Here is a 56,793-nt window from a genome sequence, read left to right as displayed (position 1 = left end):
ATTGGCCGCCAGATGTGTTAATTTATTGGTAATGATGCAAAATCGCCGCGCAGATGCCGGCTTTATGCCGTGAATATCAGCCCGAAAGATACAAGCATCAGCAAGACAAGCAGACCCGCCGACCACTTCATCATGCGACTGATAAGGGCGATGCGGGAGGAATTGTTCTTGACGGAGCGACGTGCTGCGAGGGACTTGGCAGTTTGGTAGAGGGCCAGATAAACAACCATCGAGACCAGTCCGATTGTCCATCCCGTCTGCACAAGCTGGCTCGGATGCCCCGGCACGCCCAGAATCCACGGCAGGATCAGCAGCCCGCTGAGCAGGGCTACGAGATCGGGAAAGCGGTCTGCCACAATGCGCCTTAATTGACCGGACATGTCTGGAAAATCACATCAGTTTCGTTCGGATGCGCTGAGGCGCAAAGGCCCGGTCGGTGCCGGGCCTTGGCTTCATTGAATCAACGCACCAGCACGTTGCGGAACTGCCATGGGTCCTTGGTGTCGAGGTCTTCCTCGAACAGATGCCCGCGACCTTCCAGTGGCGTCCAGTCGGTATAATAGCCTTTCACGGGGCCAAGATACTGCATCTGGACTTCGAGGCAGCGGCGATAGTCGATTTCGTCAGTTTCAACGATACCGCTTGTCGGGTTTTCCAGCGCCCAGACCATTCCAGCCAGCACGGCGGACGAAACCTGCAGGCCCGTCGCATTTTGATAGGGCGCAAGCTTCCGTGCTTCCTCGACAGTTAGTTGCGAGCCATACCAGTAGGCGTTCCTGTCATGACCATAAAGCAGGACCCCCAGTTCGTCCGAACCGTCGAGAATTTCTGCCTCTTCCAGCACATGCTGGACGGGCTGGGCCTTGCCGCCCGCGCCGAACATTTCGTCGAGCGAGAGAATGGCGTCATTGCTCGGATGATAGGCATAATGACAGGTCGGACGGTAATCGAGTTTGCCCTTCTTATCCCGCACGGTGAAGTAATCGGAGATGGAGATCGCCTCGTTGTGGGTGACCAGCAGGCCGAATTGCGCGCCGAGGGTCGGGCACCAGGTGCGAATGCGCGTATTGCCGCCGGGCTGTTCAAGGAAAATTGCCGCCTTCGTGCCCTTCTTCTGCTTGCGTGCATTTTTCGGCTTCCACTTTTCGTGGCTGCCCCAGCCGAGTTCGGCAGGCTGTAAGCCTTCGGAAATGAAGCCTTCGACGGACCACGTATTCCAGAACGTGTTGAACGGTTTCGGTTCCTTTGCGCGCTGCGTGTCGCGTTCCGCGATGTGAACGCCCTTCACGCCAGCCTTTTTCATCAGCTTGGCCCAGCCATTGCGGTCATCGGCCGCCGGTTCGGTGAAGTCGAGCTTGAGTTCCGTCGCCAGATCGACCAGCGCCTTCTTGACGAACCACGACACCATGCCCGGATTGGCACCGCAGCACGACACGGCGGTCGGGCCGCCGGGGTTCTTGCGCTTTTCTGCCAGGAGGGTTTCGCGCAGCGCATAATTGGTGCGCGCGGCATTGTCCATCTTGTCATCGAAATAGAAGCCGAGCCAAGGCTCGACCACGGTGTCGATATAAAGCGCGCCGTTCTTGCGGCTATAGTGCATCAGATCGACCGATCCGGTATCGACCGACAGATTGACGACGAAAGCCTGTCCTTCCGCACCTTTCAGGAACGGGTCCAGCACTTCTGCGTAATTATCCTTGGTGATCGCCTGTTTGACGAAACGAATGCCCTTGTCGTCAAGGATCTTGCGGTTTTTCTCGCTCGGGTCGATCACGACCATCCGCGATTTGTCGAATTTGAAATGGCGTTCTATCAGCGGCAGGGTACCGCGCCCGATCGACCCAAAGCCGATCATGATTACGGGGCCGGTGATCTCGCTATAGACTTGCCATTTCGCTTTCGCCATTTTCTTCCTCTGTGTGAGCCGCAGAAATTGCGGCGTTTTGCTCTGTAACCGTTCGACGGCAGGATTGAAACCGGAACGATAGCACAACTTCATACAAAGAAAGAAACGTCACACCCCTATGACATGCAGACGTGTTTAACGCTTTTTAGGATTTTAGCCTTCAATCAGCTTGGCGCGGATCATGCCGCGCAGTGAATTGCCGACGAGAATATTACGCGCGTTTTTGAGATCGTCTACGGAAACTATCCCCTCAGAGACCACGCTGTTGTTCAAAAGCTCGCGGCGCAGAACGCCATCCAGCAGCCCGCAGGATAGAGCAGGCGTCACACAGGTCGTACCGCCAATATCGAGGAAAATCGACGTGATGGTGCCTTCGCAGACCTCATCGCGGTCATTCAGCAGGATGACCTCGTCCACTTCTGCGGAAGAATATTCCTCACGCGCGGCGATATAGGCCTGACGGCACGTGGTCTTGTACCGAAGCAGCGGGTCGTCATGTTTGAGGCGGGTGCGTGCAATCGCTATGCGCCATGTCGTCTGCTGCGGCAGCGACTCATAATTAAAGGCAGCAACATTGGCGACGCCATCCGGGGCCAGCGTGAGGCGCAGTTTCAGGGCGTGGTCACCGGAGCCTGCATTTTCAATCTGCTGGCGGATGGCGTCCATATTGCAGGAGAAACCAAGTTCGCGCGCGGACTGTTCCAGTCGCGCCAGATGCAATTGCAGCCGCAGAACCCCGGACAGAGGCTCCCATCGCATGGTTTCAATCAGCTGATATTCTGGTTCCGCACTGACGGTTTTTGCCCCGTCGCGAACCGTGCTTTCAGAAGGCATTCCTCATACTCCGCTTGCGCCGTGGAATCGAAAACCACGCCGCCCCCGACATTGAAGATTGCACGATTTTCGTCGAGAAGCGAGATCGTGCGGATGGCGACATTGAAACGCATGCGTCCGCTTGGCTCAATCCAGCCGAGCGAACCGCAATAAATGTCACGTGGGTTGGGTTCCAGCTTGCGCAGGATTTCCATGGCGCTGATTTTCGGCGCGCCGGTAATCGAACCGCAGGGGAAAAGGGCTGCAAATAGCGACCGCAGGGAAATATCGCTTTTCAGCCTTGCTCGTACCCGACTGATCATTTGGTAAACCGTAGGGTAAGTTTCAACCCGGAAAAGTTCTGGCACCTCCAGCGTGCCGACTTCGCTGATGAGCGATATGTCGTTGCGCAGCAGATCAACGATCATGCGATTTTCCGCCTGGTTTTTTGGATCGTTCATCAGAAAGGTGCGATTAGCCTCGTCTTCCTCAGGCGTCGCTCCGCGCGGCATGGTGCCTTTCATGGGATGGGTTTCGATCCACCCATCGGCATCCACCTCGAAGAAAAGCTCTGGCGAACGCGACAAGACTGTCGGACCGCCGAGATCGCAATAGGTCGCGTAGCGAACCGGCTGACGTGCGGCGAGCGCGTTGAACAGCACCAGCGGATCACCGCCCCATTCCGCATGAACCGGAAAGGTCAGGTTGCCCTGATAGCAGTCACCTTCGTGCAAGTGTCGGTGCAGGCGGTCGAACCGCGTTTTATATTCTGCTGGCGTCCATTCGGCGACAGGATCGCGCAGATAGGTCGCATTATCATTGCCACGATGATGCAAAACTTCGTCAGATGGCCCGTCGAAGACGCCGAAGCACAGCATAGGGGCCTTGCGCCCGGTCGGCAGGAGGGGCTTCAGCTTCGGTTCAAGAAGATAGCCGGCCTCATAGGAAAGATAGCCCGCAAGCCATTTCCCATCCGCATGGGCGTGTTGCATGGCATCCCATGCGGCATCGAATTCATCCGGCTCGTCGGCGCGGATGATGGTCGATGGGGCCGCGAAAAGCACGTCGCGGCCCGCCTTATCGTCCCGAAACAGGATCAGCGGTTTGTTACCCGTTCGGGTCACTGTCGCCTCAGTCTTCCATGGCTTCGAGTTCGTCGATGATGCCTTCGATCACCGACAAGCCCTTGCTCCAGAAGTTCGGGTCGGTGGCATCGAGACCAAACGGAGCCAGAAGTTCCGTGTGATGCTTGGTGCCGCCCGCTTTCAGCATGTCGAAATATTTCTGCTGAAAGCCCTTTTCGGAATTCTGGTAGACGGCATAGAGCGAGTTCACCAGACAATCGCCGAAAGCATAGGCATAGACATAGAATGGCGAGTGGATGAAATGCGGGATATAGGACCAGAACGTCTCGTAGCCCGGATTGAGCCGCACCGCTTCGCCGAGGCTTTCGCGCTGCACATCCATCCAGATTTCACCGATGCGCTCCGACGTCAATTCGCCTTCGCGGCGCTCGGTGTGGATGCGGCGCTCGAACTGGTAGAAGGCGATCTGGCGCACGACCGTATTGATCATGTCTTCGGCCTTCTGGGCCAGCATGGCCTTGCGTTCGCGCTTGTCCTTCGTCCGCTCCAGCAGTGAACGGAAGGTCAGCATTTCGCCGAAGACCGAAGCGGTTTCGGCCAGTGTCAGCGGGGTGGAGGCCATCAGCGCGCCCTGGCCACCAGCCAAAACCTGATGCACGCCATGGCCCAGTTCATGGGCAAGCGTCATCACATCGCGCGGCTTGCCCATATAGTTGAGCAGAACATAAGGATGCGCAGATGGCACGGTCGGATGGGCGAAAGCGCCCGGAGCCTTGCCGGGACGCACTGGCGCGTCGATCCAGTTCTTGTCGAAGAAATCCTTGGCAATCGCGGCCATTTCCGGCGCAAAATTGCCATAGGCCGAAAGCACGGTATCGCGCGCTTCATCCCACGAAATCAGGGCCTGCGGGGTTTCCGGCAGTGGTGCGTTGCGGTCCCAGTTTTCCAGCTTGTCTAGGCCGAGCCACTTGGCCTTCAGCGCATAATAGCGGTGCGAAAGGCGTGGATAGGCGTCTTCGACTGCCTTGGCGAGCGCATCCACAACCTCGCGTTCCACGCGGTTTGCAAGGTGGCGACTGTCGGCAATGTCCTGAAAACCGCGCCAGCGGTCGGAAATTTCCTTGTCCTTGGCCAGCGTGTTGGTGATCAGCGTGAAGGTGCGCAGATTGGCGCCGAATGTCTTGGCGAGCGCTTCGGACGCCTTTTTGCGCACCGCGCCATCAGCGTCCTGCAACATGTTCAGCGTCGGTTCGATGGCGAGTTCCTGGCTGTCGATCTCGAAGCGCAGGCCCGACATGGTTTCATCAAACAGGCGGTTCCATGCGCCGAAACCGGTGATCGACTTTTCGTGGAAAAGCTGTTCCAGCTTGTCGTCGAGCTGATAGGGCTTGTCCTTACGCAGATCGGTCAGCCACGGGCGATAATGGCCGATTGCCGCATTGGCATCCATGGCCTTGTCGAGAATTGCATCATCGATGCGGTTCAGTTCGAGACTGAAGAAAATGAGATGCGTGCTGGCGTCGGTCAGCTTCTGCTGCACATCGCCAAAAAGCTTCATGCGCTTCCGATCGGTCGTGTCGCCGTAATAATAGAGCCCGGCATAGGAGGCGATGCGCCCCATCAGTTCGTCCAGCGCTTCGAATTCCTTGATCGCATCGGCAAAATTGCCGCCATCGGCCTTGGCTGCTTCAGCACCCAGCTTGCCCTTCCAGCGTTCTTCGAAGGAGGCTGAATCCTTCATCGCTTTCTCGATGTCGGCCTTCAGCTGCGGGCTGTCGGCTGCGGGATAAAGATCGGCAAGGTTCCATTCCGGCAGTGTGCCGAGATCGGCCTTTGCGGTAGCGGCGCTATCGCCGGATGGGGCCAGAACCGGTACGGGAAGAAGTGCGTTGAACGAAGCAGAGTCTGAAAAACGGGTCATAAGCATTCTCCTATTGGCCTTCTTCTCGCATGTCTTGCCGGGATCGCCAAGAGGGGCAACACAGCGGTACAACCGGTGTTATGTAAGCAGCCAATAAATTGTCAGTAACTTCCGCGATTACTTTTTGGGCGCTTCAAGCATTGAGTGTTTTTTAGACGAAAATTTTGTGAAACTAGCGTCAGATACTGTTTTAAGGTCTTGCAATTGTTGGCGGTTTGGCTCCAAATAGCGCGCCTGGAGCAGTAAACTTTTGTTGATTTTTTAACAGTTTAATGTGTCCGGGCGCGGGAACTCCACAGGTTGATTAAAGCTTTAATGGGCACGCGCATTCTCATAGCGGATGATGATCCGATTCACCGACGCAATATTGAAGCGATGGTCCAGCGCATGGGGTATCGCACGATCCTGGCTGACGGGGGCAATGGCGCGCTTGGTTTCGCGACGCAGCGCAAGGATATTGCGCTGATCCTGCTCGACATGGCCATGCCGGACATGGATGGTCTCAGCGTTCTCGCCAAAATGCGCGATGTGGGCGTGACCATACCGGTGATCGTGCTGGTTCAGGGCGAAGACCTGAATAGGGCCTTGCAGGCGGTGAAGCTTGGTGCAGTGGATTTCGTGACCACGCCGGTGGTTCCTGAGCGCGTCCAGCTTTCGATTTCAAATGCGCTGAAACTTGATGCGCTCGCCCACGAGGTGCGGCGCAACCGTTCGCTCAGAACACATTTTCCGCTTTCCGACATCATTGCCAGAAGCCCCGATATGGAGCGGGCGATGGTCGCCGCACGACGCGCTGCCGCATTGGATGCGCCGCTTCTTCTCGATGGGGAACCAGGCAGCGGCAAGGAAACGCTGGCCCGCGCCATTTGCAGCGCTGGCGCGAGATGGCGCGAAACTTTCATCACCGTCGATTGCCGCACACTGACAACGGACAATGTGGACCAGATCCTGTTCGGCGCGCCGGAAAAGCCACGCATGGGCGGTTCCGCGATCACGGGGCCGGAGGGGGTTTTCGGCAAGCTGGCGAGTGCCGATGGCGGCACGCTCTATCTGGATGAAGTCGGGTTCCTACCGCGTCATGCCCAGATGCGGCTCTATTCGGCCATGCAAACGGGGCAGTTCGAGGCGGCGGGCGTTCAATACCCGTTCAATGCGCGCGTTATGGCTTCCACGACGCAGCCGTTGAGCGATCTGGTGCATACGGGGCGGTTCCATCCGGGCCTTGGCCAGTTGCTGGGGTCTTTCATGTTGCCGGTTCCCGCCTTGCGCAACCGTTCGGAAGATATTCCGGTCCTGCTGCACCATTTCACGATGCGTTTTGCCAGCGAGGAGCGGCGCGGCCATATCACCGGCATTGCGCCGCATGTGCTGGAACGGTTGCGGGTCTATGATTGGCCGGGCAATGTGCGCGAGTTGAAGAATGCGGTTTTCCGCGCCGTTTTGCTGTGCGAGACCTCCGAGCTGACCATGGCGGATTTTGCCGAACTGATGAGCAATGTTGACGGCTGGACGGGTGCGCCCCAGACAGGCGCGAGGGTGGCGACGCATGCCAGTATCGCATCCGGCAGGGTCGCGCCCGGTGTCATCAGCGGCACCAATGCCGATGGCGAAGTGCGGACCCTTGCCGCCGCCGAAGAAGAAATGATCCGCTTCGCGCTGGCACATTACGACGGGCAAATCAGTGAAGTCGCGCGTCGTTTGGGCATCGGAAGGACCACGCTTTACCGGAAGCTCAAGGAATATGGCATTGATGTGACCTCCATATCCGGCAGGGGATTCGATGACGGTCAGGAGGGTGACAGCACCACTTTCCGGCGCTCCGCAGGATAATGAAATCAGTCTAAATATTTGAATTTCAATAGCTTCTAATCTTCGCCTTGGGGCGGAAAGAGTGCCTGTTGCCAATTAAAGACTGTTAATAATTTTTTTACCATAGCGAAAATAGATGCGCTCCTGTGTCTTTTTTGCCATGGTGTTTCCGCATTTGTTGTTCACTAAGCGTCCATTAACCATTAAATCCGACAATTGGATCTATGGCGGAACGAAGCGGATTTCGTGCGGCGCTCAGAAAAGGTCACTTGGAAAGAGAGCTGCGGGCGAGACCAATTGCAACTGTCGTGACTGACAGTTGCCGCGAGTTTCAGACTTGTAGCCTCTGGGGGCGGACAAAACGGTAAGGCGATACGATTCGATGAACAGCATATCGACCATGAAAGCGCGTTTCGCGAATGTCTGGAATAAAACCCGGATCGGTGCGACGACGCGTCTGTCTCTCTCGTTTTCCCTTGTTGCGGCGGCAATCGCCTTTGTGGCTTCTCCCACGCAGGCTTCGGCTGAAACCCGCGCCCTCAAACTTTATTACGTCCATACCGGCGAGAAGGCGGAAATCGTCTTCAAGAAGAATGGCCGCTATGTGCCCGAAGGGCTGAAGCGCCTCAACGTTTTCCTGCGCGACTGGCGCCGCAATGAGCCGACCAAGATGGACCCGCGCCTGTTCGATCTGGTCTGGCAGGTCTATCAGTCCACCGGCTCGCGCGAATATATCAATGTGGTGTCGGCCTATCGCTCGCCTGCGACCAACGCGATGCTGCGTTCCAGCACGCGCGGCGTCGCCAAGAAGAGCCAGCATATGCTGGGTCGCGCGATGGATTATTACATTCCGGGCGTCAATCTGGCCAAGTTGCGCGGCATCGGCATGCGCTACCAGATCGGCGGCGTCGGTTATTATCCGCGCTCGGGCTCGCCTTTCGTGCACATGGATGTCGGCAATGTCCGCTCCTGGCCGCGCATGAGCCGTCGCGAGCTTCTGGCACTGTTCCCGGATGGCAAGACGGCCCACCTTCCGGCTGATGGCAAGCCATTGCCGGGCTATGAGCAGGCGCTGGCCATGATCGAGAAGCGCAAGGCCGGTGGCGGCGGCGAGGTCATGGTGGCCAGCAATTCGTCATCCACGCGCAAGAGCAAGACGCTGTTTGGCGCGCTCTTCGGCGGTGGTGCGGATGAAGAAGAAGATAATGGCGATGTCGCGGCGCCAGCGACTGCGCGTCCGGCGCGCGCCACGGCTCCGGCCAAGCAGGCTCCAGCCGCAGCGCCGGTGGAAGAAGCTCCGGCTCAGCCGCGCGAAACGATGATTGCCGCATTGCCAGCGCGTGAAGCGCCGGTTCCGATGCAGGCTCCGCGTCCTGAGACTGGTTTGAACGCTCAAACACTCGAATCGCAGGCGCAGACCGGCACTGTTGCCGAGCAAGGTGCCGCTGTCGTCGCCATGAATGTGCCGATCCCGGCGCGCAAGCCTGAAATGGCGCCGCAGGATGCCGTGGCGCTTGCCGCCGCCGATCCTGATGCGGCGGCCCAGGTGGCGGATGCTTCGCCGCTCATGACCGGCTTCGTGCCGATCCCGTCGGCCCGTCCGCAGCTTGAAGGCGACGATGCGCAGGCGCAGCTTATTGCAGCGGTTGTCCCGTCGCAGCGTCCGGAACGTCCGGGTGAGCACCCTGTCGCCACCGGTCAGGATGCAATTGCAGCGCTGGTCAATAATCACGACAATGATGCCGTGGCTGTGGCCGGTGCGGGTTCTTCGCCAACGAATCCGGGTGAAGCGGGTGCTTTGCCCCTGCCGCAGCAGGCACCGCGCGCCGAGCCCAACACCCAGCTCGCAATGCTGTCCAAAAAGGACGAAATCGGTGAGCTGATCGCCCCGCCGAGCGACGATTACGACTCCGAACCGGTTGCCAAAGTGGAGATGAAACCAGCTCCGGTTCAGACGGCTTCTCTGGCGCCTGTCGCGGCACCGGTTCAACCGGCAGCCCGCGCCAAGCAGCCTGCCTCAGTTGGCAAGGCGGTTGATACGGGTGTTCGCACCACCGCCAAGGGCGCTCGTCGTGTTGCCAAAGCGTCTTCGGCAAAGCCGCGGGCCGTGGTTCAGCCGGCAGCCGTGCATAATGCAGAAATGGCAATGTCGTCGGAATCCATGGCGCAGAAGGCTCCGGTCACCAATCCGGTTCTGCGTAACGATGCGCTGCGCAGTGCCCCAGCAATGGTCTATACGGCTGGCTTCCAGCAGGGTGATCTGCCCAGCGAACGCGCAAACAAGTTCAGCGGCAATGCTGTGACCTTCCTGACGGTCGCAAAATTCACCGCAACGAACTGATTGCCGCAAAGGCATCAAAGAAAAAGGGGCCACGGAGGCCCCTTTTTTATGGTCGGTTTTAGAGCGGTTTCGGTTAAAACGGAATCGTGGAACCGCTCTATCTATTTGTTTTGACGCATTATCCGACGCATCGAAGCAGGATCAGAAATCAGTCCAGTGGAGTGATTTCCCTGCGTAGGCGCTACGCACTTTTGCTGGAAATGCTCTAGGAACCTCAGCCTTTCAGGCTGGCTGCATCACGTGCAAGCGTGGTGATGGCGTCCCAATCGCCCGCTTCCACGAGTTCCTTCGGGGCAACCCACGATCCGCCGACGCAAATGACGTTTGGCAGCGAGAGATAGGTTTTTGCATTGGCGAGGCTGATGCCGCCGGTTGGGCAGAAGAAGGTTCCGGCCAGAGGAGACGAAAGCGCCTTCAGGAAAGATGCGCCACCGGCCTGTTCCGCCGGGAAGAATTTCAGATGCGTGTAGCCTTCTTCGCGCAGCGTCAGCATTTCGCTGGGCGTGATGGCGGCAGGCAGCAGCGGCACGTCGCTGTCATTGGCCGCGTCGACAATCTGTCTCGTCGCGCCGGGGCTGACGATGAAGCGCGAACCGGCCTTTGCCGCCTGTTCATATTGCTTTGCGTTGAGGATCGTACCGGCGCCGACGATGGCTTCAGGCACTTCATCAGCCACAGTGCGAATGGCTTCCAGCGCCGCTGCCGTGCGCAAGGTGATCTCGATGGCAGGAAGCCCGCCTTTGGCCAGTGCGCGCGCCAGCGGCACGGCGTGTTCTACCTTGTCGATCAGCAGCACCGGAATAACCGGCTGGCCTTTCATGACGGGGACGAGAAGATCGGTTTTCTGGGGCATCGGCTCGCTCGGCTGTTGGAGTATTTCGGCATATTCTGCGGAACGTGCAACGATTCCGCAAAAATGGACATGCACGCAATGTGATAAATCGATTTAAATATAAGAGGCCCACTTGTCCACAGCCGGGACAAGGTTGTTTTCAGGCCGCAGTCTTCAAAGTATCAAGCTGTTTCTGCCAGCGCTGATAGGCGGCGGCCATGCGCGTGTCGTAATTGTTGCGGGCGAAAGCGGGGCCATTATAGCGTCTGGCGAAGTTGCGCCAGTCGCAGGCGCGCATGACTTCCACCAGCCCCGCCTTTTCGATGAAGCGCAGCATCAGCCGCACCTGACCGGCGACCGACCCGCGCGCTTCCGCCACCAGCGCATCGACCGAAGCAAAATCGAGCCATTCCCAATGCGCGCCCATGACCTGACCCAAACCCCAGGAGGTGGATTCCAACGCGGCTTTCTTGTCGAGACCCATGGCTCGTTCCAGCAAAAGCCAACGGCCGCCTTGCGATTTCGGATTGGCGATCTTGCCAGCTTCCGGCGCGGACAGGCCGTTCTTGCGGGCATAGTCGCGGATACGCCCGGAAAGCCTGCGGTCGAAATAATGCCCTTCGAAACGGATTGCCGGTTCCTTTTGTCCATCCACATCGTAAAGCGCGCGACCGCCGCTTTCCACTTCCGCAACCGCCAGCAAGGCCGCCGGATTGATCTCGGCCTGTTTTGCCATGACGGTCATCGCATCGATGGTCTGTTTGTCGAACATGCATTTCTCCTCTTGGACGGTGGTGTTCGTGGCAATTTTCGCCGCATCCGGGGCCGTGAGGATAAAGTTGTCTTGAATTATCGGTGTCCGGGGATTAGTTGCGGGGTAGATTTTCAAAGAAGACACAAACGATGAGCAATTTGCCTTTCACCGTCGCCGCCCTTTATTGCTTTGCGCCGCTGCCGCAATATGAAAGCCTGCGCGAGCCGCTGGCGCAGCTTTGCTGTGGAAACGGCATCAAGGGAACGCTGCTTCTGGCTGCCGAAGGGATCAACGGAACTGTGGCTGGCACAGCCGAGGCGATTGAAAAGCTTGTCCAGCACATCACCGCCATTCCGGGACTCAGCCAGCCGGAACTGAAATATTCCCATGCAAGCGAAATGCCGTTCAATCGCATGAAGGTGCGGCTGAAGCGGGAAATCGTCACGATGGGCGTCGATGGTATCGATCCGCTGAAAAGCGTCGGCACCTATATTGCCCCGCAAGACTGGAACGCCCTGATTGCCGACGAAAATACGGTCGTTGTCGATACGCGCAACGATTATGAATATGCGATCGGTACGTTCGAGGGCGCTCTCGATCCGCAGACCAAGACTTTTCGTGAATTTCCGAGCTGGGTAGAACAGAACCGCGACAAGCTGGAAGGCAAGAAGATTGCCATGTTCTGCACCGGCGGTATTCGCTGCGAAAAGGCGACGGCCTTTGTGAAAGGCCTCGGCTTTGACGATGTCTTCCATCTGAAGGGCGGCATTCTCAAATATCTGGAAGAAGTCCCGCAGGAAGAGAGCATGTGGAACGGCGAGTGCTTCGTGTTCGACGAGCGCGTAGCCGTTGGCCATGGCCTGACCGAAAGCGACGTGGAGCTTTGCCGCGCCTGCCGTCGTCCGATCACGCCAGAGGACAAGCTGTCGAAGTTCTTCGAGGAAGGTATTTCCTGCGCCGGTTGCTATGATGAGCGCACGCCGGAAGATCGCGCCCGTTATGCCGAGCGTCAAAAGCAGATCGGTCTCGCCAAAGCGCGTGGACAACACAAGCATATCGGCAGTTGAGCCTTCTTTAGCCACTAGCCAAACAAGTTGCACCGCATTATGGTGACGCCGATTTCGGAACGAACTGAATTCGTTACGGAATTTTGGGCGGCTTTTGCATGGACGCCCGTGCATCAAGGGTCTGACGGCATCCGGGTCGCGTTTGCCTCCATCACACCCATCATCGCAAAAAAGCGCGCCGGTTCATTCCGGCGGATGATGGTGTTTGTCCGTTCAAACGGGCAATATGGAGGGTAGTCATGAAAAAACTTATCGCCGCATTTCTTATCACAATTGCCGCTGGCACCGCTTCGGTCGCGCATGCCGCCGAAAAGGTAACGGTCTTTGCCGCCGCGAGCATGAAGGATGTGATCGAAGAAGCCGCCAAGCAGATCAAGGCCAAGGACGGCACGGAAGTGGTCGCTTCCTTCGCGTCTTCGTCGGTCCTGGCCAAGCAGATCGAGCAGGGCGCACCGGCGCAGATTTTCATTTCCGCCGATCTCGACTGGATGGACTATGTCGAGAAGGCCAATGCCATCGACACGGCGTCGCGCAAGGTGATCGCAGGCAATGCGCTGGTTATCGCCACACAGAAGGATACGGCGAAGGCCGATGTCAAGGAACTGTTGAGCGCTGGCCGTTTCTCCATGGGCGATCCGTCCAACGTGCCTGCCGGTAAATACGGCAAGGCCGCGCTGGAAAAGCTCGATATCTGGAAAGATGTCGAGAAGAATGGCGTCTTCGCGGAGAATGTGCGCGTGGCACTGCAGTATGTCAGCCGTGGCGAAGTTAAGGCGGCCATTGTCTATGCTTCCGACCGTGCTGCCGCGCCCGATCTGGTGGAAGCCTACCGGTTCCCGGTAACCAGTCACGCGCCGATCCTCTATCCGGCGGCTCTCATTGAAAAGAATGAAAACGATGCCGCCAAGGCCTTCCTTGCTTTCCTTGAAAGCGATGCCGGTCAGGCGATCATCAAGGACAAGGGCTTTGTCGGCGCTGCGGAGGCGGGCAAGTGATGATGGAAGTGGGCGTCTGGCCGATTGTGCTGCTGTCACTCCGGGTTGCCGGAATTGCCATCCTTGTCGCTTTGCCAGTCGCGTTCCTTGTCGCGTGGATTCTTGCCCGGTTCGATTTTCCGGGCAAGTCTCTGGCGCAGGCGCTTGTGACCATGCCGCTGGTTCTGCCGCCGGTGGTCACAGGCTATCTGCTGTTGATCCTGTTCGGTGCAAGAGGGGCGTTCGGCGCACCCATGCAGGAATGGTTCGGCCTGTCCTTTTCCTTTCGGTGGACCGGTGCTGCTCTTGCCGCCGGTGTCATGGCGTTTCCGCTGCTCGTCCGTCCGATCCGCCTGTCGATTGAAGGGCTGGATCGCGGGCTTGAAGAAGCGGCGCGGACATTGGGTGCCAGCAGGCTTGTGGCCTTTTTCACCGTGATCCTGCCGCCGCTTTTGCCGGGCGTTCTGGCAGGTGCCGTGCTTGGTTTTGCCAAGGCGCTGGGTGAATTCGGCGCGACCATCACCTTTGTTTCCAATATTCCCGGCGAGACGCGAACCCTCTCGCTTGCGATTTATGCTTTGATGCAAACGCCATCGGGCGATGCTGAAGCCTTCCGACTGATTGCCATATCGGCTGCGATTTCCATCATAGCCGTCGTGCTGTCCGAATGGTTGCAGCGCAGGCTTGCCGGAGATGCCAAATGAGTGGGCTCTTTGTTTCCATCAAGGGCCGCAATGGCAAATTCGCCGTTGAAGCCGATTTTGCAGCGGGTGGTGGCGTCACTGCTTTGTTCGGCCATTCGGGGGCGGGCAAAACCACGCTTTTGAAGATGATTGCCGGAACGTTGCGCCCGGAAAGCGGTCGCATTGCGGTTGGCGATTTTGCGCTGTTCGACGCCGATAAGGGCATTGATCTGCCACCGGAGAAGCGGCGCATCGGTTATGTCTTTCAGGAAGCCCGCCTGTTTCCGCATATGAGCGTCGAGCGCAACCTGACCTATGCGCGCTGGGCGGGACACCGGCAGGCCACGCGCAATTTCGATGAGGTGGTAGCGCTTCTCGGCATCGAACAGCTTCTCGACCGTCGCCCAACGACGTTATCGGGCGGCGAGCGCCAGCGTGTCGCTATTGGCCGGGCGCTGTTGTCAGATCCGGCACTACTGCTGCTGGACGAGCCGCTTTCCTCGCTGGATCATGCGCGCCGACAGGAGATATTGCCCTTTGTCGAGCGGTTGCGTGACGAAAGCCATGTGCCGGTTGTCTATGTCAGCCACGACATTGACGAGGTGGCGCGGCTGGCCGATGAGATCGTGCTTCTTTCCGGCGGCAAGGTGACGGCAAGCGGCGAGGCGGCTTCGATATTTCCGCTGATCGATGAAGGCGATGGAGCAGGCGTGCTGCTGGAAGGCACGGTCGCCTCTTATGACCAGAGTTACAAGCTGGCGGAAATCGACCTCGGCGGCACTTCGTTCCAGTTGACGGATACGGGGCTGAAACAGGGTATGCATGTGCGACTGCGCGTGCGGGCGCGGGACGTTTCTCTGGCGCGTCAGGCGCCAGACGCAATCAGCATTCGCAATGTGCTGCCGGTCATCATTACGGGCATCGAAGCAGGCGAGGGGCCGAACGCGCATGTCTCCCTCGACTTTCAGGGGCGGCATCTGGAGGCGCGTCTGACGCGCCGCTCGGTGGACGATCTGGGCTTGCGGGCAGGCGAACGGGTGGTTGCCTTGGTGAAGGCTGTCTCGGTGGACCGGGCTGCCATTCGGTAAAAATGAAACGGCTACAATAATCTGGTTTGCGTGGCACTGCTTTTATGCTCCTGTCTTGCTGACTGGGAGAACAACATGACTGATTTGCAGAACTGGACGCCACGCCCGAAACCTGAACGCAAAGTGCTGGAAGGGCGCTATGTGCGCCTTGAACCGCTCGACCCGCAAAAGCATGGCGACGAGCTTTTTGCAGCGTCGTCGGTGACTGACGCCGACCAGCGTTTCACCTGGTTGTTCGAATTTCCACCCGCAACCCGCGCGGAATTCGAGCCTTGGCTGGACAAGGTGTCAAAAAGCGAGGACCCGTTGTTCTTCGCCGTCATCGACAAGGCCAGTGGCAAGGTGGCCGGTCGCCAGACCCTGATGCGCATTGATCCTGTGTATGGCGTGATCGAGATCGGCAATATCTATTGGGGGCCGCTGATTTCGCGCAAGCCCGCGGCAACGGAAGCGCAGTTTCTGTTCATGCAATATATCTTCGATGAGCTTGGCTATCGTCGTTATGAATGGAAGTGCAACAACGACAATGCGCCGTCCAAGCGCGCAGCGGAGCGTTTCGGCTTTACCTTCGAGGGGATTTTCCGCCAGCATATGGTGGCCAAGGGCAAGAACCGCGACACGGCCTGGTATTCGATCCTCGACAGTGAATGGCCTGAGCTCAAGAAAGCCTATCAGGCATGGCTTGCACCGGAAAACTTTGATAGTGACGGCCAGCAGATAAAGAGATTTGAGGAGTTCCGAAATCTTGGCTGAACCGCAGAAAAGCCATCCGGCCATCGCCGCCGCCGTCATCCTGATTGGTTTCGGGGTACTCGCTTATTTTGTGCCGAGCATCATGCTGGCACTGGGCGCGCGCTCGCATGTGGCCGCCGCAATCTTCGCGATTGTTTTCGTGCTGGGTTTCTTCGCCATTTTCTGGCTGCGCTCACGCCGCCAGAAAAAGCAACGATAGACCCAACTCCAGTCAGTGCAGGTCCTTTGTATAGACGAATTTGGGCATGCTCCAGTTGAAGCGCAGCGCCAGAAGTCGCAGAACAAGCCCGGCCGCCATCGCCACGAAGGCGGCGGGACCGTGCGGCACATTCAGATATAGGCCGCCGAGAAAAATGCCGCCGGTGACGACTGACACGGTGGCGTAGAGCTCCGAGCGGAACAGCAGTGGCACATCGTTGCACAGCACATCCCGCAACACGCCGCCGACGCAGCCGGTGATCATGCCTGCTGCAATCACGATGATGATCGGCATATTCATGCCAAGCGCCACGCCGCAGCCAATCACCGTGAACACCACCAGGCCGATAGCGTCGAGGAAAAGGAACATCTGCCGCAGGCGATGCATATGGCGCGCGATGAGGATGGTGGCCAAAGCAGCAAAACCGGTGATCACCAGATAGCTCGGATGCTGCACCCATGACAGCGGATGATGATCAAGCAGAACATCGCGTACCGACCCGCCGCCAAGGGCGGTTACACAGCCAAGCAGGAACACGCCAATCCAGTCCATTTCCCGACGCCCGGCGGCCAGCGCTGCTGTCATGGCTTCGGCGACAATGGCCGTGATATAGAGCACGTGAATGAGTTCTTCGCTTGCCGCGCCGCCCATACGTTTTTCCTCGTCTGATTGCTCAGGCGCAGTATTGGCCTCTATACGGATAAGATTTGATAAACAAAGCCGATAATGCTGACTAACGGAGCGGATGCCGTGAGGGCTAGTAAAGCTTCAACGGTTGGATTTGTGGATGCTCGCAAAAATATTGGCCGCGAGATAGCTTTCATCGAAGCTGCAAATCTGCATGAGCGCCGTCCGGTTGAGGAATTTCACCTCATTGTTCCGGAAGGTCAAGAGATTGTCCTCCCGCAGTTCGCGGAGCATCCGGTTGGTGTGGATCGGCGTCAGGCCGAGCGCATCGGCCAGTTCGCTCTGGGTGATGGGGCAATAGAAGCCGTTCTCGTCGCCGGTGCCATTGGCCCGCGCGCGATAGCCCAGTTCAAGCAGAAGATGTGCAACGCGCGAAACTGATGCGCGTCGTCCCAGACTGATCAGATGTTCCAGCAGAATGGTGCGCTGGCGCGCCGTCATCTCCATGAAAGCCATGGCCAGACGCGCCGATTTCAGCATGTTTTCAACCAGCGTATCGAGGTTGATTTCCAGCACCGAAATGTCAGTGATTGAAAACAGCGTGTAATAGTTGAAGCCCAATCCCGTGCGGAACCCCAAAAGGTCGCCCTTCATCGGAAAGTCGAGGATCTGCCTGTCGCCATTCGGCAGGTCGCGATAGATGCAGCACCATCCGCTGTTGATGATGAGCACCGAATTCGTCCAGTCACCCTGTCTGGATATGATCGTATGTGGCGCATAGTGCCTGGTCGAAACCGGCATCGATCGCAGAACATTCAGGTCATTCGCCTCGAAGGTCGCATCGATGGGTGGGTTCTTGAGAAGATTGAGCAGCGTGTTGTCTTCGTTATTCAGCCCCATCGGCGTTACCCGGTGCGTGGTTTGGATATCAGGATGATTGCCCGGCTCGTCCTGCACGAAAAGCGTCATATTCGACGGCCAAGCTTCCGTGAGGGGCAATGATTTGGCAAGAGGGCATTTTCTACCACTAATTGGGTAGAATAACGGATACACCCTAAACCATATTTCTATTCGCCCGTTAATCTAGGTTAATGACAGCCCGGGGGAGTTCGGCAATAATTTAGAAAAATAAGAAATATACAAGATCTTAGGGCGACTGAATACAATCATAAAATAGAACACGATGTAATCCTTGTGTTTAACTGCGGTTAAACATGGAAGAGGGTTGCGTTCTTAAAAGATTCAGAGGGCGTTAAAATGAATATTTCTGCACAGTTCAAGGATAAGGACGAGAGCCTCAACTCTCGCAATGTGTATGGGGGCCGCGTTGCTGACCAGCGTGACTTTACCAAGGAAAGGGAACAGTCCCTGATCGTCATCATAGACAGCCGCGCCTTGGATCGCGAATGTCTGGCGCATGGATTAACCAATAATTGCGCCGATATGGCCATTGCAACCTTCAGTTCTTTCGAGCAATGGCAACATCAGCGTCGTAGCCGGACCGCTGCCGCTGTTCTCTTCAATGTGGGCGGGCAGAAAGTATCCGATCCGGCGGTCGGCAATTATCTGAAATCACTCGTTTCCGAATGCGCGCCTGCGCCGGTGATCATCCTTGCCGACAAGGAAGAAATATCGCAGGTCGTCCGCGCGCTGGAGCATGGCGTGAAGGGCTATATCCCCACATCGGTCAATCTGAATGTCTGTATCGAAGCGCTGCGTCTCGCCATGGCGGGCGGCACTTTCGTCCCGGCAAGCAGTGTTCTGGCGCTGCGCCATGCAACCGACACGGGCGCGCAGCGTATTCAGCCACTGGGCGGCATGTTCACACAGCGGCAGGCCGAGGTCGTCAATGCGTTGCGTCGTGGCAAGGCCAACAAGATCATCGCCTATGAGCTGAAGCTGCGCGAAAGCACGGTGAAAGTGCATATTCGCAATATCATGAAGAAGCTCAAGGTGACCAACCGCACGGAAGTAGCCTGCATCATCAACGAGCTTTTCCCTTCGGAAACTTCATTTTCCGACCTGCAATAGCCGTCCAATCCAAGCTGATCCTCCCGTGAAGGAGCATTGTTGTGATTATCTCCGACGTTTCATCAGGAAGCGCGCGGCAGCCGGTTGCCGACCTTCTGGACACTGTCAAGCGCAGAAGGCTGATGCTGACCGTGCCCATTCTCGTGGGCATAGGGGCCGGTTTCCTCGGCTATATGAATGCCCCGGTCTCTTACGTCTCGGAGGCTGTGGTTGTTCTGGACATGCGCCGTCTACAGGCGCTTCCAAGTGAAAGCGCCATCACGCCGCTGCCGCAGGATAGCCCGGTTTTGCGCTCCGAGCTTGATATCATCAATTCGCGGATGATGGCGCGTAAGGTCATCGATATCCTGAAGGCGGACGGCTTCACGGTGCCGCCCGCGGCGACGCAGGATAGCGATCCGGCGACACAGGAGCGGCAGCAGATCGACCTTCTGCTGTCGCGGTTGCAGGTTACCAACGACGGTCGTTCCTATACGATCTTCATTTCGTATCGTGCATCCGATCCGGTCTATGCCGCCAAGGTCGCCAATGCATTCGCGACCGCCTATCTCGACCATCAGGTGGATGTGCAGCAATCGGCGGCCAAGCGCGTCAGCGAGTGGCTTGGCGAAAAGCTGGTCACATTGCGCAACGATCTTGAAACCGCCGAACGGGCGGCGGAAGATTTCCGGCAGAAATCCGGTCTGGCGGGTGATCAGGGGCAGATGACCTTTCAGGCGCAGCGCGTTGCGGCCTTGAATACGGAGATCGTCGCGGCAACCGGTGCCGTGTCGTCAGCAGAAGCGCGGTTGCAGACTGCGCAAGCTCTGAAAGGCAGCAGCGATGCGCCGGCCCTGGCAGAAGTTTTGGCCTCGCCGGCCATCCAGCAATTGCGTAATGAAGAGGCGCGTGTTGAACGCCAGCTGGGCGAGCTGCAATCGAACGGTGCTTTGAAAAGCGCCGAGATTCCGGTTTTGACGGCAGAGCGGGATGCGCTGCGACAACAGATTGTCGGGCAGGTCGATCAGATCGTGCAGAGCCTTAGCAATGAAATCCAGATCGCCCGGCAAAGGCGGTCAAGTCTCGAAGAGGCGCTGAAAGCCGCTGAAGCGGACCTTGCCAGCGCCAATCAGGCGCAGGTAACGGCGGCGCAGCTCGACCGCGAAGCCAATGCCAGCCGCGTTGTCTATGAAAGTTATCTGACGCGGTACAAGCAACTGATCGAGCAGGACGGTATCGCCTCGGCAGAAGCGCAGCTTATTTCCAGCGCCGAACCGGCGATGGCCAAGGCAAGCCCGAAACTGATCAACTGGCTGCTGCTCGGCATCGGCTTGGGCGGGCTTTTTGCCGTTGCGGGTGCGATGCTGAAGGAGACCTTCGATCGGATCAGACCGGCGCAGACTTCATCGCTCGCTTTGCCGGGAATTCCGGCGGCAACCTTGCTGCCTAAAACGCCGCGCCTGACCGTACCTTTGCTGATCAATGGCGGGCTGGACCCGGCCAGCGCTTTCGGGCGCGCCATCAAGTCCGTGCACGATCGTCTGCGGGCGTTGACGCGAGGACGCGATTCACTCGCTCTATCCGTCATTTCCCTGTCCGATACCGACGGCAAAAGTCTGGTAATCACGGCGCTGGCACAGCAATTTGCCGCGAGCGGTGTTTCGATAGCGGTGATTGATGCGACCAATGGCCAGTCCGGCCTTTGTGCGGCTTTCGGTCTGCCTGTTGGTGATTTGCAGCCACCCGCTACAGCCAAAAAGCTGAGTGGTGCGGCACTGATTCACGATCATGGCTCGGGCATCGATATCATCAGGCCGCATCGACCAGCCCCGGAAGGCGACTGGCTGGGCGGGCTCATTGCGCAGCTGCGCGCCGATCACAAGATCATCCTGGTGGATTTGCCGCCCTTCAAGGAAGACAAGCGGTCGGTTCTGATGTCCCGCGCCACGGATACAGCACTTCTTGTGGTCAGCGATGACCGGCGCGATTCCGGTGCAACCAATGCGCTGGTGCAGACGCTGGCCTCTTTTGGCCGCAAGCCCGCGCTTGCCGTCGTCAGTCAGGCCCCGGCGATCTACACGGGAAGGATGGCCGACACGTTGGCGACAGGCCGCGCCCTGCTGTCGGCGCTGTTCAAGCGTGGCCGGTCTGTGCCGGACCCGACCCAGAGACAGATATAGGAGGGGGAGCCATGCCAAAGATCATAGAGAGGCACCGCTTCGCCCGTCATTTGCAGGCATCGGTGTTTTCCGCCGCGCTGTTGTTCGGCGCGGGCAATCTGGCGCTGGCCGAGGGGCAGATTTACCGCGTCGGAGCGAATGACGTGCTGCAAGTCACGGTTTATGGCCAACCTTCCCTCACCGGGCTCTATCCCGTCGATGTGGATGGCAATATCGGTTACCCGGTTGTCGGCAACGTTTCCGTGCGCGGACTGACGACGATTGAAATCAGTGAGAGGATCGCCGCATCCCTGTCGCAGCATATTCCGGGTCTGACGGTGACGGCGACGATCAATCAATATGCGCCGGTCTTTGTTGTCGGCGATATCAAGTCGCCCGGCAAATATGAGTACAGGCCGGGTATGGTCGCGCTGGAACTGATGGCGCTCGGCGGTGGCGCGGGCAAGGGCGAAGCGCCCGCCATGACCGCAGGGATGCAGCTGATCGCTGCACAGCAGGAATATTCCGATCTGCAATTGCAGATTGCCGCCCAGACAATCCGCCGTGCGCGCCTGGCTGCCGAATTGCAGGGGGGCGAGTTCGACTACACGCCATCGCAGCAATCCAACGTATCGAAAGACGATCAGGTGATGGTCCAGCATATGCTGGAAGGCGAACGCACGCTGTTCGACGTGCTCCGCACCAATATGAAAGCCGAGCGGCAGGCACTGGAAGCGCAGGTCGCAAGTTATGGCGATGAAATCCGCACATTGCAGGAAAGCATCAAGCTGCATGATTCCGAAATCCAGCTGTTGCAGGAAAATGTAGATTCCAGCCGGTCGTTGGTCGATCGCGGCCTTGCCGCCAAATCGAACCTGCGTGATCAGGAACGTGACCTGTCGGCGACCCGCCGAGATGCGCTGGAGCTGGCGTCATTTCTGGCGCGGGCGCGGCAAAACCAGCTCGCCGTGCAGCAGCGTATCGCCAATCTGGAAGAGGTCCGGCGCAGCGATGCGGCAACCAGCTTGCAGGAGGTCGATCTCAATCTGGCGCGGATGGAGCGGCGCAGCGGCGCGCAAATCCAGACCATGGCGGAAATCGCCAAGTCTTCCGGCAATATCTCATCATCCGATATGCGCAAGAAGCTGATCTTCACGATCAGCCGCAACGTCAATGGCTCGTTTCAGGACATCGTCGGCAACGAGCGGACGGAAATCAAACCGGGCGATATTCTGCGTATCGAACTCGATATGAGCAAAATCAACACGTCGCCGTCGTAGTGATCCTTTTCCCTCATCCTTGTACGTTGTCGATAGTGTAAAATAGGTGACGTGACGGAGGCGCGTGTCATCCTTGGGACTTGACCCCGTGCCTCAGCAAGCGCCTCCGTTGCATCCTTTCGCTCGAACGGTTGGCTGGGCTTTGAGCCCGCGTTGCAAGGAGGAGCACCCATGGATGCCTCACAGGATTTTATGGTCGGGATAGATGTCTCCAAGGCCTATCTGGATGTTGCGCGCTACGGGGTCACATCGGTGGCGCGATGGAACAACGATGTGACAGGCTGCCATGAACTCGCAGCCGCGGTAGCGGGAGCCAGTCTGGTCGTTGTCGAAGCAACTGGCGGCTACGAGACGCCTATGGTGCGCACGTTGGCGGCGGTTGGCATTGCGGTTGCCGTCGTTAATCCCCGCCAGGTCCGCGACTTTGCCAGAGCCAGCGGTCGGTTGGCCAAGACCGATCGGGTCGATGCGCGGGTCATCCTGCACTTCGCCAAGGCGATGCGGCCGGCACAGATCCCCCATATCGACGACGGCCGCATCGACTTGGCCGCGCTGGTGACACGCCGCCGCCAACTCATCGACATGGCCATTGCCGAGAAGAACCGCCTCGAACATGCATCTGCAGACATCGCCGCTCTCATCCATGAGTTGCTTGCCTCCTTCAAGGCGCAGCTCATCCGCATCGACACGGCTATCGCCTTGGCCATCGAGGCTGAACCCGAGATGGCAGAACGGCGCAACCTCCTGCTCTCGGTACCCGGCATCGGCGAGACAACAGCCGCCATTCTCATCGCCGAACTGCCGGAACTGGGCAGCATTGATGACAAGAAGCTCGCCGCTCTGATAGGGGTTGCTCCTATAGCCTATGACAGCGGCATGATGCGCGGGCAGCGCCATATCGGCGGTGGCCGCACTACCGTGCGTTGCGCACTCTACATGGCCACCCTGTCGGCCATTCGTTGCTCGACAACAATCAAGATCTTCTACACAAGGCTGCGCGATGCCGGAAAACCGCCAAAGGTCGCCATCGTCGCCGCCATGCGAAAGCTCGCAACCATTCTTAACACCATCCTGCGAAGGCGAACTCCTTGGACCTCTCAACAACACGGTTGCTGAGGAGCCGCCGCAGGCGGCGTCTCGAAGGACGGGAAACGGCTGGCAAACATATCAATTTCCATCTGGAACCCTCGTGCTTCGAGACGGCGCTGCGCGCCTCCTCAGCATGAGGGTGTGGGCGATAATGGGTGAAACAGGTCCTCTATGCCGCGACGGCTTCAGCGCTTTCTTCCACCCAGGCGGAATAGACGGCGCGTAGGCCATCTTCGAGGCTGATGCGTGGCCTCCAGCCGAGTGCGGCCATGCGGGATGTATCGAGGAACTTGCGCGGCGTGCCATCCGGCTTGCTCAGATCATGCTCGAACCGGCCCTCATAGCCCACGACACGGGCAATCAGCAGCGCCAGATCCTTGATCGATATTTCCTCGCCGGAGCCGATATTGACCGGCTCGAACCCATGGTGAAACTGCAAGAGATGCAGGCAGGCCTCGGCCAGATCATCAACATGCAGGAATTCGCGCAGCGGCGTGCCGCTGCCCCATAGGGTCACCTGCTCTGCACCCATGATTTTCGCTTCATGGATTCGGCGCATCAACGCTGGCAACACATGCGACGTTTTCAGGTCGAAATTATCATTCGGACCGTAGAGATTGGTCGGCATTGCCGTCATGAAGCAGTCACCGAACTGGCGCGCGCAGGCCTCGGCATATTTCAGCCCGGCAATCTTGGCGATGGCATAAGCTTCGTTGGTCGCTTCAAGCGGCCCCATCATCAGGGCGTCTTCGGTCAGCGGTTGCGCCGCGTCGCGCGGGTAGATGCAACTAGACCCCAGCCAGAGCAGGCGTTCCACGCCGGTCTGGTGCGCGGCGTGGATGACATTTATGCCGATGGCGAGATTGTCATAGAGAAAATCGGCGGGGGATTGCGCATTGGCAAGAATGCCGCCGACATGGGCCGCCGCAATGATGATGACATCAGGTTTGCGCCCGGTAATGAAGTTCTCGGTTGGTCCCTGACGGGTCAGGTCCAGCGCGCTGTGCGCGGCAGTGATGATGTCGCAATCCGTGCCGTGCAGGCGGCGCAGGATGGCCGAACCGACCATGCCGGTATGCCCGGCGACGAAAATCTTCTTGCCTGCCAGCGAATAGACCGGTTCTGCGGTCCCGTTAATGTCCATAGAAGTCATTGCGCCCAGCCTCCCGCATGATATTGCGCAAATCCCAATCCACCATCTCGGCAACAAGGCTGTCGAAGCCGGTCGTGTGCTGCCAGCCAAGGCGGCTATGGGCTTTCGATGCGTCGCCCAACAGGAAATCCACCTCATTCGGACGGAAATAGCGCGGGTCGATCTCGATCAGGCAATTGCCGGTCTTCCGGTCAATGCCGATTTCCTCCACGCCATCGCCCTTCCATTCAATCTGCTTGTCGACGGCCTTGAAGGCATGTTCGACAAATTCACGCACCGTATGGGTCTCGCCGGTGGCGAGCACATAATCATCCGGTGTCTCTTCCTGCAGGATGCGCCACATGCCCTCCACATAATCGCGGGCATGGCCCCAGTCGCGGCGGGCATTCAGATTGCCAAGACGCAGCTTGTCCTGCAAACCGCGCTCGATGGCCGCGACGGCGCGGGTGATCTTGCGGGTAACGAAAGTCTCACCGCGCAGCGGGCTTTCATGGTTGAACAGGATGCCGTTCGAGGCGTGGAAACCATAGGCCTCGCGATAATTCACCGTGGTCCAATAGGCATAGAGCTTGGCCGTTGCATAAGGGCTCTGGGGCATGAACGGCGTATGCTCGTTCTGCGCGTGTGGCGAGGAATTGCCGAAAAGCTCGGAGGTTGAAGCCTGATAGAAGCGGCAAGTCTTGCCAAGGCCGAGAATACGGATGGATTCCAGGAGGCGCAGCGTGCCGAGCGCATCCGTATTGGCGGTGTATTCCGGCGTTTCGAAACTCACCTGCACATGGCTTTGCGCGCCGAGATTGTAAATCTCGTCGGGGCGCACTTCCTGTATGACGCGGCATAGATTGGTGGCGTCGGTCAAGTCGCCGAAATGCAGGCGAAAGCGCACGTCTTCCTCGTGCGGATCCTGATAGAGATGGTCGATACGCCCGGTATTGAACGAGGACGAACGCCGCTTCAGACCATGAACGCGATAGCCCTTCTTGAGCAGAAGCTCACTCAGATAGGCGCCATCCTGGCCGGTAACACCGATGATGAGCGCGGTTTTCTCACGCTGATTATCATGCAAGCTATCGTGCAATCTATCGTTCAAGGGACTGCCCTCCGTCCTGAATATCCATGAGACCATGTTACCGATTTCGTGTCGCGGCAGAACGGCTCCAAAACGGCAAGCACGGCTGTGCCTAACCCTCTTCGGGTGAAGCGGTGATGGTGTCCGCTATGACCCGATGCACCCAAAGAGGTAGGCACTTCGCCCGCTTGGCGTGCCGCCCATGCCTTTGGGTTTCTTGCGATGAACGACCCGCTGTTGCGATGCTACTTCCATGAGGTCGAAAAGACGGGAGACGGGGCTCATGCGCGTTGTGCTTGCCAATCGTTATTTTTATCCGGACCAGTCCGCGACAAGTCGCATGGTCTCCAGTCTGGCGCAGACGCTTGTGGGCGAGGGCATTGAAACGGCGATTCTGACCAGCCGCAGTTTCCATGACAACCGCAGGGAAACCTTGCCCGCGCGTGAGACGATTGATGGTGTCGATGTGCATCGCATCTGGACCTCAGGCTTTGGTCGCGGAAAACTGGCCGGGCGGGCGGTCGATTATGCCACCTTCCATCTTTCCGCTGCGGCCTGGTTCGCGACCCATGCCCGCAAGGACGATATCTGCGTGATCTGCACCGATCCGCCCTTGCTGTCGGTTTCGGCAGCATTGCCGATCCGGCTTCGGCGGGCAAAGCTTGTCAACTGGGTGATGGATCTTTTCCCGGAAACGGCAATCGAGCTTGGTCTGGTTAAACCGGGCAGCGCATCGGCAAGGCTGACGCTGGCGCTGCGCAACTGGTCCATGCGCCAGTCGGCACTGACGATCTGCCCCATTGAGCGCATGTCGCGCTATCTTGCTTCAACGGGCATAGCGCGCGAGAATTTGAGCGTTGTGCATCACTGGGCGGATCGCAACGAGATCATGCCGGTAGCCCCTTCGGAAAATCCGCTGCGCCGCGCCTGGGGGCTGGGGCGAAAATTCGTCATCGGCTATTCCGGTAATTTCGGTCGGGCGCATGAATTCCAGACCGTTCTCGACGCAGCCGAGCGGCTGAAACATATGAAAAGCGTTGTTTTCCTGATGATCGGCGAGGGGCAGCAGCGGGGCTTTGTCGAAAGCGAAGTCAAACGGCGCGGCTTGACCAATGTGATGATGAAGCCGTTTCAACCGGTCGAAAAACTCTCCGAAAGCCTCGGCGCTGCCAATGTCCATCTGGTGTCGCTTAAGCCAGAACTGGAACATTGCATCGTGCCGAGCAAGTTCTACGGGGTGCTGGCAGCGGGGCGTCCGACAATCTTCATTGGCGACCCCGATGGCGAGATAGGCTCCATCGTTCGTGATTTCGAATGCGGCGCAGCATTGCGTCCGGGCGAGGTGGACCGTCTGGTCGAGGCCGTTTTGCATATGCGCCATTCGGCGGTTGGCCGCATGACCATGGGTAACAATGCACGCTATCTGATGGAAACCGCCTATTCCCGCGAATATGGCGCGGCCATGTGGCAATCGGCGGTGGGGCGTCTGGAAGAGAAAAGCGTGCCGGCAGCAATGCCGGTTCTGGATCGCAAATTCCAGTCGGGAGAGCTTCGATGATGGATGGCTCAGTTGTCGTCACCCAGCTTGGGGCGCGTATGCATTATGCCGTACCGCGCATTTTTGCCGACCGGCAAAGGCTCGCGCATTTCTATACCGATATTTGCGCCTTGCAGGGCTGGCCGCGTCTTTTGAACGGTCTGCCGCCCACCATGCTTCCAACCGCCGTGCGGCGGTTGATCGGGCGTGCGCCGCAGGGCATCCCGCAGGAGCGGATGACGACTTTTCCGGGCTTCGGCCTGCATTCCGCCGTGCGCAGGCTTGCCAACCAGACCGGGCCGAAATCGACCGCCAACGCCATCTGGGCCGGACAGCGATTTGGGCAATTGGTGGCGGACAGCGGTTTTCACGGGGCAAGCGGGGTTTACGCGTTCAGCGGTGAGGCGCTGGAGCAGCTGACCGCTGCGCGACAGGCAGGATTATGGACTGCCGTTGAACAGATGATCGCGCCGCGCACTGTGGTCGATCAATTGGCCTGCGAAGAGGAAGTGCTCAATCCCGGCTGGCATGTGTCCGCTGCCGACGATGTGCATGCCGATGATTTTGCAGCACGTGAAAGGGCGGAATGGGCCATTGCCGACGCGGTGGTCTGTCCGTCGGACTTTGTGGCGCGCCATGTAATCGAGGCCGGATGCCAGCCGGATAAGGTGGTGGTCGTGCCTTATGGGGTGGACAAGCGCTTTCCGCTCAATCAATCGCTGCGCGCGCCGGGGCCGTTGCGGGTGCTGACGGTCGGTGCAGTCGGGTTGCGCAAGGGCTCGCCCTATGTGGGCGCGGTTGCGAGGGCTGTGCGGGATATCGCGCAGTTTCGCATGGTCGGGCCGATTGACGTGCAGCCGGAAGCTGTTGCGACCCTGTCGGCCAGCGTGGAGCTGACCGGCCCGATCCCGCGCAGCGAAATGCAGGCGCAGTTCGAATGGGCGGATGTGTTCCTGTTGCCATCGCTTTGCGAAGGGTCGGCCACCGCCGTCTATGAAGCGCTGGCGGCAGGCTTGCCGGTCATTTGCACGGACAATACCGGCAGCGTCGTGCGGCATGGCATTGATGGCTACATTGTGCCGATACGCGACGTGGCCGAGACGGCGGAAATTCTCAAACAACTGACTGGCAATCCGGCCATGCTGGCACGGATGAGCGACAGCGCACGTGAGCGCGCCGCCGATTATACGGTGGCGCGTTATGGCGAGCGTCTTGTCGCAGCCCTTTCGCAGCACACACGGAGATTGGCGGCATGAAGATTGTTCACGTCATCGGTTCCTACGATCCCGCCAAAGGCGGCCCGCAGGCGGTCATTGTCAGGCTGGCGGCGGCGCAGGCAGCACTTGGACATAGCGTGACGATCGTCAGCTATAGCGATGAAGACGTGAACCGCCGCGCGGCCAAGGCCGCCGAAACCATACCGGATTTCGACAAGGTGCAGACGTTATTGCTTCCGATGCCCGATCTGCGGGAAATGCTGTTCGGAAGCCGGGCGGCAAAGGCTATGGCGCCGCTAATCCGTGCGGCGGATTTTGTGCATCTGCACGGTGTCTGGGAAACCAATCTGCTGCGGGCTTCCATGCTGTGCCGTCGCTTCGGCGTGCCATACTGCATCTGTTGTTGCGGCATGCTCGATATGTGGAGCATGCAACAGCGATCGTGGAAGAAGAAACTGGCGCTGGCGCTGGCCTTTCGCCGGATGCTCGATGGCGCGGCCTTCATTCAGGCGCTCAATCGTGATGAAATCGAGCTGATGCGACCCTTGGGGCTGAAGCCGCCAAGCCTGATCATTCCAAATGGCATTTTCCTCGATGAAGTCGAAGGTGACGCTGGCGCTGACGACAGTGCAGCACTGGCAAAACTGCCGAACCGGCGCTTTGTGCTGTTTCTGTCGCGCCTGCATTACAAGAAGGGTCTCGACATTCTGGCCGATGCCTATCGCCGGATTGCACCGATCCTGCCAGATGTCGATCTCGTCGTTGCGGGGCCGGATGGCGGTGCTGAGCATGATTTTCGCGAGCAGATCCGCCAATATGGGCTGGAAAAGCGTGTGCATCTGGTTGGCGGGCTTTATGGTTCCGACAAGATCGCTGCGCTGAAACGGTCAGCCTGTTTTTGCCTGCCAAGCCGGCAGGAAGGTTTCAGCGTCGCCATTACCGAGGCGCTTGCCTGCGGTGTGCCGGTGGTGATCACCGATGCCTGCCATTTTCCTGAAGTCGCCGAGGCGGGAGCGGGCGTAGTCTGCGCTGTGGATGCCGAAGCCGTTGCGGCTGGGCTGATGCAGATTCTGGACGATCCCACGCGGGCGGTCTGGATGGGCGAGGCGGGCCATAAGCTGGTTGGGGACAATTACACCTGGCCGCGCATCGCGCTGCAAACCCTCGATGCCTATCAGTCCTATCAAAAGCGCAAGACAGGCTCGATCATGGGCGGAAATGGCTATAGCCTTATCCGCGAGCGCCGGATGGGACCGGTTTAACCAGCCCAATCACACGGCTTTTCGTCTTTGCCGCACGGCTTTTGCCGGGTTTCCGGCATAAACCGTCCATGGTTCCATATCGCGGAAACTGACACCGCGCGCGCCAAGCACTGCGCCTTCACCCACATTCACACCGGGACCGACAAACGCTTCAGCGGCGATCCAGCCATGCGGGCCAATATGAATGGGCGATGCCGTGAGCGGAAAATCGGCGCGGTCGATATCGTGGCCCGCCGTGCAGAGATGCGCGCCTTGCGAGATGATGGCAAAGGGCGCCAGCGTGACATTGGCGACATTGTAGCAGTGTGCGCCGGGACCAAGCGAGGAATGCGCACCCATGATGAGATTGCGCGGCCACCAGATGCGCGCGCTGCCGCGCACGATGGCAGTCTTGTGGATTTTTGCGCCGAACAGCCGCAGCACCATGCCGCGCCAGCGCCAGAAAAACGAGGGCGTCCAGGCGGCGAGCACCAGCCATGTCATTTGCCAGCCAAGACGCTGCAGCCGGTGCTGCAAGGTGAATGTCGCCCCGCCTTCCAGCGGACGCGAAGCATCTTTTCGTCCCGCAATGGACGCTGCGGATCGGAGACGGGGGTGATTGGGCATGGCGGTCATGATGGGTCATCCCCGGATGAGTTGCGGTATCGACCCGGAAGGCGATACCGGCAAGTGGACGGAGCGGTTGCGAATGACGCAGACAGACAGGATCGGAATGAGAAACAGGGCCATGTGTATCCAGACTGTGATCACCCAGTCTGTCTGATGCGAGATGGCATGCATGGCGGGCACGATAGAAAACATATAGACGAGCTGCCCGAGCATCTCACCTGCCATGGCCGTTTCCCAGAGGCGTCGAATGACCCAGGCCAGCAGCAGGAATTTCAGCGCGCCGAAATACCAGAATGATGAAAAGGCATCGATCAGCCCGGTTTCGGTCGTGCCGGTCAGCGGGTTGTAATTGCGGTCAGGCTTCGGTGTGGACAGATAGAGACTGTCCTTGATCTGGCTGCCGACGAGTTGGGCGGGCACATAGGTGAAGACGATCCGGTTCCAGTGGAACTTGCCGTAATCGAACTCCAGTCGCCGGTCGATCTCATCCATTCGCAATACGGCGTTGCGCATTTCGGGGCCGCCGCGTTCCAGCGTTTCCTCGAAATTGGCCGCATAGTCGATATCGAGAATCTGGTCGAGGACGAACCCCGAGGCAGCACGCGTCACCTGACGGTAATCGCCCATGCTGGTCATCAGGAACGTGCCTGCAATGATGCCGATGAACATTAATGTGCGCGGCACTACCCAGCGCCGGTAGAACCAGAAAGCAAGCAGGAACATCAACAGAAGCTGGATGGCCTCGGCGCGTTTGCCGGTAACGACGATGCGGTCGAGATAGAACACCAGATCAAACAGGATGATGCCCAGTGCGAGCCACGAGCTGCGCCGGGCAAAGCAAAGCAGCGCAATCGCGAGACCATAGGGCATGAGCTGCGCGAAGAAGAGCCAGATGACGGGCATGCCGGTCATCTGCACGCCGATGGATACTTCGCCGGGCAGGCGGCTCAAAAGGAAATAGAAGGATGCGCCGAAAACCGATAGCCCGGCAGCAGCCCATAAAAGCCGCCTTTCGCTGAAGCTCATGCTGAGGAATTTTATCGGGCGGTTCCCCATCTGCCAGCCGAGCGCCAGAGCAAGCAGAGCCAATATGCCCATCACCATGGTTTTCGCATAGGCGCCCGCGGGTATGAACTGGTCATACACCAGGGCTGGAACCTGCGGCAGGATGAAACCGAAGGTCATTACACCGGCCAGAAACGGAAATTGATACATGCGCTCAGGCCGCCCCAGAAAGCCGGTGGCCAGAAATGCCACAACCAGAAGAACGAACATCCATGTCAGCGAGAGGTTCACAGCCCGTCCTCCGTCGATTTGCAGATTGAGGACAGGTTGAGCGCTGGGCCGTGCCCGGTCAGATCCTGCGGGAAGATGCGGCCGGACAGCAGATACCAGCCAAGCTTGACATATTCCTTGGCGATCACCTCTACATCAGTGCGTGTGGTGGGAAAGCCGATATGTTCGTCGCTGTCATTGACAGGCGCGGACACGAAATGCATCTGCGGGCAAACGGCGCGAAAGCTCGCAACAGCGCGGCGCGAGTGATACCAGTTGGTGACGATAAGCGCGCTCTTCGCATTGATTTTGCGCATCATAGGGGCGGAATAGCGCGCATTCTGCCAGGTGCTGCCGGAATAGCATTCCACGAAAATAGCCGATGGCGGCACACCTTCGCGCACGATGATCTGCTTGTTGAAAAGGCAGTCGCCATCACCGGTGACGAGGATATAGGGCGAGCGCCCTTCCTTCCACAACCGTGCCGCCTGTTCCGCACGCGGCTGACCGTCACCGCCCGGCACGACGATCACATCGGCCCGGCTGCCGTCGTCCGGCAGTGCCAGCAAGGGTTCAGAGAAGAACATGGCGGCCAGTCCGAAGAACACGGCGCAGGGCAGAAGGGCGAGCAACATCATACCATGTGTCGCTCCGGTTTTTTGGCGTCCAGCGGTCGCTGCTGGACAGAAGAGCGGGAAGGCTGCGCGCTCTGACGGCTGCGCTGCTCTTCCATCTTGACGACGATCATGAACTCATAGGCTGCAAGCAGGCGGCAATAAAGATAGCCGGGCTTGCCATCGAGAAAACCGCGCCGCAGCACATACATGTAGAAAAAGCGCAGGCTTGGACGGAAGGGCATATTGTAGGACAGCGATTTCAGCGCACGCCGCCGTCTCTCAGGCTCGGTGGAGAAAATACCACCCCAGTCGATGTGCCGTTCCAGAAGGCGCGCTGCTGAAAGGTCGGCTTCTACCGAGGAATAGCGGTTGTGTTTCGCGTACCAGGCTTCCAGCCCCTTGTTGAAACTGTAATGGATGAAATGCGCCTGCAATTCGCCGCCCGGTCCACCACTGGCACGGGAATGCACCGAGCGTTCGAAGCGGACACGGTCGGGTCTGACAAGGCGGGTTATCCAGGTCGGGTAAAGGCTCGCATGGCGTATCCAGCGCCCCATGAACATATTCTTGTAGCGCGCCTTGAAGAACACTTCCGGTCGATCAGGATCGGCGGCAATAGCCAGCATTTCGTCGCGCAGGTCCGGCGGCGTGATTTCATCGGCGTCAGGCGTATAAACCCAGTCATGCTTGAACTTGATTTCCGTAAGTCCATACATGCGCTGGCGGTCCTCGGTGTCATAAGCATGGCTATAGACCCGCGCGCCCGCAGCCTTGGCGATTTCCACGGTGCGGTCGGTGCTGAATGAATCGAGCACCACGATATCGTCGCACCAGGCAAGCGATTCCAGACAGGCGGGCAGGTTCATTTCCTCGTTGAATGTCATGATGAGCGCGGAAACGGTCATGAAGTGGTCCCCGGAAATGTGAGATTGGGTTTTGCCGTCTTGGCTGTCTCGGAGATTGTCGCGGCAACGACGACAGCGGGACGTGTGCCTCTGGTCATGCGCAGCACGAAAAGCGTGTGCAGCGTGGCTGGCAGCAGGAGCAAAGCCAGCATGATCCATGCGGGCACACCGGCCCGGATCGCGATATAGGCGATCGCGCCAGCCAGCAGGTTGAGCGCCATCACAGCCATGGCCGTTTGCCCGCAGCTCAGGCCAGCATCCATCAACAGGTGGTGCAGGTGCTGGCGGTCGGCGGAAAACGGGCTGCGTCGCGCGCCAAGCCTGCGGATGATGAGGCTCAGCGTATCAATGACGGGAACGGCGACGACCCACAGCAGAACAGGGAAGGCGATGGCGGGTTCTCCACTTGCGAGGATGAGGGATGTGCCCGCAAGGGCCGCACCCAGAAGGGTGCTCCCGCCATCGCCTAGGAAGAGGCTGGCCTTCATGCGCCAGCGGTGGCGCATATTGAAGACAAGAAAGCCCAGGCACGCCGCCGCGAGCGCCAGCGTCTGAAGGCCGAGCCGATGCTGTCCAAAGTCGAAGCCGATCACGGCAAGCCAGAAAAAGGCAGCGGCACTGGATGCGCCTGCCAGTCCATCCACGCCGTCACTCATATTGACCGCGTTGATAAGGCCGACGATGAATGCCAGTGCAAGCAGCAGTGAAAGAGGCCCCATAAGATAAACGCTGCCGCCGTCTGCGGTCAGGCCGGAAGGCCAGCCGATAGTCATGCCGAGACTAAGCCGCTCAATATCGGCCATTCCGATGATCAGGGCCGCGGCCAAAAGCTGGATGGTCAGACGCGGCATCACCGGCAGGTTGAAACGGTCGTCCAGCACGCCTGTGACAAGAACGACCGCCAGACCGGGCAGCAGCTGCAGCATATTGGCTTGCTGGGAAGCCCCATGCACAATCGAAGCGGCGATGGCGAAGGCCAGAAAAATCGCAATGCCACCACAAAGCGGCACCGCACCCTCATGCCGTTTCCGGTCGTCCGGAATGTCGATGAGATACCATTCGCGGGCCAGTTCACGGAAGCCGATGCAAAAGGCGACCGAGAGGACGAAGGCCAGAAGCGTGATCCAGGAAAGATTGCTCATGTCTCCTCCGAGGCGCGAAAGAAGGTCTATTGTTCTTTTTCCTTGCTGCATTTCCCAACCGAACCGCGTGGCGATTCCATTGGGAACGTTCTGGAATTTTTACCCAGTCAGCTGATGTCCCACGACTTGGCTTTAGAGCGAGCGGCATACCCCTTTCAGGTCAGGCGCTAATACCATCGGTGACATTCCCCGCGGCGGGCGAAAGGCTATTCTGAAGGCGCCAGGAAGCCGGGTGGACTTTTCCGCCCGGCACGGTTGCGAGGGGGTATCGCATCTTGGAAAATTGTCTGCCGGAAATGTCGGCGCTCCCGCTGTTCTTCGTTACACGGAACCGATCATGAAAAATCATCGCCGGGGCTTCGTGATTGCCACGCTGGAGCAATATGCCGGATTGCTGTGCAATTTTCTGACTGTCGTTGCGGTTTCGCGTTTTCTGGGGCCGTCCGAGACCGGCATGGGCGTTGTCGGCCTCAGTGTCGCGGCGATTGTCTTTTCGCTGCGTGAATTCGCAAGCGCCGAATTCCTGATCCGGATCGAGAAGGTCGAGGATCGCGATATCCAGACGGCATTCACGTTTTTGATGAGCGTGACGCTGGTGCTGGCCGCAGCGCTCTTTCTGGCGCGCGATTATTTTGCCGTCACCTATCATGATCCTCTGCTGTCGCTTTTTCTCACCGTCACCATCATCGCGGCGGTGATCGAAAGCGTTTCATTGCCGGTTGTTGCCCTGTTGCGGCGCGACATGGCTTTTGGCGCTCTGGCGCGCATTCGCACCGCCGGTTCCGTTTGCGGCGCAGCCATAACCATCGCAATGGCCTGGTGGGGCGTGGGGCATATGTGCTTCGCCTTCGGATCGCTGGCTGCGGCGGCAGTCACAACCGCTTTTGCGGCAGCGCTTTATCCATTGGGTCGACTGCTGCGCCCATCGCTCGCAAGTATCGGCATGGCGTGGCAATTCAGCATGTATCTCGGGAGCAGTGCGGGGTTGAGCAAGATTTGCGAGACTTTTCCGCAGCTTATGCTGGGGCGTTTCATGCCCGCCGCATCCGTCGGGATCTATAATCGCGCCAGCACATTGAGCGGTTTGCCCGACCGGGTGTTTCTGTCGGCGATCTTTACGGTCGCCTTTCCGATGCTTTCCGATCAGGTTCGGGCGGGTGTGGATATAGCGCAATCCTATGTGCGCGCGCTGTCCTATATTTCGGTTGTTTACTGGCCTGCGCAGGCGCTGCTGGCGTTGCTCGCTTTTCCGGCGGTCCATCTGGTGCTCGGACCAGACTGGTATGGCGCAACGTCGATTGTCGTCATCATGTGCCTCTCCAGCATGTTCTGGTTTTCGGTCGTGTTGACCTATCCGCTTTTGATGGCGCTCGGCGCCAATCGCGATGCCTTCATATCCAACCTGATTTCACGCGTGGTGACGGCGATCATTCTTTGCGTCGCCGCTTACCATGGCCTGATGGCGGTAGCGCTCAGCCTGTTCATCAGTACACCGTTCCAGATGGTTGTTTCCGTGGTCTATGTGCGCAAGCACGTGGCTTTTTCCTACCGGATGCTGGGCGTCGAATTGTTGCGTAGCGGGTTCGTAACGCTGCTGACGCTTGCCATTCCGGTTGCAATGATTGCCGCTGCTGGCACATTGGAAGTTCATTGGGGCTTGGGTTTTGCCATCGGCCTTGCTGGTGTCGCCAGCTGGATCGGAGCCGTGCTGATCACGCGCCATCCTTTTGCATCGGAAATCACACCGGTCCTTGGATGGGCGCTCAGTAGAGTTGCGGGTCGTCTTGGCCGGTTGGGACGCGGGCGTTTCTCCACCTCCACGCCAGCCGAATGAGGAGATCGAGTATGAGACAGCCAGGTGTCGATGTCGTCATTCCGAATTACAATTACGGCCGCTATCTCGGCATCTGTGTTCGCAGTGTGCTGTCGCAGGATATTGAAAACCTGCGGGTGCTGATCATCGATAACGCCTCTACTGATGACAGCGCCGATGTGGCGCGTGCGCTCGCTGCCGAAGATGCGCGGGTGGAACTGCTGCTGAGGCCAGTCAATAAGGGCCAGCATGCCTCGTTCAACGATGGTATCGACTGGGCCAGCGGCGACTATTTCGTTTTGTTGTGTTCCGACGACTTCATCGTTCCCGGCGCGCTTCGACGCGCATTGGCGATCATGGAAACCGATCCAACAATCGCATTCTCCTACGGGCGCGACGTTGCGGTGAATGGCGACGCACCGATTCCCCCCATCCCGCCCCAGCCGGACGATGTGCCCTGCCGCGTCGAGACAGGCACGGCCTTCATCGAGCGCTTTTGCCGGCTCGGCGTGTTCCAGTTGCCGGGTTCGGCGATGGTGGTTCGCACTGCGGCGCAGAAAGCGGCGGGACACTATGTCGAGGCCCTACCGCATAGCGACGATTATCACATGTGGCTGCGGCTTGGATTGCAGGGGAGGATTGCCGAACTGGACTGTGTTCAGGGCGGTACGCGCTCGCATGGGCAGAACCGTTCGCAGCAATTGCGCGACACCCATCTGCTGCATATTCAGCACACGGCGGATGCGGGCGAGTATTTTTTTACCCGTGAGGGGCGTGTCTTGCCCGATTGCGATGCTTTGCATCGCATGGCGCGCCGGGGCATCGCGGAACGGGCCTATTGGTCAGCCATATCCCACCTGCTGCGTGGTGATCCGGCCTGGCGGCAGCTTCTGAAATTCGCAGTGTCGCAGCGGACACAGACGGCTTTTATCCCGCCGGTCAATTATCTCCTGCACCGGCCCGATACGAAGCGGCGCTTGCGCAGCTACGTCGATACGATGCTAGCTCGCCCTCTGGCGGCGACCGGGCGACAATAGACGAACGCTTTTCCGTTTCGTCAGCAGTTGTACGCGCAAGGTCTCTTCCTGCTGCGCGAGTTTCAGCCGATATTGGGCCACCCCGGCCTCAACACTTTCGGCCAGTTGTTGACGCCGGGCGAACATATCATCGATTTGCGCCAGAATGGTTTGCGGGTCGAACCGTTCGATATGATGGCCAAAGCCGTCAAGGCCGGTATCGTGCAGCAGCGCCTCGTTTTTCGCGGCATAGCCGAGCGAGATTGCAGGGCGTCCCATGGCAAGTGCGCAAACAATGTTGTGATAACGGCTCGCCACCACGATATCTGTTTTCGCGATCTGCTGCATTAGCTCGTGCAGAGACGCGACAGGCTCGATAATAATCTTCGCGGCGTCCGGTGAATCGATCCGCGCCATCAGATCGCCGATGGCCTGAACGTCGCCCTTGTCGCCGGTGAGCAGCCGCACCTCGCGCCCGCTGGCCAGAAGTGTTTTCGCCAGTTCTGCGATTTTGCCGAGATAGGTATCATAGATGTCCGAGGCGTTGGCCGCTCGCCTTTTCCACCCGCGATAGGTCATGACGCCAAGGCCCACGCGTCCGGCAACGCTGTCATGGATTGCGTTGCTGGCCGGTGGCAGCGCGAAGGCAATATCTGCGCTCACCGTATCGCTGCGCGCACTAACCCCCAGCGATTTCATGAAATCGTGAGAGATTTCATCGCGATAAGAGCGGAACACTGCGGAGAGCGCCGCCTTGCGGAAGAAAAAACGGCTGACCGGATGATCGGCAGGCCCGGCGCCAACGGACACGAAGGCAAGCTTGGCGCGGCCAAGGCGTGCCGCCAGACACCAGCGCAGGATGACGAACGGCCAGCCGAACGGACCTTCGTTGAAGTCGTCGAGAATGCCCGTGCCGGGCACGATGATGATGTCGAGGCCGTGTGCGACGGAAATTGCGGTGAGAAATCCGGCGAGCCGTCGTGGCAGCTGAAGCAGCGCCTTGTCGAGCAGGCGAAAGAGGTCGCTTTCTAGCGCGGGGTTTCCCACCGGCACTGTCGCGACATTGTATTTTTCCGAGATGATATCGGGGCGCGCGCAGATGCATAGCAGATCCGCATCGGGACAGTTGCGTTTCAGTAATTGCAGCATGGCTTCCAGAGAGCCGTCATTGCCTGCATTGCCGGAACCGAACTGTCCGAAAAGGCCTATTCTCATACTGGTGTCTCCAGAAGCGCCCCCGAAGCGCCTGTTGCACGGTACTCTGGGATCACCGCGCGGGAAAACTGGCAGAAGGGGGAAGCCCATCGTCTAATGTAGGATGGAGCATACCTCTCTTACCCCTCATGGCCAGAATGCGCCCGCCTGCGAATTCGATACACTGGCAGCGGTATATCAACTTGCCCCCTCGATATACCGGAACAAGGCTTCGAGGGACATTTTCCCTCGAAGTCTGGTTTCCGGGGTCCGAGCATTTCCAGCAAAAGTGCGAAGCGGTTTTGCGTGGGATAATGCGACGGAAAACCAGCATTTCCAGCAAAAGTGCGAAGCGGTTTTGCGTTGGAAATGCGGACGAAAAGACATTTAGAGCGGCACCCCTATTCAAGTGTAATGGAGCCGCTCTAAAGGGGGTGTTTACGATGAAATGTGCCTACTTCGTGCGCCCGCACATAGGCGGGACCTATTCGGTTTTCACGCGGATGCGTGCGTCACTGGCGCGCTCGGACATTGAACTGCGCTGGCTTGCAACGGGGGCTGCGGGCGATACCGTCAGCGTGCCGGAAGGGCAGGGGCTGGAGGATGCCGAGCGGCAGGGCGACGCCATTGACCGGATGGGTGTTCTCGATGAAGAAACCCGCGCAAAGCGCATTGTGGATTTTCTGCGCGATAATCGGTTCGATGCTGTCTTCGTCAATGTGCTGTCGCAGCGTTTCGAAACCAATCTCGTCCGCTATCTGCCTGCCGATATTCTGCGCATCATGATCGTCCACAGCATCACGCCCGGCACTTACGAGGCGGCACGCGCAATCCGCGATCATGTTCATGCGACGGTCGGCGTCTCCAACCGCTGCCGCGACGATCTTGTTCGCGGCTACGGTTTCGATGCGTCGCGAACGCTGGTGATTCCGAACGGGTTGAGCCGCGATCCGCATATCGGGCGCGCCCCATCGCGTAATGCAGATGGAAAGCCGATCCGGCTTTTGCATCTGGGTCGTATAGACGACAGTTCGAAGGGTGTGTTCTGGCTGCCGGGCATTTTGCGGCGGCTCAGCTGCGATTATCATCTGACGATTGCAGGCGATGGGCCGGACCTCGAAGCGCTGCGCCACAAGCTGGAACCATTCGGCGACAAGGTCAGCTTTACCGGATGGGTCGCGCCTTCCGATGTGTCATGGCTGGTCAGTCAGCACGATGCGCTGGTCATGCCCTCCCGCTATGAGGGGTGCCCGATGACGCTTATGGAAGCGATGAGCCAGGGGTGTCCGGCCATCGTATCGCGCATTGCAGGTGTGACGGATATGATCGTCACCGATGGCGAAGACGGGATGCTCTTCCCGATTGGCGATTGCGGGCGGGCGGCGGCACAGATTGACCGGCTTGCCGGTGATCCCCAATTGCGCAACCGCATGGCGGAAGCGGCAGTGCAGAAAGTCACTTCGACTTTCGACAGCGATATTGTTGGGGGCGCTTATGTAAATCTGCTGCAAAAGCTGCACCGGGACCGTCCGGAAATCGCGCCGCCACTGGCCTTGTCGCAATGGTCTATGCCGAATGCGCTGCACAAGAATTTGCGCAGCCGCCTGCCGCAGCCGGTCAAGAACTGGCTGCGCCGGATAAGGGAACGAATGTATGCGGGATGGTCCGCAGCCTGACCGGCTGCCGAGCAATCGAAGGTATTCGCCATGAATCTGTTCACATCGCAGTTTCGCAATTCTCAATTGTTGGGTAGCAAGGCCCATGCGCTTATACCCGGCGGCTGCCACACCTATGCCAAGGGCGACGACCAGTATCCGGTCCTCGCTCCGGGTTTTATCCAACGCGGTTGCGGCTCGCATGTCTTCGATGTCGATGGCAATGAATATATCGAATATGGCATGGGCAACCGGGCCGTGGGGCTGGGTCACGCCTATCCGCCGGTCTTGAAGGCCGTGCGCGATGCGCTGGAGGATGGGTGCAATTTCACCCGCCCGAGCGCGATGGAAGTGGATTGCGCGGAGCGTTTTCTTGAGCTGATCGACAATGCCGAGATGGTCAAATTCTGCAAGGATGGTTCTGACGCTACATCGGGCGCAATGCGTCTGGCGCGGGCCTATACCGGGCGCGACATGATCGCCTGCTGTGCGGACCACCCGTTCTTTTCCACCGATGACTGGTTCATCGGGACGACGAAGATGAATGCGGGCATTCCGGCGTCAGTCTCGGCCCTGACGGCGACCTTCCGCTACAACGATCTCGCCAGCGTAAAGGCTCTGTTTGAGGATTATCCGGGGCGTATTGCGGCTATCATTCTGGAGCCAGCGCGTGCCGATGATCCAAAGAAAAATTTTCTGCATGAAGCGATGCGCATTGCCCATGAAAATGGTGCGCTTTTCGTGCTCGACGAAATGATCACTGGCTTCCGCTGGCACAGCCAGGGCGCGCAAAAACTCTACGATATTGTTCCGGACCTTTCCTGTTTCGGCAAGGCGCTCGGTAATGGTTTTGCCATTTCGGCGCTTGCAGGCAAGGCGGAATATATGCAGCTCGGCGGCCTCAGTCAGACCGAGTTTCCGCGTGTGTTTCTGCTGTCGACCACGCATGGTGCCGAGACCCACGCTATGGCCGCTGCCATGGCGACAATAGCGGTTTATCGCGATGAACCGGTTATCGAGCACCTGTATGAACAGGGGGCCAAGCTTGCGAGCGGTATGAACGAGGCGATCACCCGCCACGGCTTAAGCAACTATGTCAGCACGGTTGGACGCGACAGTTGCCTCGCCTATGCGACGCTGGACGAAACCGGCGCGCCATCGCAGGCGTTCCGCTCCCTGTTTCTTCAGGAGACCATCCGGCGTGGTGTGTTGATGCCATCGCTGGTGGTCAGTTATACCCATAGCGATGATGATATCGCGAAGACGGTCGATGCGATTGACGGCGCTCTTGCTATCTATGCGCGGGCGCTGAATGACGGTGTCGAGACCTATCTGACAGGACGTCCATCGCAGGTGGTCTATCGCCGCTTCAATGAAAACGTGAATGCATGTCCGCCCGCGACGCTATGAGAGGGATGCTGGCAGGTTTGCTTGCGTTTGTGTTGCTGAATGGGGCGACGCAAGCCGCGACGGAGGTCAAGCTGCCGATCCATGTCAGCGAAAGCCACCGCTATTTTGAAGATGCATCCGGCAAGCCATTTCTCATGCAGGGAGACACTGCATGGTCATTGATCGTTCAACTCAAACGCGATGATGTGGATCTCTACCTGAAAGACCGCCGCAAACGCGGCTTCAACACCCTGTTGGTCAATCTTCTGGAACATCAGTTTTCCAGCAATCCGCCTGCCAATGCCTATGGCGACAAGCCGTTTAAAGATGCAGCTTTTGGCGCGATCAATCCGCGCTACTTCGACCATGCCGCATGGGTCATCGAGCGGGCGCAGACGCTTGGTTTTGTGGTTCTGCTGGCCCCGGCCTATCTTGGCGCCAATGGCGGCGGGCAGGGCTGGTATCTGGAAATCGAAGCCGCAGGGCCGCAACGGATGCGCGCCTATGGCGAGGCGGTGGCGCGCCGCTTCGCCAAATATACCAATATTATCTGGGTGTTGGGCGGCGATTTTGATGCGCCGGATAAAAGGCTGGTGTCCAGCCTGGCCGACGGCATCGCGGCCGTTTTGCCGAATGCCCTGCAAACCGTTCATACGCGCCGCAACACCAACACCGCCGAAATCTGGTCCGACGCCAAATGGCTTTCTATCGACACCGTCTATGACTATGACGATGTTCATAGTTCCGTGCTTGCGCAGACCAAAGCCAACCGAATGCCGGTCATTCTGGTTGAGACGCTCTACGAGAATGAGCATGGAACGACTGCGCAAATGATACGCCGGAATGCTTATGGCGCGCTGCTGGCTGGAGCGGTCGGGCAGTTCTTCGGCAATAGTCCGATCTGGCATTTTGGCGGGCCGGGCGTGTTCGACTCCGATCGGGACTGGCGGCAAGAGCTGAACAGTCCGGGTGCGCGGTCGATGACGGTGCTGCGAAAGCTGTTTGCGGTGCTGCCATGGACCGAACTCCAGCCCGACCGCAACGGCCTGATTACCGATGCGCGCAACCTTTATGCTGCATCGTTTTCCGGCGGGACTGGAGCGGTGATCTACGGCGAAGGGGGCAGCTTTTCCGTCCGTAAGGCCGCAGTGAAAACTGGCGATGATGTCGTCTGGATCGACCCATCTTCCGGGATAGGGATACAAGCGGCCACGCCGCAGGAAGATGGCCAGACGCTGACCTTTCGCACCCCATCAGAAAAGAATGCGGGCGGGGACGGAGACTGGATATTGCTGATCGGTAAGCCGGGCCGATTTGCGCTTAACCGAAAGGGGTAAGCGCTACGCCCTTCCGCTGCCGTGCACCCCGCTTGTCTTTAACCGGATATGCCTTCGGTCAAATCGCTACCCCCACTGCTGCGTGATTAACTTGGATTATTGGGGATGCAGAGGAAACGACTATGAAAGTGCTGGTTACCGGAAGTCAGGGTTACATCGGATCGGTCATGGTGCCGATCCTCGTTCATGCGGGCCATGAGGTGTCGGGCTACGATATCGGTCTTTACGAACATTGCCTGTTCGAAGAAGGTGGTGCGGTTGTTCATGTACCGACGCTGCGCAAGGATGTGCGCGATGTGTCGCCGCGCGATCTGGAAGGTTTCGATGCAGTCATTCATCTGGCCGCGCTGTCGAACGATCCGCTGGGCAACCTCAATGAAGAACTGACTTATGACATCAACCACCGCGCCAGCGTGGCAATGGCGAAAGCCGCCAAGCGTGCGGGCGTGGGGCGTTTTCTCTTTGCCTCGTCATGCAGCAATTATGGCATCAGCGATGCCGATCTGATCGACGAAACCGGCGAGTTGAAGCCGGTGACGGCCTATGGCCGCTCGAAAGTGCGCGCCGAGCAGGAAATCCGTGAGCTGGCCGATGCGAATTTCTGCCCGGTTTATCTGCGACCCGCAACGGCCTATGGCGTGTCGCCTTTCCTGCGCTTCGATATCGTGCTGAACAATCTTGTCGCCTGGGCCGTGACCAAGGGGCTGATCTATCTGAAATCAGATGGCACGCCATGGCGGCCTATCGTGCATATTCGTGATATTTCCCGAGCCTTCATGGCGGCCATGGAAGCGCCGCGCGAAAAGGTCTTCAATGAAGCCTTCAATGTCGGCTCCACCGAACACAATTACCGTATTCGTGACATTGCGGGCATTGTCGCCGAGACGGTGCCCGATTGCCGGATCGAATTTGCCGAAGATGCCGGCCCGGATACACGGTCCTACCGTGTCAGCTTCGAGAAGCTGGCGCGGGTTCTGCCCAACGCAAAGCCGCAATGGGATGCGGCGGCGGGTGCGGAAGAGCTTCTGGCAGCCTATAGCCGCTCGACCCTGACGCTTGAAGAATTCGAAGGGCCTCGGTTCCAGCGCATCGCCCATATTCGCAAGCTTCTGGAGGAAGGTGTTCTCGACAGCGATCTGCGGCGCGTGGAGCTTATGCAGCCGCCGCTCAGAGCGATCGCATGATGGATGCGCGGCCAGCAATCACGGACATGCACCGGTCTCCAGACGGGCAGGCGATCTATGATCTGGCCGCGCAGCTTTATCCTATCTGCCGCAGTCTGACGGGTGAGGGCGTGCGGGACACGCTCGCCATTATTGGCAGGCATTTGCCGCTGGAGATTCACGAGGTGCCGACCGGCACCCCGCTTTTCGACTGGAAAGCGCCGCAGGAATGGGTGATCCGCGAAGCCTATATTGCGAACAGAAACGGCCAGCGGATTGTCGATTTTGCGCGGCACAATCTGCATGTGGTGAACTTCAGTATTCCTGTACGAACAAGGCTTTCGCTCGAAGCCTTGAGAGGCCACATTCACACGCTGCCCGATCAGCCGGACCTCATTCCCTACCGTACCTGTTATCATGCGGAGGACTGGGGTTTCTGCATGGCGCATAGCGACTTTCTGGCAATGGCCGAGGGAGACTATGACGTGGTTATCGATGCCGAGCGGCGCGATGGTGCGCTCGTCTTCGGGGAGTTCACGCATCGCGGAACAACGGACGAGACGTTTCTGATCTCCGCGCATCTTTGTCACCCATCGCTTGCCAATGACAATTGCTCAGGTCTGGCATTGCTGACGCTTCTGGGGACGGCGCTTAAAGCGCGCTCCACGCGGCTGACTTATCGCTTCCTGTTCGGCCCGGCGACATTCGGCGCGCTTGCCTGGCTGAGAGAGAACGAGCCGCACCTTGACCGTGTCAGTCACGGCCTTGTCCTGTCCTGCGTTGGCGATGATGGCGGGCCGAATTACAAGCGCAGCCGTCGCGGCAACGCGGCGATCGACCGGATCATGGGGCAGGTGCTCGCGCAGTCCGGTCTGGCCGGGGCGACAATGCATGATTTCTGGCCCTATGGATATGATGAAAGGCAGTTCTGCTCGCCGGGGTTCAACCTGCCGGTCGGCATGTTTCAACGCAGCCTTTATGGCACTTTCTCGGAATATCATACCTCAGCGGATAATCTGGATTTCATCAAGCCGGAATGTCTTGAGCAATCTTTCAATCTCATCATGCAGGCCATTGATATAGCGGAGCGAAATTGGATTCCGCTCAACACCTCGCCAAAGGGCGAGCCGCAACTGGGCCGTCGTGGGCTTTACGGCAAGACCGGTGGTGACAGCCGTGCCGCGCAGGAAGCGATGGCCATGCTCTGGATTCTTAATCTATCTGACGGCGGCGCGTCACTTCTCGACATGGCCGAGCGGTCGAAATTGCCTTTCGCAACGCTCGCCGGGGCTGCGGAGAGATTGCGCGATGCCGGATTGCTGATCGAGTTGAAGTAATGGGCCTAAAGTAAAGGCCAAGAGCGGTCCTTGTCCGAAATCACGCTGGGCTGGTTCGGCCACGGTATGCCGAGCGCCGGATCATCATAGCGCAGGCCCGTTGCATGGTCCGGCGTGTAGGGATGCGAGATCATGTAGCGGATGAGGACATTATCGGTAAGCGCCTGAAATCCATGGGCGCAGCCTTCCGGTATATAAAGCTGCACGCCATTTTCCGCCGAAAGCTCCAGACCAACCCAGCGCATATAGGTGGGCGACTTGGGGCGTATATCGACCAGCACATCCCAGACCGTGCCTTGCAGGCAGGTGACGAGTTTTGTCTCCGAATGCGGGTCATGCTGGTAGTGCAAGCCGCGCAGCGTGCCTTTCTCACGCGAGAAGGAAAGGCTGTGTTGCGGATAGTGCGTTTCCATCTGCCGTTCGGCAAAAGCCGTTTCGGAATAAACCCGCGCAAACCAGCCGCGCTCGTCCTCCATCCGTTCCGGCTCGATAGACCATGCGCCATCAATGTTCAGAGAAGTAAACCGCATATGGAACGCCCCGTTTCCGCCTGCCGACATTCTGACAGCGTGGTCAGCGCCCGGTAGAGCCTTCTTCGAGGGACGATCTTCACCTTCCGACGTAGGGCTTTCCCCCGGATGGGCGAGCGGCCTACACCCTTGCCCGCCCTATGACGCAAGCCGGGTGAGGATTGGCAGTATTCGTTCGGTGATGGCTGCGCCCAATGGTATGTGCGCCGCGCTCCAGATGGCAGTCTCGGCAATCTTTAGACCGCTTAGTAGTTTGGGGGCAGAGTAGTGGCGGCCATTGTGAGGGCCAGAGCCGAGGGGGTGTGTATGACCATCCAGACACCGGATATTTCGCGGAGCAAAAGCATGACGCAAGAGCGGACCGGCTGTCGCCTGTGCGGTAAGCGGCTCAAACACACCTTTGTGGATCTGGGCATGTCGCCGCCCTGCGAAAGTTTCGTTGCCGCCGATCAGCTGGACCGCATGGAGCCTTATTACCCGCTCTATGCGCTGGTCTGCGATCATTGCTATCTCGTGCAGCTGAAGGAGTATTTTTCGCCCGCCGAGATTTTCACGGAATATGCCTATTTCTCGTCCTTTGCGACAAGCTGGGTGGATCACGCCAGAGCCTATTGCGACGCGATCACCGAAAGGCTGGAACTGGACGAGAACAGTTTCGTGGTGGAAGTCGCCAGCAATGACGGCTATCTGCTGCAGCATTTCCTGCCAAAGGGCATTCCGGTTCTGGGCATAGAACCTGCGGCCAATGTGGCGGAAGCCGCAATCGCCAAGGGCGTGCCAACCCGGGTTGATTTCTTCGGCGCGAAACTGGCGCTGGAAATGCTCGGTGCTAATCAAAGCGCCGATCTCATTATCGGCAACAATGTTCTGGCGCAGGTGCCCGATCTGAATGATTTCGTGCGCGGTATGCAGCTTCTGCTGAAACCCGAAGGTGTCATCACGCTGGAATTTCCGCATCTTGCCAATCTGATTGAGTTCAACCAGTTCGACACGATCTATCACGAGCATTTCTCGTATTTCTCGCTGCTGACCATTCGCTTCATGGCGCACAGGCACCACCTCAAGATCATCGATGTCGAGGAAGTGCCGACCCATGGCGGATCGCTGCGGGTCTATCTGGCGCGCACCGGCAGCAAGCGCAAGGCGTCGCCCCGGGTAGCGGCCCTTCTCAAGAAGGAAGAGAGCTTCGGCCTCACCGATATCGCGACCTATGAACAGTTTGCGGAAAAGACCCGTCACGCCAAGCGTGATCTCCTGTCCTTCCTGATTGCAGCCAAGAATTCGGGCAAGCGCATCAGCGGTTATGGTGCGCCGGGCAAGGGCAACACGCTTCTGAACTATTGCGGCATCGGCACGGATTTTCTGGATTTCACCGTGGACCGCAATCCCTACAAGCACGGGCGCTATACGCCCGGCATGCATATCCCGATCTATGACGTATCGGCGATAGACAAATACAAGCCGGACTACATTCTCATCCTGCCTTGGAACTTCAAGGATGAGATTATCCGGCAGATGCAGCACGTGGTCGAATGGGGCGCGAAATTCATTATCCCCATTCCTCATGTCCGATTGATCGATCCAGCTCTGATTGCAGAGGAGCGTTAGTCATGAAAGTCGTTCTGTTTTGCGGCGGTCTTGGAACCAGAATCCGCGAATATTCGGAAAATGTGCCCAAGCCAATGATCCCGCTCGGCCACCAGCCGATCCTGCATCATGTCATGGAGTATTACAGCGATTACGGCCACAACGACTTTGTCCTCTGTCTCGGTTACAAGGCCAATGTCGTGAAGGATTTCTTTCTGACGATCCGCCCGCAGACTTTCGCCGATTGCGTCGTCTCCAATGGCGGGCGCAATGTCGAATTGCTGGAGGAAGTGGACCGCGACTGGAGCGTGACCCTGCTCGACACCGGCATCTGGCGCAATATCGGCGAGCGCCTGTGGAGCGCGCGTGCCCATGTCGCGAAGGAGGACATGTTCCTCGCCAATTACAGCGATGGTCTGAGCGATGTCGATCTCGACGACATGACGCGGCGTTTCGAGGCGAGCGGCAAGATAGCCTGCTTCCTCGCCGTGCGTCCGCCGCTGACCTATCATCTGGCGGATATCGCCGAAGGCGGGGACGTGCGGGCTTTTCGGACGTCAAACACCTCTGATATCTGGATCAATGGCGGTTATTTCCTCTTCCGCAAGGAAATCTTCGATTACATGCGAGAGGGCGAAGAGCTGGTGCTGGAACCGTTCAGCCGTCTTATCGCCGACAATCAACTGATGGCCTATAAATATGAGGGCTTCTGGCGTTCAATGGATACGCTGCGCGACTGGCAGACGCTGGAAGACATGGTCGAGAAGGGCGATATGCCCTGGAAGAAACACAAGGCGGAGCAGCGCGCAGCCAACATCGCCATAGCGTTATGATCGACCTGCGTTCTCTCGCCAATCCGGGCAGGCCGCTTCAGCTCTTATGTCTGGGCGCGCATTCGGACGATATCGAAATCGGTTGCGGGGGAACGCTCCTCAGTCTGATCGAAGCGGGAACGCCGATGCACATCGAATGGTGTGTGTTGTCGGGCAGTGGAGAACGACGCGCCGAGGCGGAGGCTTCAGCGCGCGATTTTCTGCGCGGTACGGAAAATCCCGGCATCCGGCTTGCGGCGTTTGAGGACAGTTATTTCCCGGCGCAGATCCGCGAGATCAAGGCGTGGCTGATCGAACAACGCAGCCGCCAGACGCCGGATATTGTTTTCACCCACCGCCACGGCGACGCGCATCAGGATCACCGCACAGTCAACGAACTGACCTGGAACCTCTTCCGCGACCAGCTGATCCTCGAATATGAAATCCCGAAATGGGATGGCGACCTCGGCCAGCCCAATGCCTATTCGGCCCTTTCGGCGGCGATCATGGAACACAAGGTCGAGCTTTTGATGAAGCATTTCGGCACACAACGTTCGAAGGACTGGTTCGACCCCGAAACATTTCGCGGATTGGCGCGATTGCGCGGTATGGAATGTCGCGCGCCGGAAACCTATGCCGAAGCGTTTCATATGCGCAAGCTGCGACTGTTTTAGCTTTGTCTGGAGATACAAAAAAGCCCGTCGCGCTGGGAGGAGGAGTGCGCAACGGGCTGATTGGTAAAGCGCGATTGGGAGGAGGAGTATCGCGCTTCGTGTCCGGTTTCTGGGAGGAGGAGTGAAACCGAACAACGTGAAAATAGGTGCGCGGTCAGAGGTTTACAAGAGGACATGCTGCAGGGCAGCTATGCATTTTTTAAAGGGCTAAAAAAGAAACCGCCCCGCAGCGGTCTAGCGCGCTGGGGCGGTCACTCCCTCCTCCAAGTGGAGCACACAATAATGTGGGAGTTTCTAAAAGCAAGCCCCCGACAAAACTCTATAAATTTCAGAAAATACTGAAATCCATGAAGCTAATTGAGTAGTTGCCGGGTCTCCTGCTGATGAGCGGTTGGGTCTCGACTGATCTCGGGTCGTACTCGCCCACACTGTGTGGCTCCCAGCCGAACAAAACTTTGGCTAATATTTGATATATTTTATGGACTATCTAATTGCCGTGAGGCGGAGTGGAACCACGGCACCTGTGTGAAGCTGTCATTTGAGTGCGCTTCGCAGTTGTACCCCGCAATTCTCCGAGATTGCTATTTCCATTTTGGAACAGGTGTGATTAGGTTCGCGCCGACGGATTTAAGGAATCAGTCTTCAAATTTCACTGATGCGATAGGCTTGCGCGGTGGAAATTTAGACAGGACTATAAAAACTCTGACTCAATAAGAGTTTCAAAAAAAGCCTTATGATCTCGGGTGTTTAACCAGATCGCCCTCCCAATTAAGTGGGATAATTATCCGTTCTGATCACGTAATCTTTCAGACTGGAACCCTTTGTTGGTTTTAGAATCGGTCTTTAGTCGCCATTTTTTCCCTGCGTGCACTCCTGAGAGCTCGCCCGCCTCGCGCCCCTAAGCCCCCCGCCCAAACGCGAGGCGGTTCCTTATCCAGGAACCATCAGTTTTTCCCAAGAATCGTAACAATCGAATATGCTGGCTTCGGTCCGCGCATTTTGAGTTGCAACGCGCGTTACCCTTCAGTTCGTATAAAAATCGCAGTCACGTTTTAAGACGTTACGCAGCGTCACATTTGATTGGGATTTAATCGTAAATCTGAAGCGCTTTCTTCTGTGGAAGACGCCGAAAAGCCCGGCTGATGCCCTATTCTTCGGGTACGTTTAAGCCAGTTGAGTCGATTGGTGCGCGAGGTGCACCGCAGCTTGGCCACGTCTTGGAATGCATGCAGCAGCGGGTCCGGCTTCATGCTAGCGCGCCTTCGCTTCGTCGGAGGGGTTACATGTCAGGACGTCAGCCAAAAATTAACCATCTGTTAACCATTCCGCATATAGACCGAGTAAACCGTTTTTTAACCAAGATGAATCAAGTGCTAACACAATCCCGTCCGATCCGTTTGAAAGGGCGCTCCTTTCTTGCGCTGGTGCTCTCGCCTGAACTGCCGCTGGATGGCTGGCTGGACAGGCTAGACGATCTTGCCGCGCGTTCGGCGGGGTTCTTTCTGAACCGGCCAGTCGTGCTTGATCTTGAGAATCTGGTTATCGAACGGATGCAGCTGGTTCAGCTACTGGAAGATCTTGCAGGTCGCGGTGTCTGGATCACGGGGTTTGAAAATGCGCGTCCTTCGCTTCTCGGTCCTGGCATGCCGCCAGCGCTGCGTGGCGGGCAGGTGGCCGCGGATTTCAATCCCGAGGTGAGCGAGCCTGCGGCCCCGGCAAAGCCGGCTGCAACCGCAGCACCCGCCAATGTGCAACTGGTGAAGGCCGTCCCTTCGATGGTGGTAACGGAGCCTGTGCGCTCCGGCCAGTCCATCTATTTCCCGGATGGCGACGTTACTGTTGTCGGTTCGGTGGCTTCTGGTGCGGAAGTGGTGGCGGGCGGTTCGATCCATGTCTATGGCGCGCTGCGCGGTCGTGCGATGGCCGGGACGGCAGGCAATTCCAACGCGCGCATTTTCTGCCGCAAGATGGAAGCCGAATTGGTTGCAATCGACGGCCTCTACAAGACGGCTGAAGACATGGAAGCCCGGTTGCGCGGTCAGGCGGTGCAGCTCTGGCTCGATGGCGATTACATGATGGCCGAAACGCTCGGTTGATCGAATTTATTGAAAAGAAATCATGTCCGGTTGGGCGGGCAATACTCTCATAAGGCGTGCGGGAGCTACAGGAGACCAATATGGCAAAAGTAATTGTTGTAACTTCCGGCAAGGGTGGCGTTGGCAAAACGACATCCACCGCAGCCATCGGCGCCGCTCTTGCGCAGCGCGGTGAAAAGACTGTCGTTATCGACTTCGATGTCGGCTTGCGCAATCTCGATCTGGTGATGGGCGCCGAACGCCGCGTGGTGTTCGATCTGGTAAATGTGATTCAGGGCGATGCGAAGCTGCCGCAGGCGCTTATCCGCGACAAGCGTCTCGACACGCTTTATCTGCTGCCCGCCTCCCAGACCCGCGACAAGGACAACCTCACCACCGAGGGCGTTGATCGTGTGATCGAAGACCTCAAGAAGGAATTCGACTGGATCATCTGCGACAGCCCGGCCGGGATCGAGCGCGGCGCGACGCTTGCCATGCGCCATGCCGACATGGCCGTTGTGGTGACCAATCCGGAAGTGTCGTCGGTGCGCGATTCCGACCGTATTATCGGCCTTCTCGACGCCAAGACTCTCAAGGCCGAGCGCGGCGAACGGGTGGAAAAGCATCTTTTGCTGACCCGCTACGACCCGATCCGCGCCGAACGCGGCGACATGCTGAAAGTCGAAGACGTACTTGAAATCCTGTCTATCCCGCTTCTGGGCATCATCCCTGAAAGCCAGGATGTGCTGCGCGCATCCAATATCGGCTCTCCAGTGACGCTTGCCGACCAGCGCAGTGCGCCGGCTCTGGCCTATCTGGATGCAGCACGCCGTCTGGCGGGCGAAGAAGTGCCGATGACTGTTCCATCCGAAAAGCGCAGCCTTCTGGGCAAAATTTTCGGAAGGAGAGCGGCATGAGCCTATTTCGTTTCTTCACCAAGCAGGCATCGGCGCCCTTGGCGCGCGAACGTCTGCAAGTTCTGCTGGCGCATGAGCGAGCGTCCGAGGGACATTCCGATCTTGTGGCTGTGCTGAGGGAAGAAATTCTGGCGGTGATCGCCAAACATATCCAGATCGATCGCGACAAGGTCAGCGTGAAGATGGATCGGGGAGATCAGATGTCGACACTGGAAGTCGATATCGAGCTTCCCTTGAAGAAAAAGGTGCGGGCAGCCTGATCTTCAAAGCATTTCCGGCAAATCGTGTCTGGAAGTGCTTACTATAACGTGCGGGGGCGATAATGGAGGGATTTTTCCATGAACCGCGGCACACTTCTTATCCGTCTGAAGGAGCTTCAGGAACTGCCAAAGTTTCAGAAGCGCGATATCTGTACGGTAAGCGCCTTTCTACCTCTCGACGCTCTGGCAGAACATGTCAGGGTCTGCGAGGAGGCCGCAGGCCTAGCGCAAACGGGGCAGGATCATTGATCCTGCCTTTTTCGCTGGCTCATGCGTCTTTTACGGCACGGCAAAATGCGTCTGCAAATAGCAGCCGAGAAACAAAAGCACGACCGCAGCCGCTATGAGAGCCAGAATTTTCATAAAACAGCATTCGCTCAATCTCCGCTCACGTTCAATAAAACTGATGGTGATCGACGTGCGGAGGCAGGGAACGTATCAGGCGGTGTTCTGCAGCAGTTCGCGCCGCGCTGTTGCGACAACCTGCTGCGTCAAATCGGAGAGCCGATCAGCCGCAAGCCGATTGACCTGCCAATAGAGCGGTACGTCGAGCGGTGTGTCGGCTACAAGTTCGACCAGCTGGCCGGATGCAAGGTGGTCCTTCACCAGCACGTTTGGGTTTACACCCCAGCCCATGCCGTCAAGGCTCGCTTCGACAAATCCTTGCGTAGAAGGTAACCAATGCGTCGGGCAATTGACATCCGCCTTCAGGTTGTCCTTGATCCAGCGCTCCTGTAGCCGGTCTTTCTGGTTGAAAGTCAAGGCTGGCGCAGTGGCAAGCGCATCCGGCGTCACGCCATTTTTGAAATATCGTTCCATGAAATCCGGCGATGCGGTTGCGTGATACCGCAGCGTGCCGAGCGGAACGATACGGCAGCCTTGCACCAGTTTCGCGTGAGAGGACACAGCCGCCAGAACACGCCCATGCTGAAGCCATTCGGCTGTGTGATCCTGATCATCCACGGCGATGTTGAGAAGATGCTCGGAACCTTTGGTAAAAGCGGAAATGGCTTTCAAAAACCATGTTCCCAGACTGTCGGCATTGGTGGCGATGTTCAGCGTGACGCGCTGCTTCAGGTCGTCCGGCCCGGCAAGGGCTGGCAATTCTTCCAGCAACTCGCGTTCCAGCATACCCACCTGTTCGATGTGGCGACAAAGCCAGTCGCCTTTTTCGGTCGCGGTGCAAGGCGTCCCGCGCGAAATAAGCACCGTGCCAAGCCGCTCCTCCAGATGTTTCACCCGTTGCGATATGGCAGACGGCGTCACGTTCAAGGCGCGGGCCGCTTTCTCGAAACTGCCAGTTTGCACGACCATCGCGACGGCACGAAGTGCGGAATAATCGATCATTAGTTTATCTTAATTATAGTTAGTATCTTTAACTATACTAATCCAGACGAGGTTTGTATCCAAGCGCTATCAACCATTCCAATTTGCGTGGCATCTGGCGCCATGCTCCGTAGCGAGCCGAAATGAATTTCTCCGTTTATCTGACGGGCCTGACCATGGGCCTCAGCCTGATTGTAGCCATCGGCGCGCAGAACGCTTTTGTTCTGCGGCAGGGGCTGCGCGACGAGCATGTCTTCGCGGTCAGTCTTGTCTGTGCTGTTTCGGACGCAGTACTGATCACGCTAGGGATCACCAGCTTTCAGAAGATCGCGGCGGCGCTTCCGTCAATCGATCCGGTCATGCGCTATGGCGGTGCCGCTTTTCTGATTTGGTATGGAGCGCTAAGCCTTTATTCGGCAATCACATCGTCAACGGCGCTTTCGACCGGCAACGGTCAGGCAACAGGCTTGGGGAAAACCATTGCCACCTGCCTCGCTTTGACCTGGCTCAATCCGCATGTCTATCTGGATACGGTTGTCTTGCTGGGCACGATCTCTACCCAGTTTCCGGGCCTCGAAAGCGCATTCGCTATGGGCGCCATCACGGCTTCGTTCGTATTTTTCTTTTCGCTGGGATTTGGTGCGCGCTGGCTACGCCCGGTTTTCGCCAAGCCGTCCGCCTGGCGTGTGCTGGAGGGCTTGATTGCTTTTGTAATGTGGGCAATCGCATGGAAGCTACTGACCGGTGCATAAGCGCCGGTTCGCTCTCTATCCGGTTTATTCTTCCGAACTCTGCTGCCGAATCCGCTCGGAAACAAAGGTATGCAATGTGAACGACGTAGCCGGATTGTGATCCGGTGATTTTGGAAAACCTTTCAAATCCTGCGGCGCTATACCGAACCGCTCCTTGAAGAATTTGGTAAACTGCGCGCGGTCTGAAAAGCCGCAGGCATAGGCGACTTCCTTCATGCTCAGCCGTCGTCCGCCATCATTGATGAGGCGTCGATAAGCAAGGTCGAGCCGCTTGTTGCGGATCAGCTTTGTGACACCGTTGTCAGGTTCAAACGCGCGATAGAGATGAGAGTGCGACAGCTTGAACTGTTGCATAATGCTCTTTGGCGAAAGGTTCGGATCAGCCAGGTTCGCGTCGATATGGTCGAGCACGCGCTGACGCAGCGGCTGGCTGACGGCAAGATATTCTTCCAATGTGAAAGCCTGCCTGTTGATCGCCGCTTTCAGCAGAACCATCAGGGATTCCTGAATTTCAGGATAATCATTCTGGTCGATCGTATCGATGATCCGGTCGAGTGTCAGAATGAAATTGAACAGGATCTTGTTGGTTGCAATGTTGGAAGGCAGCACGAGACCGTGCAGGTTCTTGCCCGGAAAGGCCTTGTTGAGTTCCTTGCGCGGAATGGCCAGCGTCACGCGTGCGCCAGCCTCTTTCTTGCTGGTCAACACCTGCGTCAGATCGAGAATGAATATGTCGCCCGGCTTCACATCGACATTCTTGCCGTTGAAGTCGCCCCGGTAGTCGCCAGCCAGAACCAGTTGCAGCAGATAAAGGTCGAGATCCGTTCTCGCGATGATTTTCGGCGTTCGATCACAGAACTGGCTGCTGAATGTGGTATTGCCGACCACCATGTCGCCGAACAGACGCGAGCGGACGGAGCCGCTCATGACTTTGTCGCCCTTTTCGAGCGTTGGCGAAACCTCATAGATGATGGACGACGTGTCCCGCCAGAAATCATTGCGGATTTTCTCGTCAACCATATCCGCCGATATGTAATGGCCGCTCTTCATGTGCCCCCAACTGCGACAATTATCAGCTGGCAACTTTGCATGCGCATAAGCTTACGCACTTTTTAAGCATCCAACTGTTTCCTACTACTCCCAAGCCCGGACCTATTCTATCAAATTTGTCCCTCAAAACGCAAGATGGGACAAAAATACCGCATATTATGGACATACATGTATTGTCAGTGCGATTGCCTCAGCTATTTCTATTAAGTCGAATTCTTTATTGTTAGATCTTGGTGAAGTATCGAATTGCGGAATTAAATCAGGGTCTAACGCGATAACCGCCCGCCCGATGTTCGAAGTAAAGCTGTCTCGTTGAAACGGGTATTCCAGATCAATTAAATCGTTGGATTAAACAACTCTTATATTGAAAGAAAAATCTGGCGGAGGCGGTGAAATTATACAGCGGGCGCAATTCAGGGTTGCCAAGCCATCATTCTGTTTACGACGGAAAAAGTCGCATATGCGAAGGTTTTGGCGGAATTATCCCCACCAGACGTCGCTATCCCTCACGGATATAGACGCTTGGCGTCGCTTGAGCAGGGCGCGCTCGACACAACGAAAACCTTTCACTGGAACAAACCGCTTTATCAGAAAGGATCGATTATGATCGTGAAGCGAAGAACGCAGCTGCTTGCCAGCATGGTGGTGCTTGCACTGGCGTCACCCGTGCAGGTCGCGTTCGGGCATGACTGGGATCATGACCATTGGGGCCATCATGACCATGATTTTCCGCCTTTCGGTCATGACCATGGTTTTCATCATCACGATCATGCTGGTGCTGCCGTTGCCGCAGGGATTCTCGGACTGGCGATTGCCGCCGCCATTGCCGACAATGGCAACAACCGTCCTCACGATGTTTATGCTCCGCCGCCACAACCTTATTATGCGCCGCCGCCTTATCGCCTGAGCAACGGCATCACCTGTTATCCGGCGCAGCGGGCCTGTTACCTGGCGAACGGACATTATGCGGGCCTCACGACCCATTCGCAGTTCGGCAATTAGGACATATTATGAAATTTCATCATTTTTTACTGGGTGCGGCATTGCTGGCAGCCTTTCCAAAAGTGGCTATGGCTGAAGACGCTGCCAATAATCGGCTCCATGCCGCTTGGGACGCTCTGGCCAAGGGCGAAGGCGAATTTCTGTCAACGAAGCAATTTGCCAGCCTGAACAATCTCGCCTATCAGGCGGCCATCGTCAGGCTCTGCGATGGGCATGAGCTCGATCATGAAGCATTCCGCAGGAAAATTGAAGACGTCATCAAAGATACGGACAAAAAGCTGAGCGACGAGCAGGCCGATCTGCGCGAAGCAGCTGTTCTTGTGGCCTTCGGCGCGCGTTTTGGTCTGTTTCTCGCCGAAGGCAGCGATGACAGCAAGCCAGAGTTTTGTGCATCCGCCGACGAAATCAAATCCTCGCAGGACATTTCAGTTCTGGCGAAGTGAGGCGACTGCCGATCAAAACGAAGCCTCCCGTGCTGTCCGCGCGGGAGGCTTTTTGTCTAAAGCATGTCGCTGTTAACCGGATTCGGGATTCCCGTTTGGCTTGATCTGTGATTCACTTGTCTCATGGAAGGAGATGCACCATGGGCAAGCCGCATCCAATTGAGTTGCGTGAGCGTGTCGTTGCGTTTGTGAATGAGGGCAATAGTCACCGGGAAGCCGCTCGGCATTTCCGTGTTTCGCCTCGGTTCGTCAACAACATGATGATCCTGCATCGGTCATCCGGCT

At 57.9% G+C, this 56,793-nt stretch carries 52 protein-coding genes; 32 read left to right on the top strand and 20 right to left on the bottom strand.

Translation table 11 applies throughout. The features are described 5' to 3' along the window. Window positions 1-62 precede the first annotated feature (62 nt). From ABWW11_RS23530 to ABWW11_RS23510, 5 genes are all read right to left on the bottom strand, one after another. Entirely contained in the window at window positions 63-380 is a 318-nt protein-coding gene (locus ABWW11_RS23530) for a hypothetical protein (protein WP_109367717.1), read from the bottom strand. Window positions 381-460: 80 nt separating this feature from the next. Beyond that, on the bottom strand, window positions 461-1,906 hold the full coding sequence (locus ABWW11_RS23525) for a homospermidine synthase (RefSeq protein WP_109367716.1): 1,446 nt from the start codon (window positions 1,904-1,906) through the stop codon (window positions 461-463). Between the two features lie 153 nt (window positions 1,907-2,059). Beyond that, window positions 2,060-2,740 carry an aminotransferase class IV family protein gene (locus ABWW11_RS23520; protein ID WP_124916262.1) on the bottom strand — a complete coding sequence of 227 codons (681 nt, stop codon included), beginning with the start codon at window positions 2,738-2,740 and terminating at the stop codon, window positions 2,060-2,062. Further along, window positions 2,674-3,843: an aminodeoxychorismate synthase component I gene (locus ABWW11_RS23515; protein ID WP_319081232.1), complete on the bottom strand. Its 1,170-nt coding sequence runs from the start codon at window positions 3,841-3,843 to the stop codon at window positions 2,674-2,676. The genes ABWW11_RS23520 and ABWW11_RS23515 overlap by 67 nt, the downstream gene beginning before the upstream one ends. Before the next feature lie 7 nt (window positions 3,844-3,850). Further along, window positions 3,851-5,725: a M3 family oligoendopeptidase gene (locus ABWW11_RS23510; protein WP_181376052.1), complete on the bottom strand. Its 1,875-nt coding sequence runs from the start codon at window positions 5,723-5,725 to the stop codon at window positions 3,851-3,853. A 315-nt stretch (window positions 5,726-6,040) separates the two neighbouring features. Here ABWW11_RS23510 and ABWW11_RS23505 point away from each other — a divergent pair, with 315 nt between their 5' ends. Continuing rightward, the gene (locus tag ABWW11_RS23505; RefSeq protein ID WP_109367714.1) at window positions 6,041-7,555 is read left to right on the top strand and encodes a sigma-54-dependent transcriptional regulator; all 1,515 of its coding nucleotides are present in this window, start codon (window positions 6,041-6,043) and stop codon (window positions 7,553-7,555) included. 379 nt (window positions 7,556-7,934) lie between these two features. Then, a complete protein-coding gene (locus ABWW11_RS23500; protein WP_371830833.1) occupies window positions 7,935-9,875 on the top strand; it encodes a peptidoglycan L,D-endopeptidase MepK in 1,941 nt (646 codons plus the stop codon). 214 nt (window positions 9,876-10,089) lie between these two features. Here the strand turns inward: ABWW11_RS23500 and ABWW11_RS23495 are convergent, their stop codons facing one another. Both ABWW11_RS23495 and ABWW11_RS23490 read right to left on the bottom strand, forming a co-directional pair. Next, complete coding sequence (locus ABWW11_RS23495) at window positions 10,090-10,728, bottom strand: 2-dehydro-3-deoxy-phosphogluconate aldolase (RefSeq protein ID WP_109367712.1); 639 nt, start codon at window positions 10,726-10,728, stop codon at window positions 10,090-10,092. Window positions 10,729-10,867: 139 nt separating this feature from the next. Continuing rightward, on the bottom strand, window positions 10,868-11,479 hold the full coding sequence (locus ABWW11_RS23490) for an N-acetylmuramidase family protein (RefSeq protein ID WP_109367711.1): 612 nt from the start codon (window positions 11,477-11,479) through the stop codon (window positions 10,868-10,870). 131 nt (window positions 11,480-11,610) lie between these two features. Here ABWW11_RS23490 and trhO point away from each other — a divergent pair, with 131 nt between their 5' ends. The 6 genes from trhO (at window position 11,611) to ABWW11_RS23460 (ending at window position 16,225) form a co-directional block, all read left to right on the top strand. Beyond that, window positions 11,611-12,528: an oxygen-dependent tRNA uridine(34) hydroxylase TrhO gene (gene trhO, locus ABWW11_RS23485; RefSeq protein ID WP_283736272.1), complete on the top strand. Its 918-nt coding sequence runs from the start codon at window positions 11,611-11,613 to the stop codon at window positions 12,526-12,528. A gap of 239 nt (window positions 12,529-12,767) precedes the next feature. Continuing rightward, window positions 12,768-13,523, top strand: coding sequence for a molybdate ABC transporter substrate-binding protein (modA, locus tag ABWW11_RS23480; protein WP_109367709.1), 756 nt, complete (start codon window positions 12,768-12,770; stop codon window positions 13,521-13,523). Beyond that, a complete protein-coding gene (gene modB / locus ABWW11_RS23475; protein WP_109367708.1) occupies window positions 13,523-14,206 on the top strand; it encodes a molybdate ABC transporter permease subunit in 684 nt (227 codons plus the stop codon). Before modA ends, modB begins: the two co-directional genes overlap by 1 nt. Further along, entirely contained in the window at window positions 14,203-15,273 is a 1,071-nt protein-coding gene (modC, locus tag ABWW11_RS23470; protein WP_109367707.1) for a molybdenum ABC transporter ATP-binding protein, read from the top strand. Before modB ends, modC begins: the two co-directional genes overlap by 4 nt. Before the next feature lie 75 nt (window positions 15,274-15,348). Continuing rightward, complete coding sequence (locus tag ABWW11_RS23465) at window positions 15,349-16,026, top strand: GNAT family N-acetyltransferase (protein ID WP_109367706.1); 678 nt, start codon at window positions 15,349-15,351, stop codon at window positions 16,024-16,026. Further along, complete coding sequence (locus ABWW11_RS23460) at window positions 16,019-16,225, top strand: hypothetical protein (protein ID WP_109367705.1); 207 nt, start codon at window positions 16,019-16,021, stop codon at window positions 16,223-16,225. The genes ABWW11_RS23465 and ABWW11_RS23460 overlap by 8 nt, the downstream gene beginning before the upstream one ends. A 12-nt stretch (window positions 16,226-16,237) precedes the next feature. Here the strand turns inward: ABWW11_RS23460 and ABWW11_RS23455 are convergent, their stop codons facing one another. Both ABWW11_RS23455 and ABWW11_RS23450 read right to left on the bottom strand, forming a co-directional pair. Beyond that, complete coding sequence (locus tag ABWW11_RS23455) at window positions 16,238-16,876, bottom strand: trimeric intracellular cation channel family protein (protein ID WP_109367704.1); 639 nt, start codon at window positions 16,874-16,876, stop codon at window positions 16,238-16,240. A 117-nt stretch (window positions 16,877-16,993) separates the two neighbouring features. Next, complete coding sequence (locus tag ABWW11_RS23450; RefSeq protein ID WP_109368019.1) at window positions 16,994-17,752, bottom strand: Crp/Fnr family transcriptional regulator; 759 nt, start codon at window positions 17,750-17,752, stop codon at window positions 16,994-16,996. 357 nt (window positions 17,753-18,109) lie between these two features. On the opposite strand from ABWW11_RS23450, the gene ABWW11_RS23445 reads away from it, so the two are divergent. The 4 genes from ABWW11_RS23445 (at window position 18,110) to ABWW11_RS23430 (ending at window position 23,417) form a co-directional block, all read left to right on the top strand. After that, window positions 18,110-18,883: a response regulator transcription factor gene (locus tag ABWW11_RS23445; RefSeq protein ID WP_109367703.1), complete on the top strand. Its 774-nt coding sequence runs from the start codon at window positions 18,110-18,112 to the stop codon at window positions 18,881-18,883. A gap of 41 nt (window positions 18,884-18,924) precedes the next feature. Continuing rightward, complete coding sequence (locus ABWW11_RS23440) at window positions 18,925-21,042, top strand: GumC family protein (protein WP_109367702.1); 2,118 nt, start codon at window positions 18,925-18,927, stop codon at window positions 21,040-21,042. Window positions 21,043-21,053: 11 nt separating this feature from the next. Next, entirely contained in the window at window positions 21,054-22,301 is a 1,248-nt protein-coding gene (locus tag ABWW11_RS23435) for a polysaccharide biosynthesis/export family protein (RefSeq protein ID WP_319081053.1), read from the top strand. 171 nt (window positions 22,302-22,472) lie between these two features. After that, the gene (locus ABWW11_RS23430) at window positions 22,473-23,417 is read left to right on the top strand and encodes an IS110 family RNA-guided transposase (RefSeq protein WP_319081052.1); all 945 of its coding nucleotides are present in this window, start codon (window positions 22,473-22,475) and stop codon (window positions 23,415-23,417) included. Between the two features lie 142 nt (window positions 23,418-23,559). Here the strand turns inward: ABWW11_RS23430 and ABWW11_RS23425 are convergent, their stop codons facing one another. Together ABWW11_RS23425 and gmd are read right to left on the bottom strand one after the other, a co-directional pair. After that, window positions 23,560-24,534 carry a GDP-L-fucose synthase family protein gene (locus ABWW11_RS23425; protein WP_109367699.1) on the bottom strand — a complete coding sequence of 325 codons (975 nt, stop codon included), beginning with the start codon at window positions 24,532-24,534 and terminating at the stop codon, window positions 23,560-23,562. Next, window positions 24,524-25,609 (bottom strand): GDP-mannose 4,6-dehydratase, encoded by a 1,086-nt coding sequence (gene gmd, locus ABWW11_RS23420; protein ID WP_109367698.1) that lies wholly within the window; start codon window positions 25,607-25,609, stop codon window positions 24,524-24,526. Before gmd ends, ABWW11_RS23425 begins: the two co-directional genes overlap by 11 nt. A 286-nt stretch (window positions 25,610-25,895) precedes the next feature. Here gmd and ABWW11_RS23415 point away from each other — a divergent pair, with 286 nt between their 5' ends. From ABWW11_RS23415 to ABWW11_RS23405, 3 genes are read left to right on the top strand one after another with little or no spacing between them, the layout of a single operon-like run. Next, window positions 25,896-27,170, top strand: a complete 1,275-nt coding sequence (locus ABWW11_RS23415) for a glycosyltransferase family 4 protein (RefSeq protein ID WP_109367697.1) — start codon at window positions 25,896-25,898, stop codon at window positions 27,168-27,170. Next, the gene (locus tag ABWW11_RS23410) at window positions 27,170-28,405 is read left to right on the top strand and encodes a glycosyltransferase family 4 protein (protein WP_109368018.1); all 1,236 of its coding nucleotides are present in this window, start codon (window positions 27,170-27,172) and stop codon (window positions 28,403-28,405) included. Before ABWW11_RS23415 ends, ABWW11_RS23410 begins: the two co-directional genes overlap by 1 nt. Beyond that, complete coding sequence (locus ABWW11_RS23405; RefSeq protein ID WP_109367696.1) at window positions 28,402-29,628, top strand: glycosyltransferase; 1,227 nt, start codon at window positions 28,402-28,404, stop codon at window positions 29,626-29,628. The genes ABWW11_RS23410 and ABWW11_RS23405 overlap by 4 nt, the downstream gene beginning before the upstream one ends. Before the next feature lie 9 nt (window positions 29,629-29,637). Here the strand turns inward: ABWW11_RS23405 and ABWW11_RS23400 are convergent, their stop codons facing one another. From ABWW11_RS23400 to ABWW11_RS23380, 5 genes are read right to left on the bottom strand one after another with little or no spacing between them, the layout of a single operon-like run. Further along, a complete protein-coding gene (locus tag ABWW11_RS23400) occupies window positions 29,638-30,234 on the bottom strand; it encodes an LbetaH domain-containing protein (protein WP_109368017.1) in 597 nt (198 codons plus the stop codon). 15 nt (window positions 30,235-30,249) lie between these two features. Beyond that, the gene (locus tag ABWW11_RS23395; RefSeq protein ID WP_109367695.1) at window positions 30,250-31,533 is read right to left on the bottom strand and encodes a hypothetical protein; all 1,284 of its coding nucleotides are present in this window, start codon (window positions 31,531-31,533) and stop codon (window positions 30,250-30,252) included. Further along, window positions 31,530-32,147: a YdcF family protein gene (locus tag ABWW11_RS23390; RefSeq protein ID WP_371830835.1), complete on the bottom strand. Its 618-nt coding sequence runs from the start codon at window positions 32,145-32,147 to the stop codon at window positions 31,530-31,532. The genes ABWW11_RS23395 and ABWW11_RS23390 overlap by 4 nt, the downstream gene beginning before the upstream one ends. After that, window positions 32,147-33,034: a glycosyltransferase family 2 protein gene (locus ABWW11_RS23385; RefSeq protein WP_109367693.1), complete on the bottom strand. Its 888-nt coding sequence runs from the start codon at window positions 33,032-33,034 to the stop codon at window positions 32,147-32,149. Before ABWW11_RS23385 ends, ABWW11_RS23390 begins: the two co-directional genes overlap by 1 nt. After that, window positions 33,031-34,176, bottom strand: a complete 1,146-nt coding sequence (locus ABWW11_RS23380) for an MraY family glycosyltransferase (protein WP_109367692.1) — start codon at window positions 34,174-34,176, stop codon at window positions 33,031-33,033. Before ABWW11_RS23380 ends, ABWW11_RS23385 begins: the two co-directional genes overlap by 4 nt. Before the next feature lie 337 nt (window positions 34,177-34,513). Here ABWW11_RS23380 and ABWW11_RS23375 point away from each other — a divergent pair, with 337 nt between their 5' ends. Next, window positions 34,514-36,010, top strand: a complete 1,497-nt coding sequence (locus tag ABWW11_RS23375) for an oligosaccharide flippase family protein (protein WP_109368016.1) — start codon at window positions 34,514-34,516, stop codon at window positions 36,008-36,010. A gap of 11 nt (window positions 36,011-36,021) precedes the next feature. Further along, on the top strand, window positions 36,022-37,026 hold the full coding sequence (locus tag ABWW11_RS23370) for a glycosyltransferase family 2 protein (protein ID WP_109367691.1): 1,005 nt from the start codon (window positions 36,022-36,024) through the stop codon (window positions 37,024-37,026). Here ABWW11_RS23370 and ABWW11_RS23365 read toward each other — a convergent pair. Beyond that, on the bottom strand, window positions 36,991-38,220 hold the full coding sequence (locus tag ABWW11_RS23365) for a polysaccharide pyruvyl transferase family protein (RefSeq protein ID WP_109367690.1): 1,230 nt from the start codon (window positions 38,218-38,220) through the stop codon (window positions 36,991-36,993). The two genes, ABWW11_RS23370 and ABWW11_RS23365, sit on opposite strands and share 36 nt — an antisense overlap. A 422-nt stretch (window positions 38,221-38,642) precedes the next feature. Here ABWW11_RS23365 and ABWW11_RS23360 point away from each other — a divergent pair, with 422 nt between their 5' ends. From ABWW11_RS23360 to ABWW11_RS23340, 5 genes are all read left to right on the top strand, one after another. Beyond that, the gene (locus ABWW11_RS23360; protein ID WP_109367689.1) at window positions 38,643-39,875 is read left to right on the top strand and encodes a glycosyltransferase family 4 protein; all 1,233 of its coding nucleotides are present in this window, start codon (window positions 38,643-38,645) and stop codon (window positions 39,873-39,875) included. A 30-nt stretch (window positions 39,876-39,905) separates the two neighbouring features. Then, entirely contained in the window at window positions 39,906-41,264 is a 1,359-nt protein-coding gene (locus tag ABWW11_RS23355; RefSeq protein ID WP_109367688.1) for a glutamate-1-semialdehyde 2,1-aminomutase, read from the top strand. Then, window positions 41,243-42,580: a glycoside hydrolase family 140 protein gene (locus ABWW11_RS23350; protein ID WP_371830831.1), complete on the top strand. Its 1,338-nt coding sequence runs from the start codon at window positions 41,243-41,245 to the stop codon at window positions 42,578-42,580. Before ABWW11_RS23355 ends, ABWW11_RS23350 begins: the two co-directional genes overlap by 22 nt. A gap of 122 nt (window positions 42,581-42,702) precedes the next feature. Next, window positions 42,703-43,764, top strand: a complete 1,062-nt coding sequence (locus ABWW11_RS23345; RefSeq protein WP_109367687.1) for an NAD-dependent epimerase/dehydratase family protein — start codon at window positions 42,703-42,705, stop codon at window positions 43,762-43,764. Then, window positions 43,761-45,080 (top strand): DUF4910 domain-containing protein, encoded by a 1,320-nt coding sequence (locus tag ABWW11_RS23340; RefSeq protein ID WP_109367686.1) that lies wholly within the window; start codon window positions 43,761-43,763, stop codon window positions 45,078-45,080. Before ABWW11_RS23345 ends, ABWW11_RS23340 begins: the two co-directional genes overlap by 4 nt. Before the next feature lie 5 nt (window positions 45,081-45,085). On the opposite strand, the gene rfbC is transcribed toward ABWW11_RS23340, so the two are convergent. Next, on the bottom strand, window positions 45,086-45,610 hold the full coding sequence (gene rfbC, locus ABWW11_RS23335; protein WP_109367685.1) for a dTDP-4-dehydrorhamnose 3,5-epimerase: 525 nt from the start codon (window positions 45,608-45,610) through the stop codon (window positions 45,086-45,088). Between the two features lie 306 nt (window positions 45,611-45,916). On the opposite strand from rfbC, the gene ABWW11_RS23330 reads away from it, so the two are divergent. From ABWW11_RS23330 to ABWW11_RS23300, 7 genes are all read left to right on the top strand, one after another. After that, window positions 45,917-47,218: a class I SAM-dependent methyltransferase gene (locus ABWW11_RS23330; protein WP_109367684.1), complete on the top strand. Its 1,302-nt coding sequence runs from the start codon at window positions 45,917-45,919 to the stop codon at window positions 47,216-47,218. A 2-nt stretch (window positions 47,219-47,220) separates the two neighbouring features. Beyond that, on the top strand, window positions 47,221-48,030 hold the full coding sequence (locus ABWW11_RS23325) for a sugar phosphate nucleotidyltransferase (RefSeq protein ID WP_109367683.1): 810 nt from the start codon (window positions 47,221-47,223) through the stop codon (window positions 48,028-48,030). Continuing rightward, window positions 48,027-48,683, top strand: coding sequence for a PIG-L deacetylase family protein (locus tag ABWW11_RS23320; RefSeq protein ID WP_121538748.1), 657 nt, complete (start codon window positions 48,027-48,029; stop codon window positions 48,681-48,683). The genes ABWW11_RS23325 and ABWW11_RS23320 overlap by 4 nt, the downstream gene beginning before the upstream one ends. A gap of 1,361 nt (window positions 48,684-50,044) precedes the next feature. Beyond that, window positions 50,045-50,779, top strand: a complete 735-nt coding sequence (gene minC, locus ABWW11_RS23315; protein ID WP_109367681.1) for a septum site-determining protein MinC — start codon at window positions 50,045-50,047, stop codon at window positions 50,777-50,779. Between the two features lie 80 nt (window positions 50,780-50,859). After that, window positions 50,860-51,675, top strand: coding sequence for a septum site-determining protein MinD (gene minD / locus ABWW11_RS23310; RefSeq protein ID WP_109367680.1), 816 nt, complete (start codon window positions 50,860-50,862; stop codon window positions 51,673-51,675). Then, complete coding sequence (gene minE, locus ABWW11_RS23305) at window positions 51,672-51,935, top strand: cell division topological specificity factor MinE (protein WP_109367679.1); 264 nt, start codon at window positions 51,672-51,674, stop codon at window positions 51,933-51,935. Before minD ends, minE begins: the two co-directional genes overlap by 4 nt. Before the next feature lie 78 nt (window positions 51,936-52,013). Beyond that, window positions 52,014-52,184 (top strand): hypothetical protein, encoded by a 171-nt coding sequence (locus ABWW11_RS23300; RefSeq protein ID WP_181376050.1) that lies wholly within the window; start codon window positions 52,014-52,016, stop codon window positions 52,182-52,184. Window positions 52,185-52,373: 189 nt separating this feature from the next. Here ABWW11_RS23300 and ABWW11_RS23295 read toward each other — a convergent pair whose 3' ends face one another. Continuing rightward, the gene (locus ABWW11_RS23295) at window positions 52,374-53,282 is read right to left on the bottom strand and encodes a LysR family transcriptional regulator ArgP (protein WP_109367678.1); all 909 of its coding nucleotides are present in this window, start codon (window positions 53,280-53,282) and stop codon (window positions 52,374-52,376) included. A gap of 122 nt (window positions 53,283-53,404) precedes the next feature. Here ABWW11_RS23295 and ABWW11_RS23290 point away from each other — a divergent pair, with 122 nt between their 5' ends. Then, the gene (locus ABWW11_RS23290) at window positions 53,405-54,013 is read left to right on the top strand and encodes a LysE/ArgO family amino acid transporter (protein WP_109367677.1); all 609 of its coding nucleotides are present in this window, start codon (window positions 53,405-53,407) and stop codon (window positions 54,011-54,013) included. A gap of 24 nt (window positions 54,014-54,037) precedes the next feature. On the opposite strand, the gene ABWW11_RS23285 is transcribed toward ABWW11_RS23290, so the two are convergent. Then, window positions 54,038-55,063 (bottom strand): helix-turn-helix domain-containing protein, encoded by a 1,026-nt coding sequence (locus ABWW11_RS23285; RefSeq protein ID WP_109367676.1) that lies wholly within the window; start codon window positions 55,061-55,063, stop codon window positions 54,038-54,040. Window positions 55,064-55,585: 522 nt separating this feature from the next. Here ABWW11_RS23285 and ABWW11_RS23280 point away from each other — a divergent pair. After that, a complete protein-coding gene (locus ABWW11_RS23280) occupies window positions 55,586-56,065 on the top strand; it encodes a hypothetical protein (protein ID WP_109367675.1) in 480 nt (159 codons plus the stop codon). Window positions 56,066-56,073: 8 nt separating this feature from the next. After that, a complete protein-coding gene (locus ABWW11_RS23275) occupies window positions 56,074-56,508 on the top strand; it encodes a hypothetical protein (protein WP_109367674.1) in 435 nt (144 codons plus the stop codon). Window positions 56,509-56,793: the final 285 nt, after the last annotated feature.

Source organism: Brucella sp. NBRC 113783 (assembly GCF_040372265.1).
Lineage (GTDB): Bacteria > Pseudomonadota > Alphaproteobacteria > Rhizobiales > Rhizobiaceae > Brucella > Brucella teleogrylli.
The sequence above is the reverse complement of the archived record's forward strand: the minus strand, read 5'-3'. Positions and strand labels throughout refer to the sequence as shown.

Coding starts and splice junctions, on each gene's coding strand:
- ABWW11_RS23530 (WP_109367717.1), bottom strand. CDS start 380: ATGTCCGGTCAATTAAGGCGCATTGTGGCAGACCGCTTTCCCGATCTC.
- ABWW11_RS23525 (WP_109367716.1), bottom strand. CDS start 1,906: ATGGCGAAAGCGAAATGGCAAGTCTATAGCGAGATCACCGGCCCCGTA.
- ABWW11_RS23520 (WP_124916262.1), bottom strand. CDS start 2,740: ATGCCTTCTGAAAGCACGGTTCGCGACGGGGCAAAAACCGTCAGTGCG.
- ABWW11_RS23510 (WP_181376052.1), bottom strand. CDS start 5,725: ATGACCCGTTTTTCAGACTCTGCTTCGTTCAACGCACTTCTTCCCGTA.
- ABWW11_RS23505 (WP_109367714.1), top strand. CDS start 6,041: ATGGGCACGCGCATTCTCATAGCGGATGATGATCCGATTCACCGACGC.
- ABWW11_RS23500 (WP_371830833.1), top strand. CDS start 7,935: ATGAAAGCGCGTTTCGCGAATGTCTGGAATAAAACCCGGATCGGTGCG.
- ABWW11_RS23495 (WP_109367712.1), bottom strand. CDS start 10,728: ATGCCCCAGAAAACCGATCTTCTCGTCCCCGTCATGAAAGGCCAGCCG.
- ABWW11_RS23490 (WP_109367711.1), bottom strand. CDS start 11,479: ATGTTCGACAAACAGACCATCGATGCGATGACCGTCATGGCAAAACAG.
- trhO (WP_283736272.1), top strand. CDS start 11,611: ATGAGCAATTTGCCTTTCACCGTCGCCGCCCTTTATTGCTTTGCGCCG.
- modA (WP_109367709.1), top strand. CDS start 12,768: ATGAAAAAACTTATCGCCGCATTTCTTATCACAATTGCCGCTGGCACC.
- modB (WP_109367708.1), top strand. CDS start 13,523: ATGATGGAAGTGGGCGTCTGGCCGATTGTGCTGCTGTCACTCCGGGTT.
- modC (WP_109367707.1), top strand. CDS start 14,203: ATGAGTGGGCTCTTTGTTTCCATCAAGGGCCGCAATGGCAAATTCGCC.
- ABWW11_RS23465 (WP_109367706.1), top strand. CDS start 15,349: ATGACTGATTTGCAGAACTGGACGCCACGCCCGAAACCTGAACGCAAA.
- ABWW11_RS23455 (WP_109367704.1), bottom strand. CDS start 16,876: ATGGGCGGCGCGGCAAGCGAAGAACTCATTCACGTGCTCTATATCACG.
- ABWW11_RS23450 (WP_109368019.1), bottom strand. CDS start 17,752: ATGGGGCTGAATAACGAAGACAACACGCTGCTCAATCTTCTCAAGAAC.
- ABWW11_RS23445 (WP_109367703.1), top strand. CDS start 18,110: ATGAATATTTCTGCACAGTTCAAGGATAAGGACGAGAGCCTCAACTCT.
- ABWW11_RS23435 (WP_319081053.1), top strand. CDS start 21,054: ATGCCAAAGATCATAGAGAGGCACCGCTTCGCCCGTCATTTGCAGGCA.
- ABWW11_RS23430 (WP_319081052.1), top strand. CDS start 22,473: ATGGATGCCTCACAGGATTTTATGGTCGGGATAGATGTCTCCAAGGCC.
- ABWW11_RS23425 (WP_109367699.1), bottom strand. CDS start 24,534: ATGGACATTAACGGGACCGCAGAACCGGTCTATTCGCTGGCAGGCAAG.
- ABWW11_RS23415 (WP_109367697.1), top strand. CDS start 25,896: ATGCGCGTTGTGCTTGCCAATCGTTATTTTTATCCGGACCAGTCCGCG.
- ABWW11_RS23410 (WP_109368018.1), top strand. CDS start 27,170: ATGGATGGCTCAGTTGTCGTCACCCAGCTTGGGGCGCGTATGCATTAT.
- ABWW11_RS23405 (WP_109367696.1), top strand. CDS start 28,402: ATGAAGATTGTTCACGTCATCGGTTCCTACGATCCCGCCAAAGGCGGC.
- ABWW11_RS23400 (WP_109368017.1), bottom strand. CDS start 30,234: ATGCCCAATCACCCCCGTCTCCGATCCGCAGCGTCCATTGCGGGACGA.
- ABWW11_RS23390 (WP_371830835.1), bottom strand. CDS start 32,147: ATGTTGCTCGCCCTTCTGCCCTGCGCCGTGTTCTTCGGACTGGCCGCC.
- ABWW11_RS23385 (WP_109367693.1), bottom strand. CDS start 33,034: ATGACCGTTTCCGCGCTCATCATGACATTCAACGAGGAAATGAACCTG.
- ABWW11_RS23380 (WP_109367692.1), bottom strand. CDS start 34,176: ATGAGCAATCTTTCCTGGATCACGCTTCTGGCCTTCGTCCTCTCGGTC.
- ABWW11_RS23375 (WP_109368016.1), top strand. CDS start 34,514: ATGAAAAATCATCGCCGGGGCTTCGTGATTGCCACGCTGGAGCAATAT.
- ABWW11_RS23370 (WP_109367691.1), top strand. CDS start 36,022: ATGAGACAGCCAGGTGTCGATGTCGTCATTCCGAATTACAATTACGGC.
- ABWW11_RS23365 (WP_109367690.1), bottom strand. CDS start 38,220: ATGAGAATAGGCCTTTTCGGACAGTTCGGTTCCGGCAATGCAGGCAAT.
- ABWW11_RS23360 (WP_109367689.1), top strand. CDS start 38,643: ATGAAATGTGCCTACTTCGTGCGCCCGCACATAGGCGGGACCTATTCG.
- ABWW11_RS23355 (WP_109367688.1), top strand. CDS start 39,906: ATGAATCTGTTCACATCGCAGTTTCGCAATTCTCAATTGTTGGGTAGC.
- ABWW11_RS23350 (WP_371830831.1), top strand. CDS start 41,243: ATGTCCGCCCGCGACGCTATGAGAGGGATGCTGGCAGGTTTGCTTGCG.
- ABWW11_RS23345 (WP_109367687.1), top strand. CDS start 42,703: ATGAAAGTGCTGGTTACCGGAAGTCAGGGTTACATCGGATCGGTCATG.
- ABWW11_RS23340 (WP_109367686.1), top strand. CDS start 43,761: ATGATGGATGCGCGGCCAGCAATCACGGACATGCACCGGTCTCCAGAC.
- rfbC (WP_109367685.1), bottom strand. CDS start 45,610: ATGCGGTTTACTTCTCTGAACATTGATGGCGCATGGTCTATCGAGCCG.
- ABWW11_RS23330 (WP_109367684.1), top strand. CDS start 45,917: ATGACCATCCAGACACCGGATATTTCGCGGAGCAAAAGCATGACGCAA.
- ABWW11_RS23325 (WP_109367683.1), top strand. CDS start 47,221: ATGAAAGTCGTTCTGTTTTGCGGCGGTCTTGGAACCAGAATCCGCGAA.
- ABWW11_RS23320 (WP_121538748.1), top strand. CDS start 48,027: ATGATCGACCTGCGTTCTCTCGCCAATCCGGGCAGGCCGCTTCAGCTC.
- minC (WP_109367681.1), top strand. CDS start 50,045: ATGAATCAAGTGCTAACACAATCCCGTCCGATCCGTTTGAAAGGGCGC.
- minD (WP_109367680.1), top strand. CDS start 50,860: ATGGCAAAAGTAATTGTTGTAACTTCCGGCAAGGGTGGCGTTGGCAAA.
- minE (WP_109367679.1), top strand. CDS start 51,672: ATGAGCCTATTTCGTTTCTTCACCAAGCAGGCATCGGCGCCCTTGGCG.
- ABWW11_RS23300 (WP_181376050.1), top strand. CDS start 52,014: ATGAACCGCGGCACACTTCTTATCCGTCTGAAGGAGCTTCAGGAACTG.
- ABWW11_RS23295 (WP_109367678.1), bottom strand. CDS start 53,282: ATGATCGATTATTCCGCACTTCGTGCCGTCGCGATGGTCGTGCAAACT.
- ABWW11_RS23290 (WP_109367677.1), top strand. CDS start 53,405: ATGAATTTCTCCGTTTATCTGACGGGCCTGACCATGGGCCTCAGCCTG.
- ABWW11_RS23285 (WP_109367676.1), bottom strand. CDS start 55,063: ATGAAGAGCGGCCATTACATATCGGCGGATATGGTTGACGAGAAAATC.
- ABWW11_RS23275 (WP_109367674.1), top strand. CDS start 56,074: ATGAAATTTCATCATTTTTTACTGGGTGCGGCATTGCTGGCAGCCTTT.